The organism is Flavobacterium seoulense (assembly GCF_000695795.1).
Taxonomy (GTDB): Bacteria; Bacteroidota; Bacteroidia; order Flavobacteriales; family Flavobacteriaceae; genus Flavobacterium; species Flavobacterium seoulense.
Genome location: NZ_JNCA01000017.1, coordinates 115,344 through 173,014 on the forward strand (window position 1 = coordinate 115,344; position 57,671 = coordinate 173,014).

Consider the following 57,671-nt stretch of genomic DNA (forward strand, 5'->3'; position numbering starts at 1 on the left):
CCGTAAGAATCCCTACAAGAGCGGTGATACCAATAGCGATAATTAATATGGTAAGTGTGGTTCTTAAAATTTGGGTTTTAATCGAGCCCAAAGCTATGGTTATATTTTCTTTTAATAGATTGCTCATTGTACTAGTTTGATACGAAAATACAATTTTTGACAGAAGTTTGTTTTCTAGGCGAGTTATTTATTTTAAAAATAAGATATTTGCAGTCGAAAACAGAAATTAGAGGTTAAAATTTAGAAGTAGAAGTGCTGAGATATTTTAACTTCTAACTTCTAACCTCTAACTTCTAACTTTTAAAAATGGCATCAAAACCAAGTATTCCTAAAGGAACAAGAGATTTTTCACCTGCTGAGGTGGCTAAACGTCAATATATTATCCAGACTATAAAAAATAATTTTGAGAAATTTGGTTTTCAACCGATAGAAACACCTTCGTTTGAAAATTCAGAAACTTTGATGGGGAAATATGGAGAAGAAGGCGACCGCTTGATTTTTAAAATTTTGAATTCCGGAGATTATTTGGCTAAAGCTAATGGAACTCATTTAGAGGCAAAAGACAGTACAAAATTAACATCAAGTATTTCTGAGAAAGCTTTGCGTTATGATTTGACAGTGCCTTTTGCAAGATATGTGGTGCAACACCAAAACGAAATTGAATTTCCGTTTAAAAGATATCAAATTCAACCGGTTTGGCGTGCTGACAGACCGCAAAAAGGACGTTTTAGAGAGTTTTTTCAATGTGATGCCGATGTGGTGGGTTCAAAATCATTGTGGCAGGAAGTAGAATTGGTACAATTGTATGATACGGTTTTTACTTCATTAGGTTTAAACGGAGTAACTGTTAAAATCAATAACCGAAAAATTTTATCCGGAATTGCTGAGGTGATTGGGGCTTCGGATAAGCTGATTGATTTTACGGTAGCTTTAGATAAGCTGGATAAAATAGGTGAAGACGGTGTAAAAAAAGAAATGATTGAAAAAGGAATTTCGGAGGAAGCGATTGTAAAAGTGCAGCCTTTGTTTAATTTCACCGGAAGTATTTCTGAAAAAATCCAAAAATTAGCACAACTTTTAACAACTTCAGAAGAAGGATTAAAAGGAGTGGAAGAACTGCGTTTTATTTGTGATAATGTGACTAATTTAGGATTGACAACTGCAATTCTGGATTTAGATGTGACTTTGGCACGTGGTTTAAATTATTACACAGGAGCTATTTTTGAAGTGGCTGCGCCAAAAGGAGTTGCTATGGGTTCTATCGGTGGTGGTGGAAGATATGATGATTTAACCGGGATTTTTGGTTTGAAAAATATGAGTGGTGTTGGGATCTCTTTTGGATTGGATCGTATTTATTTGGTTATCGAAGAATTAGGTTTGTTTCCGGAAACCGTTACGGCAAGTTCAAAAGCCTTATTTATAAATTATGGAGATCAGGAAGCGTTTTATGCTTTGCAGGCTATTAAAAAATTGCGCTCTGAAGGTATAAAAGTCGAATTGTATCCTGATAATGCTAAAGTAGGAAAGCAATTTCAGCACGCTGATAAACGAAATATTCCTTTTGCAGTAATTGTAGGAGGAGAAGAAATGAGTTCGAATAGCTATTCACTTAAGAATTTGATTTCAGGAGAACAAATAATATTAGATTTTGAAGGATTGAAAAACGCATTGATTTAATGTTATTTCTTATCGAATAACTACAAAAAAAGCTTTGTCTGCAGACAAAGCTTTTTTTAGTATTAGTAATCGCGAATTAATAATTGTTTTGGAATCAACTGTAATTTTCGGTTTTGTTTCAAATTGAAAATCAGAGATTGATTATAACCTAAACGCAAACATATACAATCTATTTGTATTATGTCTTAAAAATTTATTAAAATTTTAATTTTAACATGAAAAAAAATTAAATTAAGAAAAAACCGGCTATAAAAATAACTATTAGTGAAAAGAGTGACAATTTGACATTTGGTCAGCTTTGGCAGTACTTTTGCTATCCAAAGGAAAGTGTAAAAATGAAGTTTAAGAATATTTTTAAAAATAAGGGAAATATGAGTACTGAGAATACAGAAATCGATAAGGAAATGGATGAGGTAACAATGGAGAATACAGCAAGCCAGGAGCCAGCAGTTACTGAGGAGTTAAGCGTTGAAGAGCAATTGACAAAAGACTTAGCAGATGAAAAAGACAAACATTTACGATTATTTGCTGAATTTGAAAACTATAAAAGAAGAACTTCAAAAGAGCGTATCGAGTTATTCAAAACAGCTAATCAGGAAGTTTTATTAGCAATGTTACCTGTTTTGGATGATTTTGACAGAGCTTTAGTTGAGATTGCTAAGTCAGGAGATGAAACTTTGACAAAAGGTGTAGAATTAATTTTTGAAAAACTTAAAAATACTTTAGATTCTAAAGGTTTAGAATTAGTTGATGTGAAAATTGGTGATGCTTTTAATGCTGATTTTGCAGAAGCAATTACACAAATTCCAGCTCCATCACCTAAATTGAAAGGGAAAATAGTAGATGTTCTTGAAAAAGGATACAAACTAGGGGATAAAATTATTCGTTACCCAAAAGTAGTTATTGGACAATAAATTTAGGGTAGAAATGCACTTGGTTGCATTTTATAAAAATAAATACAAATGAAAAAAGATTTTTACGAAATATTAGGTGTTTCTAAAAATGCTGATGCTGCGGCGATAAAGAAAGCCTACAGAAAAAAAGCTATTGAGTTTCACCCTGACAAAAATCCCGGAGACAAATCGGCAGAAGAAAAGTTCAAGGAAGCGGCAGAAGCTTATGAAGTTTTAGGTGATGCTGACAAAAAAGCAAAATACGACCAATATGGACATCAGGCTTTTGATGGTTCCGGCGGATTTGGCGGAGGTCATGGCGGTATGAACATGGATGATATCTTCAGTCAGTTTGGTGATATCTTTGGTGGCGGTTTCGGCGGATTTGGCGGAGGCGGAAGCCGAGGCGGTGTTCGTCGTGCTAAAGGAAGTAATTTACGTATCAAAGTAAAATTAACTTTGGAAGAAATTGCTAATGGTGTTGAAAAGAAAGTAAAGGTAAAACGTAAAGTTCAGGCTCCCGGAGTTACTTACAAAACGTGTTCGACTTGTAATGGTCAGGGACAGGTAATGCGAGTGACTAATACTATTTTGGGAAGAATGCAATCAGCTACAACTTGTCCTGCTTGTGGAGGTTCTGGTCAGACTTTAGATAAAAAACCAGCTAACGCTGATGCTCAGGGAATGATTGTAGAAGACGAAACGGTTTCTATTAAAATTCCGGCAGGTGTTGTAGATGGTATGCAATTAAAAGTTGCTAACAAAGGAAACGATGCGCCTGGAAATTCTATTCCCGGAGATTTAATTGTAGCTATCGAAGAGTTAGAACACGAATTCCTGAAACGTGAAGGCGAAAATTTACACTATGATTTATATGTAAGTTTCCCAGAGGCAGTTTTAGGGGTTTCTAAAGATATTGAAGCTATTAATGGTAAAGTAAGAATTAAACTGGAAGAAGGAATTCAGTCAGGAAAAATTCTTCGATTAAAAGGAAAAGGTATTCCAAGTATCAACGGATATGGAAACGGAGATTTGTTAGTGCATGTGAATGTTTGGACTCCAAAAACATTAAATAAAGAGCAAAAACAATTTTTCGAGAAAAATTTAGAAGATGATAACTTTTTGCCAAATCCTGAAAAATCAGATAAATCATTTTTTGAGAAAGTAAAAGATATGTTTTCTTAAGCTTTTTTAATCGAAAAACAGGATAGAAAAAACCCATCGCATGAAAATGAAGATGGGTTTTTTTATGAAACAATTTTAATCTATTTAGATAGTAATTATTTACTTTTACAACCGCAAGGTCAAAATGACCTAATTGAAGAAGCAAATTCAAAAAATCAGCATGAATACCTTATTAGAAGTCAATAAAGTAGTAAAGCAATACGGAAACCACGTAGCGCTTAACGAAGTATCTTTGTCTGTTCCTAAAGGCAGTATTTACGGACTTTTAGGTCCTAATGGCGCCGGAAAAACATCTCTTATCCGAATTATAAACCAAATTACACTTCCTGATAGCGGCCAAATTATTTTGGATGGCGAAAAATTACAGCCTAAACACGTGCAATATATAGGTTATCTTCCTGAAGAAAGAGGTTTGTATCAAAGTATGAAAGTGGGAGAGCAATGCTTGTATTTGGCACAAATGAAAGGTTTGTCTAAGGCTGAAGCCAAAAAACAATTGGATTACTGGTTTGATCGATTAGGAATTCAAGGCTGGTGGAATAAGAAAATTCAGGAACTTTCTAAAGGAATGGCACAAAAAATTCAGTTTGTAGTCTGTGTATTACATAAACCTAAATTGCTGATTTTTGACGAACCTTTCTCAGGTTTTGATCCCGTAAATGCCAATGTGATTAAAGACGAAATTCTGGCTTTGAAAGAAGAAGGAGCGACTATCATTTTTTCGACTCATCGCATGGAAAGTGTCGAAGAATTATGTGATCATATTGCTTTGATTCATAAATCGAATAAATTGATCGAAGGAAAATTAGAAGAAGTTAAAAGACAACATAAAACCAATAGTTTTGAAGTGGGAATTTTAACTGATAATGTAGAAGGCCTGATGTATGACATTACACAAAAATTCACCGTTAGTCCGGCAAATTTTAAATCCTTAAATAAAGATTTAAAATTGGAAATTCAAATAGGAAATGCACTTCCTAACGAATTATTGAATTTAATAACACAACGCGGACAAGTCACTCATTTTGTAGAAAAAATTCCGAGTGTGCATGATATTTTTATCAAAACAGTAACAGCAAAGCAATAACCAATATTAAAAATTCCAAATCCCAATACTCATTGGAATTTGGAATTTGAGATTTGAATATTTTAAATATGAGCATAATATCATTAATTATAAAAAGAGAATTTTTTGCCAAGGTGCGCAACAAATCTTTTATTGTAATGACCTTTTTAAGTCCGCTGTTATTTGTGGGAATAGCAGTAATTGTGGGCTATTTAAGTTCAATGAAAGCCGATGTAAAACGAGTAGCTATCCATGACGAAACAGGATTGTTTGCTACGGGATTTTTAGCTCAAAATTCTGAGGACAGTGATTATAAATATTACGATTTTTCTCAAATAGACAATCAGTTTCTAAAAGACAGTATTACTAATAATGGTTACGAAGGTATTTTAGTAATTCCTAAAACAAATGAAATTACTGATTTAGAAAACAAAATCGAATTTATTTCTAATGGAAGTCCGAGCATTTCTTTTATCGAAAATGCCCAGGATATTATTGCTGAAAAGTTGACCAAAATCAATCTTGAAAATGCGCATTTAGATACTTTGGCAATAAAAAAAGCGCAGGCTCATGTCAATATCAATATTGCAAAAACTTCGGGAGAGCAAGGTTTAAAAGGATTGAACGAAGCTAAAATTGCTATAGGAGGTGCTTTTGGTTACTTAATCATGATGTTCATTATTATTTATGGAAATATGGTAATGCGATCAGTAATTGAAGAAAAGACAAATCGTATTATCGAAATTATTATTTCTTCGGTAAAACCTTTTCAGTTAATGATTGGCAAAATTATTGGTACATCATTAGCAGGAATTTTACAATTCACTATTTGGGTAGTTATTGGACTTTCGCTGTTGTTTGCTGCTTCGGCATTTTTTGGAGTAAATGTTGGTTCACCTGCGTTAATTGAGCATTCGCCAACAGAATTTACAGGAACGGCACAATTATTTATTAAAGAATTATGGAATTTACCTATTGCCAGTATTTTGATTGGTTTTGTGGTATATTTTATTGGCGGATATTTTTTATATAGTTCATTTTATGCCGCAATTGGTGCCGCTGTCGATAATCAAACCGATTCGCAGCAGTTTCTTTTGCCGGTAATTATGCCTTTAATGTTGAGTGTTTATGTTGGTTTTTTTAGTGTCGTTAATGATCCTAACAGTACGATTGCAGTTGCTTTTTCGTTGTTTCCATTAACTTCACCTATTGTTATGTTAATGCGTATTCCTTTTGGAGTTCCGCTATGGCAAATAGGCGTTTCGATTGCATTATTGTTCGGAACATTTTTATTAGTAGTTTGGTTTGCTGCTAAAATATACCGCATCGGAATATTAATGTATGGTAAAAAACCAAGCTGGAAAGAATTATACCGTTGGTTAAAATATTAATTTTTTTTGAAGCTAAGGCTCTAAGATACTGAGATACTAAGATTTTTTAGTTCCTTAGTAGAAAAGACTCAGTACCTTAGCAACTTTGAATCTCAGAAACTTAAAAAAAATGAGTAAAATATTAATTATCGAAGATGAAGCTGCTATTAGAAGAGTGCTTTCTAAAATTCTTTCGGAAGAAAATGATACGTATCAGGTAGAAGAAGCCGAAGATGGTGTTTCAGGTTACGAAAAAATAAAAAATAACGATTACGATTTGGTTCTTTGTGATATTAAGATGCCAAAAATGGATGGTGTCGAATTACTGGAAGAAGTCAAAAAAATAAAGCCCGAAATTCCTATGGTGATGATTTCAGGTCATGGCGATATGGAAACGGCTATTCAGGCGATGCGTTTAGGAGCTTTTGATTACATTTCGAAACCACCTGATTTGAATCGTTTGCTGAATACAGTTCGCAATGCTTTAGACAGAAAACAACTGGTGGTTGAGAATAAAATCCTGAAGAAAAAAGTCAGTAAAAACTATGAGATGATTGGCGAAAGCGAAGCTATTAATCATATCAAAGTGATGATTGATAAGGTAGCTCAAACCGAAGCCCGCGTACTGGTTACTGGACCAAACGGAACAGGAAAAGAATTAGTAGCGCACCAATTACATGAAAAAAGTGAGCGTGCCAGTTTTCCTTTAATCGAAGTCAACTGTGCTGCGATTCCGTCTGAATTGATCGAAAGCGAATTGTTTGGTCACGTAAAAGGTGCTTTTACATCGGCGGTGAAAGATCGTGCCGGAAAGTTTGAAGCGGCTGATAAAGGAACTATCTTTCTGGACGAAATTGGCGATATGAGTCTTTCGGCTCAAGCCAAAGTATTACGTGCTTTGCAGGAAAATATCATTACCAGAGTGGGTGCTGATAAAGATATTAAAGTCGATGTTCGTGTGGTAGCAGCAACGAATAAAGATTTGAAAAAAGAAATTGAAGAAGGTCGTTTCCGTGAGGATTTATACCATCGTTTGGCAGTGATTTTAATCAAAGTACCTTCGCTGAATGACAGACGTGAGGATATTCCGTTGTTAGTTTCGCATTTTGCTGAAAAAATTGCTTCGGAACAAGGAAATGCTGTTAAAAAGTTTTCTGACGATGCGATCAAATTACTACAGGAATACGATTGGACAGGAAATATCCGTGAATTACGCAATGTTGTGGAGCGTTTAATTATCCTTGGCGGAAGCCAAATTTCTGAGAATGATGTAAAGCTGTTTGCGTCTAAATAAAAGTTAAAGATTAGAAGTTAAGTGTTATACGGCTATGTATTAACTCTTAACTTCTAACTTTTAACCCTTAACTTAAAAAAATGAAACTAAAAAAAATAAACGAAAAATTACAGCAGGCATTAGTCGAAAACGGTTTGACTGAGGCGAATGATATTCAAAAAGAGACTTTTTCGACTATAAAAAGTGGGGTAGATTGCGTTATTATTGCTGCTGATGGAGGTGGAAAAACCACTACGATTGTCCTGAATGTGATTCAGAGATTGATTGGTGCAACTGAAGAATCTCCACGTGCATTGATAGTTGTAGAGGACAAACCGAAGGTGCTGGAAATGGAAGCACTTTTTGAAAAATACGGAAAGTACAGTAATCTTGAGGTTTATGGAGTTCATGACAAAGGTGATATGGACTATGATAAAAATTATGTTTCTACCGGGATTGATGTTTTAATTGGTACTCCCGACAAATTGAACGATATGTTTTCTACGGCGGGTTATAATGTAAATCGTCTGAAAATGTTCATTATTGATGATGCAAATCCAATTTTAAAATTGCGTCATGAGACAAAGATTATGCGTATTTCGAATAGTATTGCTAAAACACAGCGTATTATTTTTGGAGATCAATTATCAGAAAGAATAGAAACTTTGGCTTACAAAATGATGGAAGATCCAGAGATTTTTGATTTTGAGGATTATGATGATGAAGAGGATTTTGAAGAGGAAGAACTAGACGAAGATTTAGAAATCGAAGATGGAGAAGAAGAATAAAAACATAAAATTGACAATAGAATGGGATTGATGAAAGTGTTTTCGGGAAGTGAAATTTTAGCTTTGGCTTTAAAAGAAAAAATTGAAGCTGCGGGAGTTGATACGTTAATAAAAGATAATATTCAATCGGCTAGGTTGGCGGGTTTTGGAAGTTCAGGTTCGGCAGTGGAACTGTTTATTCAGGAAACTGATTTTGCTAAGGCAAATCCTGTTATTGAGGAATTTAGATTGAGTATTTAAAAATCGTATATTTGTAATTCTAATTAATGCTACCATGGATATAGCTGCAAAAAAAATAGAATTAATGGATTGGTTGCTTCATATTAACGATGAAAGTAAACTCAAAAAAATAATGGCTTTAAAAACCGTTTTGGATAAAGAAGTCGTTGCTCATACTATTAGTGGATATCCAGTAGATAAGGAAGAATATATCAATATGGTTAAAGATGCCGATGATAGAATTTCTTCAGGTAACTACACTACAATTGAAGATTTAGAAAAGGAAATTGAAAATTGGTAATATGCAAAAGCCAGTTAGGATACTTTGGGATAATCAAGCCAAAGCCGATTTAAAACTAATCTTTGATTTTCTTCAGTTAAAATCACCGCAAGGAGCTAAAAATGTAATAAAGGATATTGTTAATCAGAGCAAGAATATTCATTTTGTGGAGCAATATCAAGTAGATGAATTTTTGGGAGAGCCTTACAGAAAAATGATTGTTCGGGATTATAAAATTATCTATAAAATTCATTCGGAAACTGAGATTAGAATTCTTCAAATTTTTGATGCCAGACAAAATCAATTTAAAAAATAAAAAGTTCTTTATTTCTGTTCTTAAGGAGCAATAAAAAAAAACAATAAAACATGAAATACAAAATGTTGGTTCTGGACATGGATGATACCTTGTTGAATGACGACCATATTATTTCGGATGAAAATAGAGCGATGCTCATAAAAGCCCAAGAAAAAGGAGTACATGTTATTCTGGCTTCGGGCCGGCCAACGCCTGCTATGATTGAATATGCTAAGGATTTGGGATTAATGGATTCGTATATGATTTCGTTCAACGGAGCTGTAATTACCAATTTGAAAACGAATGAAGTAATTTTCGAACAAACATTAACTCAGGAGCAAATTCATACTTTGTATGATTACAGCAAAGCAAAAAATACGCATATTATTACTTATTTAGACGGAAAAGTAATTAGCGAAACCCGTTCAGAATATATTGATGTCGAAATTAATATTACAGGATTAGAACACGAGGTAGTTCCTAATTTTAAAGAGCGAGTTCAATCGGCGGCGATAAAATGCATTTTACTGGAAGAACCTGATTATTTGAAAACTGTGGAAGATGATCTAAAAGCCACCATGCCGCATTTAAGTGTTTGTATGTCAAAACCTTTTTTCTTGGAAGCGGCTCAAACCGGAATTGACAAAGGAGCGAGCGTAAAATTCCTGGCTGAAAAACTAAATATTTTACAGGAAGAAGTGATTGCTGTAGGAAATGCAGGTAACGATTTATCGATGATTGAATATGCCGGACTTGGTGTTTGGGTTGACAATGTGGATGCTCATTTAAGAGACAAAGGTAATTTTATTGTCGCTTCGAATAATAATCACGGAGTAGCTGAGGTTATTCAAAGATTTATTCTGGCTTAAATATTTATTGAATTATATTTTAAACCATTAAGGGATTAAGGTGGCTTAATTTCTTAATGGTTTTCTTATTTTAGAAATTAGCCCAAATTTTCTAATTGCTGAAAAACAGGAATTAAAGATTTTCCGTTTTCGGTAAGATAATATTCAATATGCAAAGGTTTTTCTTTGATGACGACTTTTTCGAGCAAGCCTACTTCTTCTAATTCTCTTAAAGCGACCGAAAGCGTTTGCTTGTTCGAACCTTCAATTTGGCGAAGTAAAATGCTAAAACGCAACGGACCATCAACTGCTAAACGAAAAATTTCAGGTTTCCATTTTCCTGATAATTGTTTTAAAAGTGCCTGAGCTGGACAGGTTTTATTTTCTTCGGTATTTTTTTTAGTGGTCATGAAAAACTGACTTATTTTACAGGGTTTTATTTATGCTGAACTTTGTACAAAGATAAAAAACTAATACTGCAAGACTGTATAAATTATAAAATTACCTAAGTTACTATTAATTACATTATTTGTTTTTAGGTAATTTAGATTGCCAGTCTCAAACTAAAAATGCTATGGAAAATAACCCTTTATTATGTAATCCCGAAGATGGAATTTGCGAAATTCCGTCAAACACAAATGAAGCATCAACTTCAAATGCTATTCAATCAGAAAAAAAGCCCATCAAGGTAATTTATTATACAGATCCTATTTGTTCTTCCTGTTGGGGAATTGAGCCACAGTTGCGAAAATTAAAATTAGAATACGGTAATACGATTGATATTGAATATAGAATGGGAGGTTTATTGCCAGATTGGAATTATAACAGTGGCGGTATTAGTAAACCATCAGATGTGGCGCACCATTGGGATGAAGTAAGTACCTATTATGATATGCCTATTGATGGCGATGTGTGGTTAGAAGATCCGCTTTCGTCTTCCTATCCGTCTTCAATAGCTTTTAAAGCGGCACAAATGCAAGACAATGAAAAAGCTATTTTGTTGCTGCGTGAGCTTAGAGAAATGGTTTTTTTGCATAAAAAGAACATTGCAAAATGGAACAATTTAGAACTAGCAGCTAAAAATGTTGGTTTGGATATTCTACAATTCAAAAAAGATTATGAAGGCGAAGCCAAAATACTTTTTGATGAAGATCTAAAATTAGGAAGAGCATTAGGTGTAAGAGGATTTCCAACTTTGTTTTTTACAGATGCTAATGCTCTGACTGAAACGGTTTACGGTTCAAAACCGTATGAAGTTTTTGAAAGTGCCATTTTGAAATTGGATCCAAAAGCAACAAAAAAGAATTATGACAAAAGTTGGCAATTTTTATTTTCGAAATATAAAAGTCTAACTGCCAAAGAATTTTCGGAATTATCAGGAACCCCAAGGAACGAAACTGAGGGTTTCTTAAACGAATTGACGACAGCAGGAACTTTAGAAAAATGGACTACTAAGAATGGAAGTATTTGGAGATTAAAATAACAGAGTTAAATAAACCATTAAGAAATTAAGTCAATTTAAGAGTAGTTTCTCAAAGACTTGATTTTTTTTAATGGAATTTTAGTAAAATATTTCTTTAATCAAATCCTTCTTCAGAATAATACCATCTATCATCGAGTTGTTTAATTCTATATGAAGCTCCAAAAATAGTTTTATTACCAAAGTTTTTAGGAGTTTTATGGAAATCATAAATGATTCTTTTCTCTCTATCAAATAGGTTGGTTGATTTATTAATAAAGATAATTATACTGTCATTTTCTTCAAAAAAACCAGAATAACTTAGATTCTTTTTAGTATTATTTTTTACAACTGAATTAATATCTAAGCGGTCAAGATCATCAATTATAAATTCGTCGAATTCATCTCTATCATAAGTACCATCATTATATTTTTCAAATTTTGAAACTAAATTGTTCAAATCATCTTTGTATTTCAAAACCTTATCCTCATCAAATGGATTGCAGGAAATTAAGCTTAAGGATAAAAAGGTTATAATGATTTTTTTCATGGTTTTAAGAATAACGATTTGTTTTCTTGTCTTATTTTAAAAAGTAAAATAGTAAAAAAGACTTGTCCTATAAAAAATAATATTAGAATTATATAGAGTATTACATTAATTAAACTAATCATTTCAAAAATGCCAATTGAATTTTTTGCAGTTATTTGCCGAATTGGAAAATTAAAACGTGCCCACATAACAATTGGTATTGTCAACAGAAAATGAAGGACAAACAATTTTAAATCAATTTTACTTTTTAGTGTTTTCCAATAAATAAATGTGATTATCGAAACTATAATCAAAACTATTATTTCCAAATAACTGGTACTTGAGATGACCATATTCCAACCTGTTAAGCTTTGAATTGTAAAACCAGATTCAAATGGAATAGCTAAAAGGAGTAATAAAGTGAAAGAAATTTGTGGAATATAATTTTTAAAAGCCATAAATAATCTATAGTTGGTTTTCAAATATATCAATAAATTAGCATGGGACTTAAAACTGTTAAAACTTTTTTCTATAGTTAATTACCCTCCAAATCCTGATTTCAATAAAATTTCAATTCGTTACGGTATTCTCGTATTTGTTTGTAAATTTGCACACGCTATTTTTTGACAACGATTTCATTAATAGCGCTTACTTATGGAGAATAGAAAAAAAGTGGCCTTTTATACCTTAGGCTGTAAACTGAATTTTTCAGAAACATCGACCATTGCCCGTAATTTACAGGACGAAGGTTTTGACCGTGTCGATTTTGAGGAAGTGGCAGATATGTATGTCATCAACACCTGCTCGGTAACTGAAAACGCCGATAAACAATTCAAACAAGTAGTTCGAAAAGCGATGAAGCTAAACGATAAAGCTTTTGTGGCTGCGGTAGGTTGTTATGCTCAGTTAAAACCCGAAGAATTAGCCAATGTTGACGGAGTAGATTTAGTTTTAGGAGCTACTGAAAAATTCAAATTAGCCGATTATATCAATGATTTGTCCAAAAATGATATGGGCGAAGTGCATTCCTGCGAGATTGCCGAAGCCGATTTTTATGTTGGCAGTTATTCCATTGGTGACCGAACGCGTGCTTTCCTGAAAGTGCAGGATGGTTGTGATTATAAATGTACGTATTGCACGATTCCATTGGCACGTGGAATTTCCCGAAGTGACGAATTGCAGAACGTATTGAAAAATGCTTATGAAATTTCGAAGCAAAATATCAAGGAAATTGTGCTTACGGGTGTTAACATTGGCGATTACGGAAAAGGGGAATTCGGAAATAAAAAACACGAACATACCTTTTTGGAATTGGTTCAGGCTTTGGATGAGGTGGAAGGAATTGAACGTTTGCGTATTTCATCTATCGAACCGAATTTATTGAAAAACGAAACCATTGAATTTGTTTCGAAAAGCAGAACTTTTGTACCGCATTTTCATATTCCGCTACAATCTGGAAGTAATGATATCCTGAAGTTGATGAAACGCCGTTATTTGCGCGAAGTGTATACTGAAAGAGTAAATAAAATTCGTGAAGTGATGCCTCATGCCTGTATTGGTGTGGATGTGATTGTTGGATTTCCCGGAGAAACCGATGAGCATTTTTTAGAAACCTATCATTTTCTGAATGATTTGGATATTTCGTATTTACACGTTTTTACCTATTCTGAGCGCGATAATACCGAAGCTGCCGAAATGCCAGGAGTAGTTCCGTCGAATGTTCGTGCAAAACGCAGTAAAATGTTACGTGGATTGTCAGTTAAAAAACGTCGTGCTTTTTACGAAAGTCAGTTAGGAACCAGCAGAACGGTTTTGTTTGAAGGCGAAAATAAAGAAGGTTATATTCATGGTTTTACTGAGAATTACGTAAAAGTAAAAACGCCTTGGAATCCGGAATTAGTCAATACTTTACACCAAATCAATTTGACTAAGATTGATGAAGACGGAAGCGTACGAATGGAATTTGCTTCAGTTTTAGTTTAGTTAAGTATAAAATATTTTAGACCATTAAGTAATTAAGATGATTAAGTGAAAACTTAGTAATCTTAATTACTTAATGGTTTTCTTTTTCCAAAGTTTAAATTTTATAAACTCTCGGTCTAATTTTATAATGCATCAATAGTACTAATAAGATAATTTTAGAAATAATAAAAACGAATTGTTATGAAGTTAAAATTAGTAATACTTAGTACGATTGTATGTTCTGTTTTGTTTTCTTGTAAAGAAAATGATAAGCAGGGTAAAACAGCAAAAGAAGAAGAAAAAAAAGCAGTTAAAATCGAACGTAAGAAACCAAATACTATTTCTTATCATTTTGAAAAAACTAAAAACTGGTTAGAAAAAAACGACAATGATAGTATCCAATTACATTTTGCAACGGCTATCAACAGAGTAGATGTGGCAAATCTTAAAAAATTAGATTCTATTATTGTGGCTAATGGCGCTCAGGGCGATTTAGCTTATTATTTACCTTTCCCGCTTCAGGTTCCTTATTTGAAAGATATTAGTAAAATTATTTATTTTTCGTATCCAACACAAACATTTGGTGCTTATGAATATGGAGAATTGATTTATACCGGCCCAACTAATATGGGAAGAAAGAAAGATCAAACGCCTACAGGGTTATTTTTTACCAATTGGAAAGCGGAACAAACAACTAGTACTTTCAATGATGAGTGGGATTTAAAATGGAATTTTAATATCGAAAATAAATTGGGAGTAGGATGGCATCAATATGAATTGCCAGGTTATCCAGCTTCACATTCTTGTTTAAGGCTTCAGGAAAATGATGCTAAAAAGTTATATAAATGGGCTGATGAATGGATACTTCAGGATGATGAAAACGTAAAAGTAAAAGGGACTCCTGTAATTGTTTTTGGAGCTTATCCATTTGGACAACCAAAACCCTGGTACCAATTAGTGGCTAATCCAAAAAGTTTAGATATAACTGCAGCTGAAATCGAAAAATATACTCAGTCACATTTGAATGTAATTTTAAAAGAACAAAAAAATAGAGAAATGCTTCAGGGCAAAAAATAGGTAAAAATTACAAATAATTAAACCATTAAGAGGTTTAAGGAGATTAAGTGCAAAGCTTAATGAAACTTAAATCTCTTAATGGTTTCTTTTTTATTATATAGTCGTTATTTTTTATGGTCTAAAGCAACTAATTTTAAAGAGTTGATATAGTCAGTATCAAATTCAAAGACTCTTATTTTTTCAGGATTAAAGCTTAATTCTCCTCCAAATTGCCCTTTGGTATCAAGAAAATCAATTATAAGTTCTTCATCATTTAGCTTAATAAGTTTTCCTAAATAAGCTGATTTAGCCGATTTTTTTGCAATCTGGAAAACACCATATTTTTTATCCAGAAAGCTAATAATAGAATTAAAATCTTTTATTGGGATAATGTCTTTAGCATTTGTTTTTAAGCCTTTTAAACGAATCACTTTTTCGGTAAACTCATGATCGGAATCTCTGTAAATACGTTCAATGTTCTTGTTTTTGATAATAACAAAACCATCAAGGATAAAATCTACAGGATTGTTTCTGAGTAAAATCCAATCGTCAGAATAGTCGATAAGAAATCCAGTATAGACTTCTTTTTTATCTGTAAACTCAATAGAAATGAGTTGTCTTAAATATTGTTCCATTTTGTTCAGTTTTTAAGATAATTCCAAATTAAATAATTGGAATTTGGAATTTATCCCGAGGCTTCGGGATTGGAATTTATATTTTTAAGGATTTGTTGACCAAATACTGCTGTTTTTAATAAAAACGCGTCGGTTTAGTTTTAGTTGGGCAATGATTAATTCGGCAATATCATCCGATTGCATTACTTTTTCAGGATTACCATCGGTTAAGTTTAAATCTTTAGCCATGTCAGTCGCAACGGTACTTGGCGTTAAAGCAGTAACGCGAATGTTGTGTTTTCGAACTTCCTGCATCAAAGAATCAGTCAATCCCAGTACAGCAAATTTTGAAGCGCTATATGCACTTGTAACAGCATTTCCGGCTAATCCTGCAGTAGAAGAAATATTAATAATATCGCCAGTTTGTCTTTCTATCATATTAGGTAAAATAGCGCGGGTTACATAATAAGTTCCCATTAAATTCACCTGAATAATACGTTCCCATTCGGTTGGTTCCAGTTCTAAAAATTTTCCAAAAGCGGCAATTCCGGCATTATTAATTAAAATATCAATGGTTTTGAATTGGTTTAATGCTTTTTCAACAGCTGTATTTACCGAATTAATATCAGCAACATCAGCGGTTAGAGCCAAAGCTTTTACACCAAATGACTGAATTTCTGTAGCAACTTCATCAATATCCGATTGTGTTCTGGCAACTAGAATGATATTTACGCCTTCTTTTGCTAAAGCAATAGCTACTGCTTTACCAATTCCTTTTCCAGCGCCTGTAATTAGAGCATTTTTATTTTTTAAGTCCGTCATGATTTATTTAAGATTAAGAGATAATTTGTAAATAGTGGTTTCAAGAATTTCGGTATCCTTGTCTTCGCAAAGTAGCAATTCTATTGTTTTATTGTCGTTTTTATAAACGGTGAGTCCTTCAAATTTATGGCTGTCACTGATTTTTTTAGTGAAATCGATTTTCATTGTTTCAATATCAATTCGGCCTATGATGCTTCCTAAAACTTCGCCATCATGATAAGTAGATTGGGTATCTTCGGCTGTAGCCAAAAAATAAATTTTATTATCTACTAAAACGGCATCAGTAAAACTGGTACGAACTCCTTTTATTTTAGGTAATTTATAATCAATAGAAGTCATGCTGAATTCCTGATCCAGTTTTTTAGCATGTAGTTTAAAAAGCGTGTTTTTGTTCGAAATACCATTGCCACGATTGAAGAAATACCAATTTTCACCTTCAAAAATAACACCTTCAATGTTGAAATCTTCGGGTTTTATCGAAGAAAAATTTTGCATTACTTCGTATAAGTTGGTTAAGTTTTTAGTGTCAGTTTTCTTTTTTTGTGCCAAATCAAATTCGACCATGGCATTTCTTTTTGGAGTAGATCCTGAACCAAAAATATAAAGACTGTCCTGAAAATGAGTTAAAGCTTCAAAGTCGGGTTTTTCTTTTTTGAGAATATTTTCAGATGGATTTTCTATCAATGGATGACGCTTTAAATCTTGCGAATCGATATGATATTCATATAAAAAACCGCTGTTATCGCCAATAACAAATAAGGAATTGTCTTTGTAGATAAGCCCCGAAGCAGCTCCAATGCCAATGATGTGAAATAATAATTCTAGTGTGAATTTTTCCATGTAATTTATTTTGAAAACGGATTTCTAGCCCGGATAGCAGCGGCATCCTTTTCCTTTTTTCTTTAAAAAGGAAAAGATAAAGCGGATAGCTGGAAATAGCTCCTTAAAAGGCTAAATTTATAGTATTTATTGCTTATATTTGAGAATGTAACGTTAAAATATTCCCTATGAAGTCGATAAATCCAGATGATTTTAAAGTAACTAAAACGATTAAACTTTCTAAAATTCCCACGAATTTGTTTAATGAAGCGAGTGATGAGGACAAGGAAGAAAAGCTTGATAAGGTTCAGGAAAAATTGAGTCACTTGCAGGATATTATGTATGCTCATAATCGCTACGGCGTTTTGATTTGTTTGCAGGGAATGGATACATCGGGGAAAGATAGTTTGATTCGGGAGGTTTTTAAGGAATTTAATTCGCGTGGGGTAGTGGTGCACAGTTTTAAAACGCCTAATTCAACCGAATTAGAACATGATTATTTATGGAGGCATTATTTGGCTTTGCCCGAAAAAGGGAAATTTGCCGTTTTTAACCGTACGCATTATGAAAATGTTTTGGTAACGAGGGTGCATCCCGAATATGTTTTGAATGAGAATTTGCCGGGAATTACTACTATTGATGATATCACTCCGAAGTTTTGGGAAAATCGTTTTGAACAAATTCGAAATTTCGAAAAGCATATTGCTCAAAATGGGACAATTGTCCTGAAATTTTATTTGCATTTAAGTAAAGACGAACAGCGCAAACGATTATTACGGCGTTTAGAAGAAGAAGCACATCATTGGAAATTTTCACCCGGTGATTTAAAAGAGCGCGAACGTTGGGACGATTATATGAAATATTATGAAGAAGCAATTAATGCCACCAGTACTGAAAATGCACCCTGGTACATAGTTCCTGCTGATGATAAAGATATGTGTCGCTACATTGTAGCCAAAATTATCTGGGAAAACATGAAGCAATACTCAGATATTAAAGAACCTGAACTGGATGATAAGGTTAAAATGAATTTTGCAATTTATAAAGAACAATTGACGAAAGAATAAAAACGACAATAAAAAACAGCTGACTCTTCACTAGAATTAGCTGTTTTTTTATTTAAATATTTAAAATTATAGTTTGAAACCATACGCTAATCTAAGCGCTATCTGACCGGCACCTTGTCCGGGAGTTCCGTTGTTGTTTACTGTTGGAAAATCAGAATAGTGTTCATAACGTGCTGAAATATCAATGTATTTAGTAGCATACCCAATTCCCGGTGATACTAAGAATGAAGTTTGATTGTAATTGTTAGTTACAGGGAAAGCTGCTCCAGCTTCGCCAATTAAATAAAATTGATCATTCCATACAAAAGCTTTTAAACCTGCTTTTGCCGGAATAAAACCTAAATCTTTTCCATCGCTTTTGCTTACAAATAAGTTATTATAACCTGTTGTTAGTGTTATAGAATATCTTTTTGTTAGGTCATATTGTAATCTGGCGTCTGCGCCAAGTGCTAATTTATATGGTTTTTCGGTGGCATAACCACCACTTAAACCAAAACCAAGTCGGAAACCTTGATCGTATTTTGCTGTTTCCTGAGCTTTAACATTATTAAATGAACATAAAGCGAGTGCCAATAAAAAGGCAGCTGTAATTTTTTTCGTTGTTTTCATAATTTAGGGGTTTTCTGTTTATTAATTTTCTTAATTAGCATTTATCATATTTTTACTAAATGCATTGTTCTAATGCTAATAAACGGCAATAGTATTTAAAATGTTGTAGGTGATTTTGCTTTTTTGTTTCGAAAAAGACAATAACTATTGATTATCAATTGTCTAAGAAAGTTTTTGAAAACTCATTTTTATTTCAAAAAAAAAATTGATGACAAAGCAGAAAATAATATTTAGCTTCCGGGCTTGCTATCCATTTGCTTCTGCTTACCTTTGCCGTCTTAAAAAAAAATCAAAGTGACTTTAGCTGATTACACCAAAGAATTCTCATATAATTTACGATTAGCATACCCAATTATTTTAGGCATGTTAGGGCACACGGTTGTGGGAATTGTAGATAATGTGATGGTGGGGAAATTAGGTCCTACTGAATTAGCTGCTGTTTCTCTGGCTAATAGTTTTGTGTTTATTGCGATGTCGTTAGGAGTTGGTTTTTCTACAGCAATAACGCCTTTAGCTGCTGAGGCTGACGGAGAACAAAATATAGAGAAAGGCAGAAGTGTATTTCATCACGGCTTGTATTTATGTACTTTTTTAGGTTTTTTTCTATTTGCCTTAGTCTTTTTTGCAAAAGAATTACTGGTGTTCATGGGCCAGCCTGAACATGTAGTTACACTGGCTAAACCTTATCTGGATGTGGTAGCCCTGTCTTTAATTCCGTTGATTGTTTTTCAAGGGTATAAACAATTTGCTGATGGAATGAGCGAAACAAAGTATGCTATGTGGGCTACCATTTTGGCCAATGTGGTTCATGTATTTTTAAATTACGTTTTTATTTATGGAATTTGGATTTTTCCTGAATTAGGAATGCTTGGAGCGGCAGTAGGAACGCTTGTTTCCCGTTTTATAATGTTAGGATACATTCATTATAAAATGAAGAAAAATATAAAATTTCATCCGTTTTTTGAAGGTTTTTCGATTAAGAAAATTGAGAAAGCAATCAATTTAAAAATCATTCGATTAGGAGGTCCTTCTTCGATGCAAATGTTTTTTGAAGTAGCTTTGTTTACAGCGGCAGTTTGGCTTTCAGGACGATTAGGAATTGCTAATCAGGCAGCAAATCAAATTGCGTTGAGTTTAGCTTCTTTCACCTTTATGTTTGCAATGGGATTGAGTGTTGCAGCTACAATTAGAGTGGGAAACCAAAAAGGTTTAGGTGATTATAAGAAAATGAAAATAGTGGCATTTTCTATTTTTCTGTTAGCTATTTTATTAGAAGTTTTCTTTGCGTTGTTTTTTGTTTTGTTTCATAAACAAATGCCAACCTGGTTTGTTGATATGGGAAATTTAAAAGAGCTAACAGCAAATACCGAAGTAGTAACTATAGCTTCACAGTTGTTATTAGTAGCAGCAGTTTTCCAAATTTCGGATGGAATTCAGGCAGTAGTTTTAGGAGCATTACGCGGTTTACAAGATGCCAAAGTTCCTATGTATATTACTTTTGTAGCGTATTGGATCATAGGATTTCCGATTTCTATTTATTTAGGATTCTATACCAGTTTAAAAGCTGTCGGAATTTGGATAGGACTTTTGGCCGGATTAACAGCTGCCGCTTTATTTTTGTATATTCGCTTCGTTAGATTGACAAAACAATTGATTGTAGAAAAAACATTAAAATGAGAGTAGTTATTTTCGAATAATATATCACTACCTAATAATTAAATTAATAATATAAAATGGAATTACCTAAATTTTTACTTGGCGACAATACTGATTTTGCAGATGATATTTTTATCATTCACTTAGATTACCCACGATTTATCATTAATTTAAAAGATGATGAGGTAGAATTTCTGGAAGAAGCCGAAGATCTTGATGAAGCGGAATTAAATGCTGAAATGGAAGGTTTAATCGAAGAAGCTAATGCTTTTTACGATAGAGAAATGGAACGTTACGAGCAAGACTAGGTTTTTGTATTAAAATATTTTTCAACTAATAATTGAGCGGCAGCAAAAGGCGAATATTCGTTGTTTTGTACCGCTTTTTTAGTTTTTTCTAATAAAATTTGAACTTCGGAGTTATTAAAAAAATCTTGTTTTAATTGATTTTCGATTGTTTCCATAAGCCAGAATTCATTTTGCTCCGCTCTTTTAGATTCAAAAAAAGTATTGTTTTGAGTTCGCTCTATATAATTTGAAATAGTTTCCCATACTTCATTTATACCTTCTAGTGTTTTGGAACTACAAGTGAGTGTTACAGGAATCCATCCCGATTTTTTAGCAGGGAAAAGATGTAAAGCGTTATTCATTTCGGCTTTTGCCAATACTGCTTTTTGAATATTATCACCATCGGCTTTATTGATTACTATGGCATCTGCCATTTCCATAATTCCTTTTTTTATTCCTTGCAATTCGTCTCCGGTTCCGGTAACATTTAGCAATAAAAAGAAATCGACCATGCTGTGTACTGCTATTTCATTTTGTCCTACGCCAACTGTTTCAATAATAACCGTATCAAAACCACAAGCTTCACAAAGTGTAATGGTTTCTCTGGTTTTTCGGGCAACACCGCCTACTGTATCTCCCGATGCCGAAGGACGAACATAAGCATTGGGATCTTTTGCCAATTCTTCCATTCGGGTTTTATCGCCTAGAATACTTCCGTGAGATAAGGAACTGCTTGGATCAATGGTTAACACCGCTATTTTTTTTCCCAGTTTAGTTAAATGTTTTCCAAAAGCTTCAATAAAAGTACTTTTTCCTACTCCGGGAACACCTGTGATTCCTATCCGAACCGAATTATTAGCATGCGGTAAACAAGCTTTAATTATAGCATTGGCTTCAGTAAAATGATTTGGATTATTGCTTTCAATTAAAGTAATCGCCCGACTTAGGGCACCAATATCTCCCGAAAGAATATTAGTAATTAGTTCTTCAGTGTTGGGCTGATTTTTTCTGGCTTGTTGGATTTTTTTCAACACAGCAGGACTGAAGTTATCAGGAAGGTTTTCTTTATTTGGATTTTCTTTTTTCAAAGTAAAAAGGCTTTTGGTAAAAATAAGCATTTAGAAAATAACATCTGAAAATCATTTTAATTACAGCAAAAGTCTTTGATATTGCTAATATGTTTATGATAGTATTAAATTAGTGAATATCTTTGTGCTATGCTAAATATTATTATCATTTTTATTAGTTTAATGCTGGGGATTGCCTGCCAGTATGTGCCTTGGTTTCCTAAGCAGAGTTACAAAAAACTCAATAAATTTATTATCAATTTTTGTTTACCGGCATTAACTCTTTATTTTATTCCAAAAGTAAAATGGCAAATCGAATTGCTGTATCCCATAGGAGCAGCCTGGATTAGTTTTGCTTTTTCGATTCTCTTTTTTGCAATTCTAGGAAGTTATTTCAAGTGGTCTAAAAAATTAACAGGAGCTTTAATCATTACGTCGGGATTTGCTAATACCTCTTTTTTAGGATTTCCAATTATTGAAGCCTTATATGGAAAATCAGGATTAGAAACAGCTATTTTAGTAGATCAGCCGGGTTGTTTTGTAGTTCTTTCTACTTTTGGTCTTTTAGTAGCTATTTCTTATTCAAACGGGAGCGCCAGTTTAGCGGAGATGTTTAAGAAAATAGTTTTCTTTTTGCCCTTTATTGCTTTTTGTGGTTCAATTTTAATGAATGTTTTTGGTTATGAATTTGTTGATGAAATTCAATTTGGGCTAAAAAAAATAGGAAGTTTGATAACGCCCTTAGCATTATTCTCGGTGGGATTACAATTAAAGTTTGATAGTAAAAGCAAGCATTTCCCATTTCTAGCATTAGGATTGTTTTTTAAACTTATTTTAATGCCGTTGTTTATTTATGTGTTGTATGTGTTGATTTTAAAACAACACGGACCTCAAATAGAAGTTACAGTACTTGAAATGGCAATGGCACCCATGATTACTGCTTGTATAATTGCATCTACACACGGACTGAAACCCAAATTATGTAGTATGATGATTGGTTTTGGGATTCCACTTTCGTTTTTAACTCTGGTTTTTTGGTATTTTGTTGTGAAGTATATTTAATAGATTAGTATTTCTTTTTTATATTTTAAGTGCTCTTCATTTTAATCTTTTGTAGATAATTTATTTATATTCGAAAGAAAATTAATTTAAAATATAATAATGATTATGGCAAGTAAAATTCTAATCGCTCTGGTAGCAATTGAACATTTGTACATTTTGTATATTGAAATGTTTGCCTGGGAAACTAAAGGAAAAGCTACTTTTAAAACATTATCTCCTGATTTATTTAAACCAACAAAGGCTTTAGCTGCTAATCAAGGATTGTATAATGGTTTTTTAGCAGCGGGATTAATCTGGTCTCTACTTATAGAAAATAAAGAATGGTCTTTTAATATTGCTGTTTTCTTTTTGGTTTGTGTAATTGTAGCGGGTGTTTATGGTGCAATTACTGCGAGTAAAAATATCTTTATTAAACAAGGATTACCTGCGTTAATAGCATTGTTATTTGTGATCTTGAGTTAATAGAATATTAGCAATAATTCTCTTTAACAATTTTTTATTTCGATTATAAAACGCCAATTACTATTTTTTGACTAATTTTATAGAACTTATCTAAAAATAATAATTATGGCAACAATACGTTTAGGAGATATCGCTCCAGATTTTAAAGCAGAGACTACACAAGGTACAATACAATTTCACGAATGGTTAGGAGATTCATGGGGTGTTTTGTTTTCACATCCATCTGATTTTACACCGGTTTGTACTACTGAATTAGGAACAGTAGCTAATTATTTTTCAGAATTTCAAAAGAGAAATGTAAAAGTTATTGCATTAAGTGTTGATGGTTTAGAGTCGCACCATAACTGGATTAAAGATATTGAAGAAACTCAAAATGTTACTTTGCAATATCCTATTATAGCTGACGAAAATAAAGAAGTAGCTAATTTATACGACATGATTCATCCTAATGCTAATGATACTTTTACAGTGCGTTCGGTATTTATTATTGGGGCTGATAAAAAAGTAAAATTGATTCTGACTTATCCGGCTTCGACAGGAAGAAATTTTGATGAGTTGTTACGTGTAATTGATAGTTTACAATTAACTGCTAATTACAGTGTAGCTACACCGGCAAACTGGAAAGATGGTGATGATGTAGTTATTTCACCATCAATTAAAGATGAAGATATTCCGGCAAAATTTCCAAAAGGATTCAATCGTATTAAATATTATTTAAGACTGACTCCTCAGCCTAATAAATAAGGAGGAGATTTTTAATAAAAAAGGGAATTCAATTTTTTGAATTCCCTTTTTTTATTTGTTTACTTTATCAAAAGAAAGTTGTTGATGTCTACTTTGTGATTGTTCCAGTTAATGGTCATGACGTTTTGAATCATCTTCATCAAATCGCTAAAATTGTGTGGCTTAACGGCATAATAATTGGCTCCTAAATTTAAACTTAAATCAATATCAGATTTGTCAGCGCTTGTAGAATAAATAATTACGGGAAAATTATTGATATCAGGTTCACAACGGATTTCTTTTAAAATTTGAAATCCTGATTTTTTAGGCATATTTAAGTCTAAAAAAACAACTCCGTTTTGCGGTTTATTTTCTTTAATAGTGTCGACAAGATTTTCTCCGTTTTTATGAATATGAAGTTTTACTAATCCTTTATCAGTAACACTCTCTACAGCATCATTAAAAAACATTAGATCATCATCATCGTCATCCGCATAAAAGATACTTAGTTTACTCATATGGTTTGTTATTTAGTATGTAAATGTATCCTAAAAATCTTAAAAAACCTTCACTTTTTTGAATTTAAATTTATAATTTTTATTGTTTTTTGTTTTTTAGTTCTTCATTTAGTTCTTGTATTGCCTTTCTTCTTTTCTCTTTTAAATTCTTGAAATGGGTAGGACTAAAGCCCGTTACCTTTTTAAACTGTGTTGAAAATGCTGATAAACTGCTAAAATGAAGTTTGCTGGCAATCTCCGAAAAATTATATTCTTCGAATAAAATCATTTCTTTTGCCTTTTCCATTTTAAGGGAATTAGTATAATTAATTATCGTTCCAGAAGTTACTTCCGAAAATGCATTTGATATATAATTATAATCTAAATCTATTTTTTGAGTCAAATAGTCTGATATATTAATTTTTTCAGCTTTGTCAGTATTGACATATTCCTGACAGTAATTTTTAATTTTTTCGATTAAAATACCTCCTTTGCTCTCAATAATTTCCAGACCTACTTTTTTAATAATAGTATTTAGTTTTTTCTTTTTCTCAGCAGTTATTTCTTCTTTGATAACAGCTTCGCCAAGCTCGACTTTTACAGGATGTAGATTCAGTTCTTTTAGTGCGTCACTAACGACTACTTTGCAGCTTTCGCATGCCATGTTTTTAATATAAATTTTCATTTAAGTAAATTATTGAGCAGAATATTTTTTTAGCATTTTACTTGTAAATATATATTATTTCAAGATAGAAAAGTATTCATGCTTTTAAAAACCTAAATTAATTTTAGCATATTGAAGTAGCATGATTGTTTTTGCATCTGTGATTTCACCTGACTCAATCATCGCATAAGCTTCATTGTAAGTCACTTCCAGTACTTCAATGTTTTCTTGTTCATGTTCTAATCCGCCGCCTTCGCTAACTTTCATATTTGAATCATATTCGCCAACAAATAAATACAGGATTTCAGTAATGGCTCCCGGTGACATATAGGTTTCCATAACTTTTTTAACTTTCGAAATACGATAGCCTGTCTCTTCTTCTGTTTCTCTGATAATGCATTGTTCCGGTTCGTCCTGATCTAATAATCCGGCGCAAACTTCAATCATCATTCCGTTTTTGTTTCCGTTTAGGTAAGTTGGAATACGAAACTGACGAGTCAAAATAACTGTTTTATTTGCCGAATTGTATAGTAAAATAGCAGCACCATTTCCTCGATCGTAAACTTCTCTTTGCTGTGTAATGATACTATTGTCTTGTTTTTGATAATCGAAAGTTACTTTGTTTAAAATGTACCAGTTATCAGATAATAATTTGGTTTCTTTGATGGTGATTTTTGGATCGTTCATACTATTTTTGTTTTACAGCAAATTCGAAAAATATATTTGAATTTCTGTAATTAAAATTTAAAAAATTGCTGGATATAAGTATAAAAAAACGTCCCGAATTATCGGGACGTTAATTATTATTTAGTAATAGTTTGTTTTCTATCCGGACCTACAGAAACAATTTTAATAGGTACTTCTAATTCTTTTTCAATGAACTCGATGTATTCTTTTAATTCAACAGGTAATTCGTCATAAGTAGTCATTCCTGTTAAATCTTGTTTCCATCCTTTGAACTCTTTGTAAACCGGAGTTACATTTTCTTCTTCGATATTGTAAGGGAAATGGGCAATGTTTTGTCCTTTATAATTGTACTCAGTACATACTTTTAAAGTATCAAAACCTGAAAGTACGTCGCCCTTCATCATCATTAATTGTGTTACTCCGTTTACCTGAACGGCATACTTTAAAGCTACAAGGTCTAACCATCCACAACGTCTTGCTCTTCCTGTAACTGAACCAAATTCGTTACCTACTTTTGCCATTGTAGCACCTACTTCGTCAAAAAGTTCTGTTGGGAAAGGACCGCTACCTACACGAGTGGTATAAGCTTTGAAAATACCATAAACTTCTTTGATTTTGTTAGGAGCAATTCCTAAACCAGTACAAGCTCCGGCAGCAGTAGTATTAGAAGAAGTTACGAAAGGATATGTTCCAAAATCAACATCTAATAAAGATCCCTGAGCGCCTTCGCAAAGGATTGATTTACCAGATTTTTGTGCCTGGTGCATGTATTCTTCACTGTCGATGAAATCTAATTTTTTAATTTCTTCGATAGCTTCAAAAAATTCAGCTTCTAATTCAGCTAAGTTATATTCTAATTTAACACCGTAAAAATCAATCATTGCTTCGTGTTTGTCAGCAAGAGAACGGTATCTTTCTTTAAAATCTTCTAATTCAATATCGCCTACACGTAGACCGTTTCTACCTGTTTTGTCCATATAAGTTGGACCAATACCTTTAAGTGTAGAACCAATTTTAGCTTTTCCTTTAGAAGCTTCAGAAGCAGCGTCTAATAAACGGTGAGTAGGTAAAATTAAGTGTGCTTTTCTTGAAATGATTAATTTCTTTTTAATATCGATGTTGAATTTAGCTAAACCTTCGATTTCTTTTTGAAATACAACAGGATCAATTACAACACCGTTTCCAATAACATTTACCGCTGATTTATGGAAAATTCCAGAAGGAATGGTTCTAAGTACATGTTTTATTCCGTCAAATTCTAATGTATGTCCGGCATTAGGTCCTCCTTGAAAACGAGCAATAATATCGTAATTTGAGGTAAGAACGTCAACAATTTTTCCTTTTCCTTCATCTCCCCATTGTAATCCTAGTAATAAATCTACGGTCATTTTAAATTTTGTATTTAATCGTTAATTCGTTTTGGCGGTACTATGTACTACCTTTTTTAAACTAAATGTTATCGTTATTGGTTTCTTCTTTATTTTCTGCTGGTTTAGCCCCTTTCTTTGTACCATAAAAATACAAAGAGTGATTAGTGATATCTACATCAAAAATTTCTTCAATAGTTTTTTTGATAGTTTGTATCCTTGGGTCACAAAATTCTACTACATCACCAGTATCAGTCATGATAAGGTGATCATGTTGTTTGTCAAAGTAAGATTTCTCGTAATGCGCCTGGTTTTGTCCAAACTGATGTTTTCTAACCAAAGCACAGTCTAATAACAATTCTATGGTGTTGTAAAGCGTTGCTCTACTCACACGATAGTTCTTGTTTTTCATTTTGATATATAAGTTTTCTATATCAAAATGCTCTTCGCTTTCATAGATTTCCTGAAGTATAGAGTAACGTTCAGGCGTTTTTCTATGCCCGTTTTTTTCAAGATACATTGTAAAAACGTTTTTTACAATCTCTTGATTTTTGTTGTTATTTGTGGAAATGAGTGTCATATTTGGCAAAGATAAATTTTTATTTTAATAGTTTTCAAGTTTAAGTACTTATAAGATAACAATTTTATTTTTTTAATAAAATCAGCTACTAATTTAAGATGTTTTTTTGTAAATAAAATACTAAAAAGAATTAAAAAATACTTAAAATAATTGATTTCAAAAAACTAGTTTTTATAAACCCGGGTTACGCGGTCAATTCCATCGATTTTTTTGATGTTATCAATTAATTTTTTCAAAATAGTTATGTTTTGTACTATGACGGTAAGCTGACCTTTAAAAAGTCCTGCGTCACCACTCAATGAAATACTTTGAATATTTACGTTCATGTTATTCGAAATTACTTTTGTCAGCTCATTGGTTAAACCAATGGTATCCATCCCCGTAATGTTCAAAATCGCTTTGAATTCCTGTTGCGAAGAATCAATCCATTTTGCAGGCATAATTCGATACGCATAATTCGATTGTAGCGAAATAGCATTAGGACAATCTTTTTTATGCACTTTTATTCCTTCATTAATAGTGACAAATCCAAAAACCTGATCTCCCGGAATTGGATTACAACAAGTTGAAAGCTTATAATCTAATTTGTCCTGTTCTTTTCCAAAAACAAGCATGTCATAATTGCTGTTCAGTACTTGCTTGTGTATATCTGCATCGGCAGTGTTGCTGCCTGTACGCTTGATTTTATTTTTAAAGAAATTAATTAAGGTATTGCTTTTTTGAGCGGCGAAATCTTTTAATTGCTGGTTGTCAATGGTTCCTAATCCAACTCTGTAAAATAAATCCAGACTGGTCTTAAGATGAAAAAAGTTAACTAATTCATTAGTTACTGATTCGTTAAGGGTAACTTTTAAATGTTTTAATTTTCTGGTAAGTACTTCTTTTCCGTCTTCAGCAATTTTCTTAGTATTTTCGTTAAGAACATTTCTAATTTTGTTTTTGGCTCTTGAAGTGGTTACATAATCAAGCCAGTTTGCTGTAGGTTTTTGATTAGGCGAAGTAATAATATCTACCTGATCGCCACTTTTCAATTCGTAGTTTAATGGAACTAACTTTCCGTTAACTCTTGTTCCACGGGTTTTTATACCAATTTCAGAGTGAATACTAAATGCAAAATCAAGAGAAGTAGCTCCTTTTGGTAATGATTTAATATCTCCTTTAGGTGTAAAAACGTAGATTTCTTTAGAATATAAATTCATTTTGAAATCTTCTACAAAATCAATTGCATTTGTTTCCGGATTTTCTAATGCTTCTCTCAATAAGTTAAGCCAAACATCAAGTCCGCCTTCTTCGTTAGCGCCGTTTTTATATTTATAATGCGCAGCATAACCTTTTTCGGCAATTTCATCCATACGTTCGCTTCGAACCTGAATTTCTACCCAGCGTCCTTTAGGTCCCATAACCGTAATGTGCAGCGCCTCATATCCTGTTGATTTAGGTGACGAAATCCAGTCTCTTAAACGGCTAGGACTGGGTCTGTAATGATCGGTAACAATAGAATAAATCTTCCAGGCAATGAATTTTTCATCATGTGGATCTGATTTGTATATAATTCGAAGCGCAAATTTGTCGTAAACTTCATCAAAAGTTACGTTTTGAGCTTTCATTTTTCTACGAATAGAATAGATTGATTTTGGTCGTCCTTTGATGATGTAATCAATTCCTTCTGCATTTAAAGAAGATTTCAGTACGTCTGAAATGTCTTTGATATAAGCATCTTGCTGTTCCTTAGTTTCTTTTATTTTGCTAACAATGTCATTGTAAACCGCAGGTTCAGTATATTTTAAACCTAAATCTTCCAGTTTTGTTTTAATGTTGTATAATCCTAATCGATGCGCTAATGGTGCATAGATATAGAGTGTTTCAGAAGCAATTTTAACCTGTTTATGGTCGTCCATTGAATCCATTGTTTGCATATTATGCAATCTGTCAGCAATTTTTATCAAAATTACACGTACATCATCATACAAAGTCAATAACATCTTTCGGAAGTTCTCGGCTTGCATAGACACATTCATGTCTTTTTGCACAATAGATATTTTAGTCAGCCCTTCAACAAGTTGTGCAACTTTTGGATTGAACATTCGTTCAATATCTTTAACGGTAGTAGGAGTGTCCTCTACAACATCGTGTAGTAGGGCAGCGGCAATAGAAGTGGCTCCAAGACCAATCTCGGAAGCAACAATTTTAGCTACAGCAATAGGGTGAAAAATATAAGCCTCGCCTGATTTTCGCCTTTGATCTTTGTGTGCTTCTACAGCGGCATCAAAAGCTTTTCGTATCAGTTTTTTGTCTTCGGTGCTTAAAGTTTGGTAACTAATGCGTAGCAATTCTTTGTATTCCTGAGCAATTGCCTTATTTTCTTTTTCAATATCTATTTCTGTCATACCTACAGTGTTCATTCTCTAAAAATAACGATAAGTTAGCATATATGCAAGGGGTTGGGATTTTAGATTTCAGATTGTAGAATGCAGATTTTAGATTTCAGACTGCATTCTTAAATCTGTGTTCTGTAATCTAGAATCCACGTTGTCTTTTGGCTTCGAATATTAATATGGCTGCGGCAACTGAAACGTTCATGCTGTCGATTTCGCCTTGCATTGGGATAATAATATTTTGTGTGGCTGCGTCACGCCATTCCTGAGTTAATCCAGTGGCTTCAGTTCCTACAACTAATGCTGTGGGCTGAGTAAAATCCTGTGTGTGATAACTTGTTGAATTTTGCAACGTAGCACAGTAGAAATTGATGTTTCTTTCTTTTAAAAAAGAAATAATTTCGGATGTAGAAGCTGTTGCAATTTGGTTAGTAAACAAGCAGCCTACACTGGAACGCACAATATTTGGGTTGTATAAATCGCTTTTTGGGTTTGCAATAATTACAGCGTCAAGATTTGCAGCATCGGCAGTGCGTAAAAGCGCGCCAATATTGCCTGGTTTTTCCGGAGCTTCGGCAACCAGAATTAATGGTGTTTCAGATAATTTTAAATCAGAAAGTTGTAAGGATTTTGATTTGGCTACAGCCAAAATTCCTTCGGTAGTGTCCCTATAACTTAGTTTTTGAAAAACGTCTTTGTTGATTTCGATTAATTCGGCTGATGGGGCTAATTTTCTAGCTTCGTTTTCGCTGCAAATTTCAGGAAAGAATAAGAGTGTTTCAATTTCATATTTTCCTTTTACTGCTAATGAAATTTCCCGTAGGCCTTCAATTAAAAAAGTACCGGTTTGCTTTCTGTTTTTGGCTTTTTCCTGTAATAATACTAAAGATTTTATGAATGGATTTTGAATGGATGTAATTTGTTTCAAGAGATTCTAAAGTTTAGTATTGCATTATAAATTAAACAGTTCTTTGAACGACTTCAAAAATTTTAGCATCTTCACATTTTAATGTTTTCGAAGGGAATTTCATCAGCAATGCGTAATCATGCGTTGCCATTAAAACGGTTTTTCCGTTAGCGTTAATTTTTTTCAAAACATCCATAACTTCCACGCTGGTTTGAGGATCTAGATTACCTGTAGGCTCATCAGCAAGGATAAGTTCAGGATCGTTCAGTAAAGCTCTGGCAATGGCTACACGTTGTTGTTCTCCACCTGAAATTTGATGAGGCATTTTTTGTGCATAGTTTTTCATTCCTACTTTGTCAAGAACTTCTTCGATTTTGCGTTCCATTTCATTTTGGTCAGACCATCCGGTAGCTCTAAGAACAAAAAGCATGTTATCCTTGATAGAACGATCTGGTAATAGTTTAAAATCCTGAAAAACAATCCCAATTTTACGTCTTAAAAACGGAATATCATTTTCTTTTAAAGTCTCTAAATCAAAGTCAACAATGTGTGCTGTACCTTCATTCAAAGGTAAATCAGCATAAAGTGTTTTCATGAAACTACTTTTTCCTGAACCTGTTTTTCCAATGATGTAAATGAATTCTCCTCGGTTTACTTCCAGATTTACATTCGATAAGATTACTTTATCTTCTTGATAGATAGTTGCATTTTTTAATGACAGTACAGCTTGAGACATAATTAACGATTGTTTATGGTGTAAAAGTAATTATCAATTATGAAATAGCAATATCAATTCAAGGTTTTTTGTGGTTTGTTAAAATATTTGTTCATAATAAAAATAAATACAGTCACGTTATAAAGTCTATAATATGATATATTTGACTATTAAAAAAAATAAATGAAAATGCGCAAACTTTCCTGGCTCTTACTTTTGTTGGTTTTTGTTAAAACCAATACGCTTTTGGCACAGAAATCTACAATATATACCAGTGATTTAAAGGATTATAACCGAGCAGTTTCTTTGTTCAAAGATAATCAGTATGCATCGGCTCAGTTTCTTTTCGAAAAAGTAAAAGAAGAAACTAAAGATGAAGAAATTAAATCTGATTGTGCTTATTATGACGCAAGTTGCGCCGTTCGGTTAGGACATGCAAATGCTGATGTATTGATGGAGTCGTTCTTGAAAGAGTATCCAACAAGTTCTAAAAGTAATCAGGCTTATGTTGAAGTGGCGCATCATTATTTTAATCAAAAAGATTATGCTGAAGCTTTAAACTGGTTCGAAAAAGTAGATGAAAGCCAGTTAAGTGCAGCTGACAGAGACCGTTTTAATTTCCAAAAAGGCTATAGTTTCTTTAGTTCGAAAAATAAAAAAGAAGCAACAACTTACTTCAATAAAGTATTGAAATCAGAAGTTTACGGTCCACAAGCTAAATATTATTTAGGTTTTATGGCTTATGAAGGCGATAATTATCAGGAAGCCAATAAATATTTTGATGCCGTTTCAGGTGATGAAAAATATGCTGAAAAACTGTCGTACTATCAGGCGGATATGAATTTCAAATCAGGAAATTTTCAAAAAGCAATCGAGTTGGGACAAAAAGCAATGGCAAAATCAACTCCTGCTGAAAAATCAGAATTGAATAAAATTATTGGTGAAAGTTATTTTAATTTAAAGAATTATAGCGAAGCCATTCCGTATTTAGTAGCTTACAAAGGCAAAGCCGGAAAATGGAATAATACGGATTATTATCAATTAGGTTATGCGTATTATAAGCAAAATAATTTTGAAAATGCCATCGCTCAATTCAATAAAATTGTTGGCGGAAAAGATGCGGTAGCGCAAAATGCTTATTACCATTTAGGAGAAAGTTACCTAAAATTAGATAAAAAACAACAAGCTTTAAATGCTTTTAAAAATGCTTCCGAAATGCCATTTGATGCGGCAATTCAGGAAGATGCTTATTTGAATTATGCTAAATTAAGTTATGAATTAGGGAATTCGTACCAAAGTGTTCCAGCGGTATTGTTAGGTTTTATCAATAAATATCCAAATAATTCAAGTCGTCCGGTAGTAGAGAAATTATTAATTGATTCTTATATTTCGTCTAAAAATTACAAAGAAGCCTTGGTTTTATTGGAAAAAAACAAAACTCCCGAAAATAAATCGGCTTATCAAAAAGTGACTTTTTACAGTGGTTTAGAGTTGTATACTAATAGAAATTATGAAGCTGCTTTACAAATGTTTCAAAAATCCTTAGCGAATTCAGTAGATGCTGAGTTTACTGCCAGAGCTACTTTCTGGAAAGGAGAAACAGAATATGTTTTGAATGATTACAATAAATCATTGTTGAGCTTTAAACAATTTGCAGGAATGTCGGCCGCTGCGTCAACTCCAGAGTATAAAAACAGCAATTACAATATTGCTTATGCGTATTTTAAATTAAAAGAATACGAATCGGCAGGTGATGCTTTCCAAAAATTTATCGATAAGGTAAAAGATGATAAAACAAGAATTACGGATGCTTACTTACGTCTTGCTGATTGTCGTTATGTTACTACTAAATATTGGCCTGCAATGGAAGCTTACAATAAGGTAATCGAACTGAAGAGTGTAGATGCTGATTATGCTTATTTTCAAAAAGCGCTTTGCTATGGATTTGTTTCCAGAAATGACAAGAAAATTGAAGAATTAAATTCGTTTATTGCAGCGTATCCAAAATCAAGTTACCGTGATGATGCGATGTTTGAATTAGCAAATACTTATGTTGCGACTAACAAACAAGATTTAGCTATAAAAACGTATGACCGATTAACAACGGAATATAAAAACAGTTCTTTTACTTCAAAAGCTATTTTACGTGAGGGATTAGTTTATTATAATTCGGATAGAAATTCGGAAGCTTTAGTGAAATTTAAAAAAGTTACTGCAGAATATCCTAAAACACCTGAAGCTATGCAGGCAGTTGCCACAGCAAGATTGATTTATGTGGATAGCGGAAAAGTAAGCGAATATGCTAACTGGGTTAGAACTTTAGATTTTGTGGCTGTAACTGACGCTGATTTAGATAATGATACTTATGAATCAGCAGCAAAACAATACGAACAAGGTAATAATGCTCAGGCTATTTCAGGTTACAGAGCTTATATTTCGAGTTTTCCTAACGGAATTCACGTTTTGAAAGCCAATTATTATTTGGCGCAAGCTTATTATGCTGAAGGTCAAAAAGACAAAGCGATTCCTAATTATGAGTATGTTGTTGCGGCTCCTAGAAACGAATTTACAGAGCAATCGTTAACAAGATTAGGGCAAATTTTATTGAACAGCGGAGCAAAAGATAAAGCGATTCCGGTATTGTTACGTTTAGAAAATGAAGCCGATTTAGCTCAGAACAAAGTTTTTGCACAATCTAATTTGATGAAGGCGTATTACGAAAACAAAGAATATTCGAATGCTGTGGTTTATGCCGAAAAAGTATTGAGTAATCCAAAAACGGATGATAATGTAAAAAGCGACGCGCAAATTATTATTGCACGTGCAGCTATGCAGGCAGGAGAAGAAGCAAAAGGAAAAGCAGCTTATGCTAAATTGCTTTCGATTGCTAAAGGAGAATTAGCAGCCGAAGCTTTGTATTATGATGCTTATTTCAAAAATAAAGAATCTAAGTTTGAAGCATCGAATACTGCGGTTCAAAAATTAGCTAAAAGTTATGCGTCTTATCGTTTGTATGGAGCAAAAGGATTAGTGTTAATGGCTAAAAACTTTTACGGATTAAAAGATAGTTTTCAGGCAACTTACATTTTAGAAAGTGTGATTCAGAATTTCTCTGATTTCCCTGATGTAGTTGCTGAGGCTCAAACAGAATTAAATGCAATTAAAGCGGAAGAATCAAAAACTAATTCGTCAATAAAGTAAGAAATAAGAACAAAGAAGATAGATAAAAGATAGCAAACAATTTTCCGCTTTAAACTCCCTCTCTTTTGGAGAGGGCTGGGGAGAGGAATAAAAATATACAACATGAAGTTTCATTTTTCAAAAAAAATAATCGTACTCCTTTTTCTAATGGTTTTGCAATTTTCTTTTGCTCAAAAGAAAGATCCTAAGAAAGAAGAAAACATTGGTTCAGAAGTAGTGAATGTGGTTAAACCGTACACGCCAACAATATCAGATGCTTCAAAAATTCAGGAATCTCCAGTACTGGATGATGATGGAAATGCTAAAAAAGAGAAGATTAATTATTCTATTTTTTCTTTTCCGGTAGCTTCAACTTTTGCTCCGGCAAAAGGAAAAGCGGAAGGAGTAGATAAGGAAGCACGAGAAAAATTCTATAATAACTATGCTACTTTAGGCTATGGAAATTATGGGAATTTGAATGCCGAATTGTTTATTAATAAGGAATTAGGAAAAAATGATTATGTAGGCGGAATGTTTCGTCATTTATCTTCCAGCGGAGGAGTGAATGATGTGCCGTTAGACAGTTGGTTTTACGATACATCTTTGGATGCCACTTATGGAGCGCATTATGATTCGATGTCATGGAATATTGATTTAGGTTATCAAAATCAGGTGTACAACTGGTTTGGTTTGCCAAAGGATTTTGGAAGTGCATTATCAGCTACAGATAGAAATACTTTAATTGCCGGTATTAATACAAAACATGCTTATAACGGAATTTCTTTAGGAGGAAAATTGCGTTTTAATGATAGTGCTTTTAAGGAAGCTTCGATGAAATTCAGTCATTTTTCGGATAGTTTTGATTCGTCTGAAAATCGTTTTTACATTAAACCATCTTTACAGTTTGATGTAGCGAACCAATTTGTAAATACCGATATTATCGTGGATTATGTGGGAGGAACTTTCGAAAAAAGATATTTAGATCCTCTTTCATCAACTATAAAATTTGGATTTACTAATTTAGGGCTTTCTCCTAGTTTTGTGATTCAGGAAAATGGCTGGAATGTAAAGTTAGGAGCTTCGTTATTTTACAGTATTGATAATAAAGGAAACGATAGTAAATTTTTAATTTATCCAAATATCAATGTCTCATATCCGATTGTTGAAGATTTAATGATTTTTTATGCAGGAGCCGAAGGAGGTTTAGAGCAAAACTCTTATATGGATTTTGTAAAAGAAAATCCGTTTTTATCGCCTACATTAATGATTGCTCCAACAGACAAACAATATGATGTTTTTGCCGGTTTAAAAGGAAAATTGGCTTCAAGTGTAAGTTATAATCTTCGTGGTTCTTATAATAATATTAGAAACAGAGCTTTGTTTAAGGGTAATGATTATACTGAAAATGCATCTAATGAAGATTATGCTTTTGGGAATTCATTTCAGGTGGTTTATGATGATATAAGAACATTTAGTTTTTCAGGTGATTTGAAAGCTGATTTTTCAGAAAATGTGAGTTTTGCAATTGGTGGAACTTTTAATAGTTATAAAAATACATTTGAGCAGGAAGCATGGAATTTGCCTGAAATAGAAGTGAATTCTTCGATTGATTTTAATATTACTCCAAAATGGTTTGCTGGTGCAAAAGTGTTTTATGTAGGAGAACGTAAAGATCAAAAGAGAGATTTATTGTCTGCTACAATGTCAAGTCCAACTAAGTTAGGAAGTTATTTTGATTTGAATTCGCATGTTGGGTTTAAATACAATTCACAATTAACTGCATTTGTAAAACTGAATAATATGACTGGTAAATCATATCAAAAATGGATGGATTATCCGGTACAAGGATTTCAGGTATTGGTAGGAGCTAATTTTAAATTCGACTTTTAATTTTTTACCACAAAGGACACAAAGCTTTTCACAAAGGTCGCAAAGACATATAAAAAAGGCGCAAGATCACAGATTAAAATCTTTGTGAACTTTGCGCCTTCTTTGTGTCCTTTGTGTTTTAAAAAAAAAACTATTCAGTAAAAGGAACTGCAATACGGGTTTTGTCCCATCCAATGTTTAAAACCATTCCTTTATCAGCAGGAGTGAAAACCATCGAAAGTGCTTCAAGAGATTCTTCAGCCTGAGTTACAGGAACACTTAATCTTGCAACATCATTTTCGGCTTTGTATGAATAAGCTCCCCAAACATTAGTACTTTTGTTAATGATAATGGTGTAATTGTCTTTTTCAGGAATAGTAAACAAAGAGTAAGTCCCTGATTGTATTTTAGTATTACCTAATTTTACATCTCTGTAAAAAGTAATCTCAGTAGCTTCATTGGCCCCCGTTCTCCATACTTTTCCGGCAGGAGCTAATTCGCTTAAGGAACGCCCTTTTAGTTGTGGACGGCTGTAAACAATTTTAGCTGATTTAACCGGGATTTTATTGTCAGCAGGAAATAAAGCCTGGTCTAACGGACTTTTGTCTAAACCGGGAAATTTTTGTGCCTGAACATTTGTTGTCAGGAATAATAATGAGCCAAATGCAACGGCAGAAATAAATTGTAATTTTTTCATAGTAGATTTTAAGAATGAGATTAATAATGATTGTTTACGAAGTTAAAGAAAAAAATAATTTATCTAAGAATTAGAATATTAAATTCAGATGATATCGATTAAGATTATGAAAGTGAATTAAACTTGCGGTCAAACTTTTCAATTAGCATTGCGACCCTTGCGAAAAACTTTACTTACTTTGCGGTTAAATTTTTCAAATGACTTTTAAACAAAAAATACATCAATATTACTCCAGATTAGTTGAAGACAGAATCGATGCTTTCCGTGACATGATTTCGGCATTGACCGAAGATTCTAAAAATGATGCGAAAGGTTCAGCAGGCGATAAGCATGAAACGGCTTTGTCGATGATGCATTTAGAACAGGAAAAGTTCAATACGAAACTTAGAGAAGTTTTAGAACAAAAAGCGGTTTTAGATAAAATCGGTGCTTCGGTAATTACCAATTCTATTGTTTTAGGAAGTTTAGTTAAGGCAAACGGAATTTATTTGTATCTGTCTTTGGCTTTGCCAAAAATTACTATTGATGGTATTAATGTAATTGCTTTGTCTCCGCAATCACCATTAGGGAATAAATTAATGGGAAATTCGGTTGGTTTTACTTTCGAAATTAACGGAACGAAATATTTGATTGAAAGTGTAGAGTAGAATTGGTTTTTTGTAATAATCGGTTGGTTTTTATACAATCGAAATCATTTAAAAAAATCGAATACCCTAAAAAAAACTTTCGTAAATTCGCCAGCTTAAAAGTTTGACTTTAAAACTAAATTAAATTATGAGTAAAATAATGACAGTCGACATCTTGTCGAGTATTAAAGGAGCGCAGCCCTCAGAGAGTGTGAACCAGTTGTTTGATGTGATTAAAAATGCACAAGCGTCAAATAATAATTCCTTGAATAATGTCAATCATAATTGTGTGTCAGTGAGTGATTTAAGAGAAGATGTTGTGATAGAGAGTTCGGCTATTGAACGAGAAATAATTTTAGAAAACTTCCCGAACAAGAAAAATGGTTTTTTAGTTGTAGCAAAAGTTATAGAAGGATAAAATGGATTCTAAAATAAAAGAAATACACCAGCAATTGGTGTCAAAACAAATTACTTGTACGGCTTTGGTACAGGAAAAATTAGACTTACTTAAACAAAATACTTATAATTCTGTAAACTCTTTGTTAGATACTTTGGCGCTGGAATTAGCAGCTAAAGTAGATGCCAAAATTACCAATGGAGAAACCATCGGTTTACTGGAAGGAATTCCTTTTGGAATTAAAGATGTATATATGGTTCAGGGAACTTACACAACTGCAAGTTCTGATTTACTTAAAAATTATAAATCGCCTTACACGGCTACTGCTATTCAAAAGCTATTAGATGCAGGAGCAATCCCGTTAGTGAAAGAAAACTGTGATAGTTTTGGTCATGGTTCATCTAGTGAAAATACGATTTTCGGAGCAGTAAAAAATGCTGTAAATCCGGAGTTAGTAGGAGGAGGATCGAGTGGAGGATCGGCTGTGAATGTGGCTTTAGATTATACTGTTTTTTCTATTGGTGGAGATACTGGAGGTTCTATTCGTCAGCCTGCTGGTTACAATCATATTTATGGTTTAAAACCAACTTACGGAAGAATTTCAAGGTATGGATTGATGGCTTATGCGTCTTCTACGGATTGTGTTGGACCGTTAGCAAAATCAATTGAAGATATTCGAATTGTGTTGAATGTAATGAGTGGTAAAGATCCAAAAGATCAAACATCAACTACTTCGGAAGAAATTACAGAAGAAGGAATTGCTGCTTCATCAATCAAAACCGTTGGGTATTTCAAGAATTTTATCGAAAGTGAAGCTATCGATGCTCAAATAAAAGCAGACTTTTTAGCTGCTATCGAAAAAATAAAAGCAAAAGGAATTGCGGTAAAGGAATTGGATTTCTTTAAATCGGATATTTTAGTTTCTACTTATTATACTTTGGCAATGGCAGAGACAGCTTCGAATTTATCCCGTTTGGACGGAACCAATTACGGAAACCGCATTGAAGGAGATAATTTGATTGATACGTATGCGGTAACTCGTTCTGAAAACTTTTCGGAAGAAACAAAACGCAGAATTGTAGGTGGAAACCAAGTACTGTCTCAAGGTTTCTCAGACGAAATTTATTTAAAAGGATTGGCTTTAAGAGATCAGATTTCGGAGAACTTCAGTAAAGATTTTGAAGAAGTGGATGTGATTTTGTCACCAGTTACACCAGCTGCTCCGCCTAAAATAGGAGACAGTTTAAAAGATCCGTTGGCAATGTATTTATCAGATGCTTATACTGTTGGTTTTAGTTTAGGACAATTACCTACTTTAACCGTGCCACAAGGAACAACTACAGGATTGCAAATTACTGCAGCAAAAAATAATGATGAATTAGTGATGCAATTTGCTAATTTCTTAAAAGATACACTATAATGGAATTGGAACAATTAACTGCGGCTTTAAAAGCCCACGATTTAGAATTGGTTATCGGACTGGAAACGCACGTTCGGTTAAATACCAAAACCAAGTTGTTTTGTTCTTGTCCAAATCAAGAAATAGAAACACCTAATCAAAATATATGTTCGGTTTGTACGGGGCAAATGGGCGTTTTGCCCGCTATCAATAAAGAGGCGATTACTAAAGCAATTTATTTTGGAAAAGCAGTAAACTCTTCTTTTAGCAACGAAGTGATTTCCTGGGATAGAAAGCATTATGAATATCCGGATAACCCTAAAAATATTCAGATTACACAATTTCATAATCCGGTAATTCCTGACGGACAGGTTTCTTGTTACAGGAATGACGGTTCACAATTTACTGTGAATTTAACGCAGGTTCATATTGAGGAAGATGCGGCTAAATTGATGCACGAAAAGAAAATTTCCTTAGTCGATTTTAACAAAGCAGGTGTTCCTTTGATCGAAATTGTTACTGAACCTTGTATTCGCAATATCGAAGATGCTTCAACTTATGCGCAATATATTCAGCGTATTGTTCAAAATTTAGGAATCTCTGAAGCCAATTTGGAAAAAGGAGAATTCAAATCGGATGTTTCGGTGTCATTACGTAAAATTAATTCGAATACTTTAAATCCAAGAACGGAGATCAAAAACCTGAACTCGTTTAAGTTTATGATCGAAGCTTTGAAAGAAGAAGTAGAGAAACAATTTAATTATTACAGCGAGCACAAAGAATTTAGACCTGACCAAACAACCGTGTTATGGGATGCCGATTTAAAGCAAACCAAAACCATGCGTAAAAAGGAATTCGAAGCGGATTACCGTTTTATTTCGGAGCCGGATTTACCTTTTGTAAACATTAAAGCTGAGATTGAAGCGATTAATGTAGATACGAGTGCATTGCCTTATGCCGTAGAATCTATCTTGATCAACGGTGGTGTTTTGCCTCAGGATGCTAAATTTTTTACAGCAGATGCTTTGCGCTCGCGCACTTTTGTAACATTAAATAACGAAATTAAAGATCCTTCGTTTGTTGCAAAAACCTTATCAAATAATATCAAGGCGGAAGATTATGTTAATATTCATAATATTGAACATTTGATTACCATTTTTGTATTATTCAAGGCTGAAAAAATCACGGCTGTTTTAGTTCAGAATGCGATTGCGGGTTATTTGAAAGATCAAAATTTTGATTACAATAAATACTTTGAAGAAAACACCATTTCAGAAGACAGAATTCAGGAAGTAATTACAAAAGTAATTGCCGAAAATGAAGCTGTAGCTGCAGCTATTGCTGCGGGTGACCAAGGAAAAGCAGGTATTCTTGTTGGTAAAGTTTTAGGTATTATTGGAAAAGGAGCGAATGGAAAAGTAATTCGTCAGATTATTTTAGATCAATTAGGATCTGCTGCTTCTGTTTCAGAAAAAGCACAATCTATAGAAAAAACTGCTACAGCAACTGTTGCAGAAAATAAAGAAAATCAGGAGGAATCGCTTCCTGAAATTCCACTTGTTGTAAAAGAAACTTATAGAACACATAAAATTTCACAATTATCAGAAGCCAATATTAGTGAAGAGGTGATGTTGTCAGGTTGGGTAGCGAGTGTTCGTGACCATGGAGAATTGATGTTTATTGATTTACGTGATTCCAGTTATGAAATTTTCCAGGTTAATATAAGCAGAGAAACTTTTCCTAATATCGATGAGTTAGTGAAATTAAAACCGGAATCGGTAATTTCAGTAAAAGGTATCGTTGTTGGGCGTAATGAAGATGATTATAATGCAGGATTGCGTACAGGAAAAATAGAATTAGAAACTTCAGAATTGGAGATTTTAAATTTGTCTAAGACTTTGCCTTTCGAAATTAAAAGAGCAGCCAAAACAAATGAAGCAATCCGTTTTCAATACAAGTTCTTAGATCATAGAAATGATGAGGTAAGAAGAGCTATTGTAAACCGTCATAAAGTAATTAAGTTAATTCGTGATATTTTAGACGAAGAAGAATTTTTAGAAATTGAAACCCCTATTTTAAGTGCCGGAACCGATGAAGGAGCACGTGAATTTATTGTTCCTACACGTAAACAGGCAGGTTTGTTTTATACATTACCACAAGCACCACAACAGTTCAAACAAATGTTGATGGTAAGTGGTTATGAAAAATATTTCCAGGTAGCGCGTTGTTTTAGAGATGAGGATTCCCGTGGAGATCGTCAGCCGGAATTTACGCAATTAGATATGGAAATGGCGTATGGCAGCATGCAGCAAATTATCGATTTGAATACTAAATTATTCAATGAAGTAGTGAAGAAAGTATATGGTAACAAATGGATTTTGCGTCCGTTTGAAGTGATTACTTATAAAGATGCGATGGATTTCTACGGCTGTGACCGACCTGATTTGCGTTACGGTTTAAAAATGCAGGACATTACCGAAATTGTAAAAGATACTACTTTCCAGGTATTCTCTAAACCAATTGAAGAAGGTGGAATTGTAAAATGTATTAAAGTTTCGGCTCAGGAGCAAGGAAATAAACGTATGTCTAAAGGTCAAATCGAAGCTTTAACGGCTATTGCACAGCAGCACGGTTTGGGCGGATTGGCTTATATTATTGTAAATGAAGACGAATTACAATCGCCAATTATTAAGTTTTTAGGAGAAGAAATTGCAGCTGGAATTATTAAGGCGACTGATGCGCAGGTTGGAGATATTGTATTCTTCTCGGCGGCAGATTATGCTACGGCAAATAAGGCTTTGGATGCGGTTCGTCAGGAAATGGGTCGAATGTTGAATTTGATTAATCCAAAAGAATTACGTCCAGCTTGGGTAGTTGATTTTCCAATGTTTGAAAAAACAGATGAAGGAAGATGGACGTTTACACACAACCCGTTCTCTATGCCGGCTGTTTATGATTTGGAAAAACACATGAATGGTAAAGAAGAGGAAATCGGAACTATCATTGCGCAACAGTATGATATTATTCTAAACGGTTACGAAATTGGTGGAGGATCAGTTCGTGCACACAAATCGGAGATTCTGGAAGCAACTTATAGAAATATGGGTTACAATAAAGAAGAAATGATAAAAAGCGTTGGAACGATGTATAAAGCTTTTCAGTACGGAGCACCGCCGCATGGAGGAATTGCTTGGGGAATTGACCGTTTGATGATGATTTTAGAGAAAAAAGCATCAATTCGTGAAGTTATGGCTTTCCCTAAAACAGGAACCAGTGAAGATTTACTATTCGGGGCACCATCTGCTTTATCTGATAAAAAAGTAGAGGAGATGAATGTTCGAATTATGAAATAAAACAATTTCAATCTCAAAAATCAATTTCAATGGCAATGATTAATTGAGCTGATTGAAATGATTCAATTATCAAATTTCCAAAACAGCATTTTTGATGTTTGTTTTGGAAATTTGTTTTTTAGGGATTTTTAATTGCTATTGATTTTTGAAATAGGCATTGCAATTGAATCAGGATCTTGGTTTATTAAGTCCTCTGTCGTACATAACAATACTTCCGGCTACTGATACATTTAAACTTTTTTCAGATTTGAATTTAATTAAATGATGGCATTTTGCAATTGCTTTTTTAGATAAGCCATTGTCTTCGGCGCCTAATAAATAAACGCATCTTCTAGGATGTTCAAAAGTCTCTAAATCGGCAGCTCTATCGTCTAATTCAACGCCAACTAAACGTGCGCCTTTAGGTAGATTTTGGTAGAAATCTTCAAAGGTTTCATAGTGAAAATAAGGCATTGATTTCACGGCATTTTCTGTGTCGCAAGCCTGTTTTGCATATCGATTTCCTATTGTAAAAATATAACTTGCTCCTAAGTTTTGAGCGGTTCTCCATAAAACACCTAAGTTTTCAGGGGTTTTACCATTTTGTATTCCTATTCCGAAAAATTCGGTTATAAAATTGTCGTTCATTGGGCAAAAATACAAAAGGCAATGGTAATTTCAATTTCAAAAATCAATTGCAAATTTCTATAGTAGTATTTTAAATGTTTGTTTTGGTATTTTTTGTTTCTAGATCTTTTTTTGAAATTGATTTTTGTTGTCGAAATTGACACTTTTTGTTGATAACTTAAAGGCTAATAAGGCTATTTTGTACGGTATATAATTTGGGTTTTCATATATTTGCGTGTTATACAAAAAATTACAATTTTAGAATAAATTATATGAGCGAAGAAATCAATAAAGGAAATTATTCAGCAGATAGTATTCAGGCATTAGAAGGAATGGAGCACGTAAGAATGCGTCCTTCCATGTATATTGGAGATGTAGGGGTTCGAGGACTGCATCATTTAGTTTATGAAGTTGTAGATAACTCTATTGATGAGGCAATGGGAGGTCATTGTGATGCTATTAGTGTTTCAATCAATGAGGATGGTTCTATTACAGTTGAAGATAATGGTCGTGGTATTCCGGTAGGAATTCATAAAAAAGAAGGTGTTTCGGCATTAGAGGTTGTAATGACTAAAATTGGTGCCGGAGGTAAATTCGATAAAGATTCGTATAAAGTTTCTGGAGGTTTGCATGGTGTTGGGGTTTCTTGTGTGAATGCCTTGTCAAATCATTTAATTGCTACTGTTCATAGTAGTGATGGTAAGGTGTACCAACAAGAATACGAAAGAGGAAAAGCGCTTTATCCTGTAAAGCAAATTGGTGATACTTCAAAAAGAGGAACTATTGTTACTTTTTATCCTGATCCAACTATTTTTCAGCAAACTATTGAGTTTTCTTATGATACTTTGTCAGCTCGTATGCGTGAATTGGCTTACCTGAACAAAGGAATCACAATTACTTTTAGTGATAAAAGAGAATTAGATGATAAAGGAAATCCAATTGGTGAAATATTTCATTCTCAGGAGGGTTTAAAAGAATATATTCGTTATTTAGATGGAAATCGTGAGCCAATTATTGGTCATGTAATTTCTATGGATAATCCAAATGCCGAAATTCCGGTTGAGGTTGCGTTGATTTACAATACAAGTTATTCTGAGAATATTTTTTCTTATGTAAATAATATCAATACGCACGAAGGAGGAACGCATTTGCAAGGTTTCAGAATGGGATTGACCCGTTCACTTAAGAAATATGCCGATGCTTCAGGGATGTTAGATAAATTAAAATTTGATATTTCAGGAGATGATTTCCGTGAAGGATTAACTGCTATTATTTCGGTAAAAGTAGCTGAACCTCAATTTGAAGGACAAACAAAAACCAAACTTGGAAACAGAGAAGTTGTTTCTCCTGTAAGTCAGGCGGTGAGTGAGATGGTGGAAAATTATTTGGAAGAAAATCCAAATGATGCTAAAATCATTGTTCAAAAAGTAATTCTTGCGGCTCAGGCTCGTCACGCAGCTAAAAAAGCACGTGAAATGGTGCAGCGTAAAACCGTAATGGGTGGCGGTGGATTACCAGGGAAATTATCCGATTGTTCTGAGCAGGATCCTGCAAAATGTGAGGTATATCTTGTCGAGGGAGATTCGGCGGGTGGAACTGCTAAGCAAGGTCGTGATCGTAATTTTCAGGCTATTTTGCCATTACGTGGTAAGATTTTGAATGTGGAAAAAGCGATGCATCATAAAGTTTTTGAAAACGAAGAGATTCGAAATATATTTACAGCACTTGGTGTAACTGTTGGTACTGAAGAAGATAGTAAGGCATTGAATATTTCGAAATTGCGTTACCATAAAGTAATTATCATGTGTGATGCCGATGTCGATGGTAGCCATATTTCTACATTGATTTTGACATTCTTCTTCCGTTTTATGAAAGAATTAATCGAAGAGGGACACGTTTATATTGCTGCTCCGCCTTTATATTTAGTTAAAAAAGGAAACAAGAAAGAATACGCATGGAACGATGTTCAGCGTGATCAGGCTAACGAAAGAATGGGTGGAAGTGCCGCTATTCAGCGTTATAAAGGTCTTGGAGAGATGAATGCAGAGCAATTGTGGGAAACTACAATGGATCCTAGTTTCAGGACTTTACGTCAGGTAACTATTGATAGTTTGGCTGAGGCTGATCAGGTGTTTTCTATGTTAATGGGGGACGAAGTACCACCACGTAGAGAATTTATCGAGAAAAATGCTGTTTATGCTAATATTGATGCATAAAAAGTAGCTCGTTTGGTGGTTATTTTGGTTAATAAATTGTAGATTAGCATTAATCAATCAATTTTTACTTAACCGAATAAACATTAAAATATGAAAGTTACTATTGTAGGAGCAGGAAACGTAGGAGCAACCTGTGCAGATGTTATTTCTTATAGAGGAATTGCCAGTGAAGTAGTTTTGTTAGATATCAAGCAAGGTTTTGCCGAAGGAAAAGCTTTAGATATTATGCAATGTGCTACAGATACTGGATTTAATACCCGAGTAGTGGGAGTTACCAATGATTATTCTAAAACCGCTAATAGTGATGTAGTGGTGGTGACTTCAGGGATTCCCAGAAAACCGGGGATGACTCGTGAGGAACTGATAGGAATTAATGCGGGAATAGTAAAATCGGTAGTTGAAAATATTTTAGAGTATTCGCCGGAGACTATCATTATTGTGGTTTCGAATCCAATGGATACAATGACTTATTTGACATTGAAATCGACTGGTTTGCCAAAAAACAGAATTATTGGCATGGGTGGGATTCTGGATAGTTCTCGTTTTAGAACCTATTTGTCTTTGGCTCTAGATAAACCCGCAAATGATGTGTCGGGAATGGTTATAGGAGGTCACGGTGATACGACTATGATTCCGTTAACGCGTTTGGCTTCTTACAATGGAATTCCGGTTTCTCAATTTCTGTCTGAAGAAACTTTGCAAAAAGTTGCCGCAGATACAATGGTAGGAGGAGCTACATTGACGGGTCTTTTAGGAACATCGGCATGGTATGCACCGGGAGCGTCAGTAGCTTTTTTGGTTGACAGTATTTTAAATGATCAAAAAAGAATGATTGCCTGTTCAGTATATGTTGAGGGCGAGTACGGTCAAAACGATATTTGTATAGGAGTGCCTTGTATTATTGGAAAAAACGGAGTCGAGGAGATTTTAGATATTCAATTGAACGATAAGGAAAAAGCATTGTTTGCTAAGAGTGCTGATGCAGTTAGAGCAATGAATGATGCGCTGAAAACGATTTTAGCGTAACTTTTTTTACATATTAAATTGGAGACTGCAATTTTTGCAGTCTTTTTTTTGAGATTAATTAATAAATAAATTGGTTAATCTTAACCAGAATTATATATTTGCTCGGTTTAAAAAATATTTGGCTTTATTTGTTTTTTCTTTTTTTAGATTAAAAATGGCTAAAACATTGTTTATAAGTAACTAACATAAAATAATAAATTTAAAATAATTAATTTTTAGTAATAATGCAGAATAAAGGACTTATTAAATTTTTTGCAATTCTATTTGCATTGGTAAGTATTTACCAACTTTCGTTCACTTTTGTGGCAAATAATGTCAAGGAAGAGGCTAAAGCTTTTGCAGGAGATAATCCTGATAAAGAGTTAAAATATTTAGACTCTATTGGTAAAGAAAAAGTGTTTCTTGACTTTTTTACTTATGATGAAGTAAAAAACAAACAAATTAATAAAGGTCTTGACTTAGAAGGAGGAATCAACGTAATTCTTCAAATTTCTATTAAAGACGTTTTGAAAGGTTTAGCAAATAACTCTAAAAACCCTGTTTTTAATAAGTCATTAGCAGATGCAAGTGCTAATTTAGAAGGAAACAAAACCTATTTAAATAAGTTTTTTGAAGCTTTTGACGCTAATTCAAAAGGATCAGTAAAACTAGCTTCGCCAGATATTTTTGCAAACAGATCATTGCAAGGTGAAGGTGGTGTTGATTATCAAATGTCAGATGCTCAGGTTCAGAAAGTTATCAAAAGAAAAGTTGATGAATCTATCGAAAGTGCTTACAAAGTATTAAGAGAGCGTATTGATAAATTTGGTGTAACTCAGCCTAATATTCAAAAATTAGGAGAAACGGGAAGAATTCTTGTAGAACTTCCGGGAGCTAAAGATGTAGATAGAATTAAGAAATTATTAGGAGGTAAAGCACAACTTGAATTTTGGGAAACTTACAAAATTGATGAAGTTGGAAACTTTTTAATGGCTGCTAACGAGGCATTAAAGAAAACTGAAGTTGCTAAAACTGAGACTAAAGCTGTTGTTAAGGATTCATTGAGCGCTTTATTAACAGATACTAAAGATTCTGCTGCTACTAAAAAAGGAAATAACCCATTACTTGACAAAATGGTTGGTCAGGGTGGAGGACCTGTTTTAGGTCTTTTCTCTCCAAAAGATACCGCTACAATCAATGGATATTTTAAAAGACAAGACATCAAAATTTTGTTACCAGCCGAATTGCGTTATGCGAAATTTGTTTGGGGTAAAGCAACAAAAATAAAAGATGCTAAAGAAAAAGAGGTTGAAGTAGTTGAATTATATGCTTTAAGAGGAAACAGAGATAATACTCCTGCTATGTTAGGAAGTGTTGTTACTGATGCTAAAGATACTTTTGATCAAATGGGGAAACCATCTGTTTCAATGCAAATGAACGGACATGGAGCGAAGGTATGGGAAGAATTAACAGGAAGAGCTTATACTCAAAAAAGTAATATTGCTATTGTTTTAGATAATGTAGTATATTCTGCGCCAGGTGTATCTAGCGGACCTATTGCCGGAGGAAGATCAGAAATTTCAGGATCATTTGATATTACTGAAACTAAAGATTTAGCAAACGTATTAAATGCAGGTAAATTACCGGCTTCTGCTGATATTGTTCAATCAACGGTTGTAGGACCATCTTTAGGTCAGGCTTCAATTGATGCTGGTATGAACTCTTCAATCGTAGGATTGTTTTTAGTATGTTTATGGATGGTATTCTATTACGGTAAAGCGGGTTGGTATGCTAACTTGGCATTATTATTAAACTTACTTTTCTTATTCGGAATTATGGCAAGTTTTGGTTTTGTGCTTACATTACCGGGTATTGCAGGTATCGTATTAACATTAGGTACTGCAGTGGATGCTAACATTATTATTTACGAAAGAGCAAAAGAAGAATTACGTGAAGGAAAATCACTTTCTGAAGCAGTTACTGCATCTTACGGATGGCACGGAGCAATGCGTTCTATTATTGATGCTAACGTAACTCACGTTTTAACTGGAGCTATCTTATTTATCTTTGGAACAGGACCAATTAAAGGTTTTGCTTTAACATTACTTATTGGTATTGCAACTTCATTGTTTACGTCAATTTTTATTGCCAGAATTTTTATTGATAAAAATATTCTTGGAAAAGCTGATTTGACTTTCTCTACAAACATCACTAAAAATTGGTTTACTAATTTCCATTATGACTTTATCAAGGTGAAGAAATTTACGTATGTTTTCTCTTCATTAGTAGTTATTGTAAGTTTTACGTCAATCTTCTTCGTTAACGGATTAGATGAAGGTGTAGATTTTGTTGGAGGAAGAACATTCCAGGTGAAATTTGAGAAACCAGTTGATGCGACTGTGGTTTCAGATGAATTATCAGCTGCTTTTGGAACTCCGGTTGAAGCTAAAATTTTAGGTGATGACGATCAGTTGAAAATCACAACTAAATATAAAATTAAAGAAGACGGTATTGCTGTTGATAAAGAAGTAAACGAGAAATTATACAAAGCTTTATCTAAATATTACCCAAATACATCTTATGATAAATTCATCAATACTTTTGATGGTAAAAAAGTAGGTGTATTACAATCTTCTAAAGTTGGTGCTTCTATTTCTGAAGATATTAAAACAAACTCATACTGGGCAGTTCTTGGAGCAATGTCAGCTATTTTCTTATACTTAATTGTTTCTTTCCGTAAATGGCAATATTCATTAGGTGCGATTGCAGCTGTGGCGCATGACGTAATCTTTGTATTAGGAATTTACTCTTTATGTTATAAATTCATGCCTTTCCACATGGAAATGGACCAACACTTTATCGCTGCGATTCTTACCGTTATTGGTTATTCTATGAATGATACCGTAATTGTATATGACAGGGTGAGAGAGTTTATTTTAGGGAAACGTAAAGGAACTTTCGAAAGTATTGTAAATGCTTCTGTAAATACTACTTTATCAAGAACATTAAATACTTCATTAATGATGATTATCGTTTTATTGACAATGTTCCTTTTTGGAGGAGAATCAATCAGAGGATTTATCTTTGCAATGTTAGTAGGTATTATTGTTGGAACTTATTCTTCATTATTTATTGCGACACCAGTATTGGTTGATACAATTTCTAAAGAAGAGAAAGAAGCTGTTGAAAAACAGCACGAAGCTGCAGCATAATTTATCTTTTTATTATATAATTAAGACCCAACATAAGTTGGGTCTTTTTTTTGGGATTAATTCGCTGATTTTTTTAAAACGGTTTATATTTCGCAATATATTTTATCAAAAGCTACTTTTTTTAATATATTTACTCTATAATAGTATTACCCCCGAATCTTAGTCTATTTAAAATTTAAACAATGAAAAAGAACCTACTTTTATTTGTCTTTGTTTGCTTACTTCATTTGTTAATTGGTTCTAGTGTTTTTGCTCAAACTCCTCAACCGACAGGTACTTCTGTTTATTATTATTGTATTGGTGATTCTGCAAGTCAGCTAACAGCCGGAGGTGATAATTTATTATGGTATCAAGATGCTACAGGTGGAACAGGTTCATCTACTGCGCCAACGCCTTCAACTTCATCCGCTGGCACTACTAGCTATTATGTCACTCAAACTATTGCAGGAATTGAAAGTTCTCCTCGAAAAGCGATTACGGTTAATGTGAATAAGCAATTTGAATTATTTTGTGCAGGCGTGACAACTAGTTCTGTTAATTTTGATTTTTCTAATGTTGGGCAAACTAGATTTGATTATAGTTATACTATTGCGGGAGGAACTCCAATAACAGGAACGCAAACATCTCCAAGCAGTTTTACTGTTAGCGGGCTTTCTGAAGGGCAGACAGTTGTCTTTACAGTTACTGCTGTTGGTGCTCCTTCATGTGTGGCTAATCGAACACTTTCAGCTAGTTGTAGAACGACATGTTCAACATTAGCAACTCCAACATTTAATCAAATTGGTCCTGTTTGTTCTGGAGATACTCCTCCAGTGTTGCCTTCAAGTTCGTTAGAAGGAATTAACGGAACATGGTCTCCGGCTGTGGTTAGTAATACAGCTAGCGGAACTTATACTTTTACTCCAAATGCAAATGAATGTGCGACAACGCAAACAATGAACATTGTAGTAAATCCGGATAATCCTGGTTTTAGTGATTTTACTATTTGTTCAGGAAGTGGAGCACCTAATTTAGACACCACTTCTCCAAGAGGTGTAACAGGAACTTGGGATCCTGCTGTAATTGATGATATGAATACGGATACTTATACCTTTACTCCAGATGCAGGTCAATGCGCAGCTCCACAAACGATAGAGGTAACAGTAATACCATCTAATATGCTTAATGATTTTACCTGGACGGTAACACAGGCATTTGTAGATAATCAAATAATAACTGTTTCAGCAACGACAGCGGGAGGAGATTATTTATATAAGTTAGACGATGGACCTTTTCAGGCTAATCCTGTTTTTGAAAATGTTGCTTCTGGCACACATGCAATAACGGTTATTGATCAGGCAGGTTGTAGTTCACCAATTACTAAAAATGATATATTGGTAATAAATTATCCAAAATTCTTCACGCCAAATAATGATGGTTTTAATGATTTTTGGAATGTAAAAGAACTAAGTTCACAGCCATCTGCCTATATTCGAATATTTGATCGTTATGGTAAATTTATAAAGCAAATAAGTCCCAATGGTGATGGTTGGAATGGAACGTATAATGGCTATTTTCTGCCAGCAGATGATTACTGGTTTGTAGTTCATTATACTGAAGATAGTATCGCAAAAGAGTTCAAATCTCATTTTGCGTTGAAGAGATAAAACTAAAAAGGAATTGTATGATGGTTATACAATTCCTTTTTTTTATGCTGTTTGCAATTCTGAAATAACAAACTCAGATCCATCTTTAAATTGACTGTTGTAATAAACTTTTACTTCGTTTCTATCAGCTAATTTTCGGACTAAATTTAAACCGATTCCGGTTCCTGAATCTCCTCTTGAAGATTTTCCGAGCGTGTAAAACATCTGGAAAATTTTCTCTGCCTGACCTTCTGGAATTCCAGGGCCGTTGTCTCTTATTGCTATTTGCTTTAATTCTTCGTTGTATGAAATAGTGATTTCAGTAATGGCTTTATCATTGTATTTGATAGCATTCGATAATAAATTTTGAATAATCTGTTTGAATGCTACCGATTGAAAATTAATTTTATGATTCAGATTTTCTTTTGCTATTCTAATATTGTTATTAGGATTAAGTAATTTAATAACGGCATTGACTTCGTTAAGAATAGAAATAGCTTCTTTTCCTTCATTATTTTCAACGTTTTTCGAATAAAACAATAAATCATCAATTAGTTTAGACATCGACATTGCAGATGATTTTACCATATCAAAAAGCTCTGTTGCTTCTTCTTTTAAGTCTAATAAATGTTCTTCTTCAATGAATTCGACTAAGGATTTTATGTTGTTTAAAGGTGTTTTTAAATCATGGGCAATTATATTAGCAAATTGTTCTAATTCACCATTTTTAGCAACTAATTTTTCGTTTAGTTTTTGTAATTCCTGATCGTAATCCCAAATTTTTAAGAACGATTCTACTTTTTTACGGGTAATTTCAGTTACCAGAGGTTTGAATAGAAAATCGATGGCTCCTAAATCGTAGGCTTTATTGATATATTTAGCCTCATCACTTATCGCGGTTACAAAAATGGTTGGAATATTAGCCGTTGTAGGATGTTGTTTTGTGATTTCGACAAATTCATAACCATCCATTTCAGGCATTTGAACATCGACTAAAATAAGAGATATTTTTTCTTTAAGTAATATTTGTAATCCTTCGTTTCCTGAATTACAAGTGATTATTTCTCGGTCGTGTTTCTCTAAAATACTTTTTAATGCAATTAAATTTGCAGGTTGATCATCTATTAATAATAGCTTATGCTTAATTGTATTCATTATTTAATGTATTTATAATGTCTTTTGTATTTAATTCCTGATGTTTATTGTATATGTTTTTTGCCGCTTTGGGCATGATTGCAAATTCAGCTTCGTCGCAATCCTGAATGATTGTTTTTCCGTTGTTTTCGGCCATGATTTTTAATCCAATTGCTCCATCATGATTAGAACCTGAAAGTAAAATTCCGCAGCATTTTTCTTTCAATAATATCGAAAAAGATTCAAAAGTAATATCAATCGAAGGCCGACTAAAATTAACAAGTTCAGATACATCCAACGAAAAAGTATAATTTTCTTCTAAAAGCAAATGATAATTGGCAGGAGCGGTATATATAAAACCTTTTTCTATTTTTTCTTTATCATCAATTTCTTTGACTGTATAATGAGTACTTCTTTGTAAAATAGATTCAAAAGAAGAATTACTGTTTTTTAAACGATGCAAAACAATAACAATAGGGGTGTCTATGCTTTTGTCTAAATTATTTAAAATAGACAAAATAGTATCAAAAGCTCCTGCTGAGCCGCCTATTATTATGATTTCGGGTTTCATCTTATTTTTTGATAAATTTTTTCTTCTCGATCAATCTCTTTAAAATTTTCGTAAACACTGCTAAATCGCAACGATTCTTTTTTTCCAATTGCCAGAAATCCGTGTACAGGCAAACTGTCGTAAAATAATTCGAATGCTTTATTTTGCAATTTACTATTAAAATAAATTAAAACATTTCGGCATAAAATCAATTGACATTCTTTAAAAACGCTATCGGCAACTAAATTATGATTTGAAAATAAAATATTTTGTTTGAATTCTGAATTGATCATCGAATGTTTTTCATCAGAAACAAAGTAATTTTTTAAAGATTCTTTTCCTCCACATTCATAATAATTCTTAGTGTAATCCTTAAAATTAGTGTTGTCATAAATTCCTTTTTTAGACTGTTCTATGGCATTTCGACTAATATCAGTTGCATAAATTCTTGTTTTTGGAAAAAGATTATTTTCTTTCAAAAGAATATTTAACGAATAGGTTTCTTCTCCAAAAGAGCATCCGGCTGTCCAGATATTAATTTTAGGATAACTGTCTAAATATGGAAAAACTTTTTCATGTAAAGATTTAAAAAAACTTGGATCTCTAAAAAACTCACTTACATTTACGACAATTTCATTGATAAAGTTTTGAAAAATAGTAGGATTATTGATGAGTTCAAATTTTAAATCGACACTGGTTTTCATGTTATTGATATCCATAAAACGATTGACCCTTCTAAGCATTGAAGCTTTAGAGTAATCACTGAAATCGTAATCAAATTGCTTTTTTATTGTAAAAAGCAATTCGTCAAGTTCGTTTAATTTTATCATTTATAAATCCAAATGCTAATTAATGAAATAAGTTTTTGAATATCAATAGGTTTTGACTGATAATCAGAAGCGCCAGCATTTAATATTTCGTCACGATCACCTTTCATCGCTTTGGCAGTCAAGGCTATGATAGGCAGGTTTTTCCATTTAGGATTTTCTCTAATTTTCTTAGTCGCTTCAAATCCGTCCATTTCTGGCATCATAATATCCATTAGAACAATGTCAAAAGTCCCATGTTCCTGTAATGTGTTTAAAGCTTCAATACCATTAAAAGCAGTTGTAATGATAGCTCCTTTGCTGGTTAATGCTGCTGATAAAGCGTAGATGTTTCGAATATCGTCATCAACAATTAAAATGCTTTTATCTTTTAATATTTCGCCTCCGGCTAAATTTGGTGCGGTTTCATATTTGGTATTTTCTGAAGTTTCGACTTTGTTTAAAAATAACAAAATTTCATCTTTCAGTCTTTCGGTAACATTATCGGTTTTGATTACAATACTGTCTACATTTTTTTCGAGTTCTAATTGCTCAACATCCGAAAGTGTTTTTCCAGTATTGATAATGATTTTTATGTTTTTGTTTTTAGAAATATTCTTTAATTCAGAAATAGCTTTTACGTTATCAGAATCCGGTAAGCCTAAATCGATTATGGCACAGTCAATTTCAACATTAGTCAAAATATTTTCAGCTTCAGCTCTTGAATAAGCCTGAAGGCAAATAGTATTCTTATCGTTAGCGTGCAATAATTGTTTAATCGAATAATTTAATTTCTCGTCGTCTTCGAGAATTAGTACTCTTTTAAAAACTTTATTGATTTCTTCATCAATAGAAAGGAATGCATTTTTAAGTTTTTCGGGAGTAATAGGTTTCACTAAGAAATCAAAAGCACCCATTTCTTTAGCTAATTTTTCTCTTTTCATTCCAGACATTACATGCACCGGAATATGCTTTAATTCAGGATCTTCTTTAAGCCATTTTAGGACTGTCCAACCATCAATTCCTGGCAGTTTCATGTCCAGAATTATCGCTTTTGGATTGTACTTTTTAGCGTATTGAAAACCAGTTTCGCCCTGATGCGCAATAATTGCTTTAAAACCATTATTATGTGCTACCTGAAGTAATACTTCGGCAAATGACGGATCGTCTTCAATAATTAAAACGGTTTTGTCATCAATATCGGCTTTGTGACGATCATCATCAATATCAGCAGATAAATCGACAAATTCTTCATTCGCTTTTGGATATTCTGATTCTATTGTGTTATCTTTTATAGTTTCCGGAATTGCACTTTCTGTACTTTCTACAAAAGAATTATTATTTTCTTGATTAAAATTTACAGGAATTATGACACCAAAAATGCTTCCATTATTCAATTGGCTGTCAAAATAAACTTCACCATCTAATAAGTTGGCAAGTTGTTTAGAAATATATAAACCTAATCCGGTTCCGCCATATTTTCGACTTGTTGAACTATCAGCCTGCTGGAAACTTTGGAATAATTTTTTCTTATTTTCTTCGGATATTCCTATACCGTTGTCTTTTATTTCTATGGCTAAAATTTGGCTGTTATCAATAGAAGCTAATTTAGGATTTGTAAACTCCCAATTGCTTTTTGGTGTAGAAAAGTTCATTTCTACAATTCCACCATTTGGAGTAAATTTCAAAGCATTAGATAAGAAATTCTTAAGGATTTGTTCAATTTTACCTATGTCAGTGTAAATTTCTCTAGGACAGTCTTCAGTAATTGAGGTTTTAAAATCAATCTCTTTCTTGTTCATTTGGGCTCTAAAAAGACCATCCATATCCGATAATATTCGTTCTGTAACCGTATTTTCAGGATAGATTTCGACTTTTCCAGCTTCAATTTTAGAGATATCAAGAATATCAGTAATCAGGTTTAATAAATCTTTTCCGGAAGTATTAATTACCGATAAATTTTCTAATTGCGCATTTGTTAAATTTCCGGAAGTATTGTCTTTTAAAATATCCGAAAGAATTAAAATACTGTTTAAAGGCGTTCGCAATTCATGCGACATATTAGCTAAAAACTCTGATTTATATTTACTTGCCTGCGCAATTTCTTCTGATTTTACATTCAGCTCTTCCTGAGCTATTATAAGATCATCATTTTTTTTCTCGATTTCGTAATTTTTAGTTTCAAGTTCGCGACTTTTTTCTTCTAAATACGCATTAGTTTGCTCTAATTCGGCAGCCTGATTTTTTAATTCTTCTTCCGATTGTTGCAGTAATAAAGTATGCTTATTTAGTTCTTCGTTATTTTGACGTAACTCTTCTTCCTGAACTTGTAAAATGTTGTTTTTCTTGTTGATTTCTTCGCTTGAAATTCGCAATTCTTCATTTCGAATAAATACAGCAATTGCGCTTCCTATGGCGTCTTTTAAAGTGTTTAATAATTTTTGGTCAGTTTCAGTAAAGTTATTCAAAGAGCCAATTTCGATAACGCCAATTACTGAATTCTGATAAGAAATAGGAGTAATTAAAATATTGTAAATAGCCGATTTTCCTAATGAAGAACTCAGGTAAGAATACTCATTAGTTAAATTATTGAAACATTTTTGCTCATTAAATTTAGCCGCTTCGCCCACTAATCCTTCGCCAAAAGCAATTGTTTTTGGGCTATTGTTATCATCAGCATAACTGCCAATTTTTATTAAATTGTCTTTGTCTTCGATGTAATCAATACTATAAAAAGTTGCCTGACAAGCATTAGTTTGATTGCTTAAAAGTTGGCTTAATTTACTACCGAAATCATATATGTTTTCTGAATTAATGATTGTATTATTTACTTCAATAACATTTTTTTCGAGTAAATGATTTTCAGCAGCTTCATCATCAAAACGCTTTAATTCTAATGACATATTATTTAATGACTGATTTAAAGTGTCAGAATCACTTCGGATTACTATGGTTTCGCCAAAATTCCCAGAACTAATTTTAGAAGCTAAATTAATTTGTTCTTTAATAGCGCTAACTAATTTTTTTATAGATTCCCTGATAGAATCAAGTTCTATATTTCCTGTAAGTGTATGTTGGAAATCAGTATATCCTAAAGAAATTTTTTCAATTTTTGT

Annotated in this window: 52 protein-coding genes (2 of these 52 cut by a window edge); 30 read left to right on the forward strand and 22 right to left on the reverse strand. The window is 33.1% G+C overall.

The annotated features are described in order from the left end of the window. Positions 1 to 127: the beginning of an ABC transporter permease gene (locus FEM21_RS09725; RefSeq protein WP_035659950.1), read on the reverse strand. 1,115 nt of this gene lie to the left of the window's left edge; only the first 127 of its 1,242 coding nucleotides appear in the window; the start codon lies at positions 125 to 127; its stop codon lies beyond the left edge, outside the window. Between the two features lie 179 nt (positions 128 to 306). Here FEM21_RS09725 and hisS point away from each other — a divergent pair, with 179 nt between their 5' ends. The 11 genes from hisS (at position 307) to FEM21_RS09780 (ending at position 9,915) form a co-directional block, all read left to right on the forward strand. Beyond that, complete coding sequence (gene hisS, locus FEM21_RS09730; protein WP_035659952.1) at positions 307 to 1,677, forward strand: histidine--tRNA ligase; 1,371 nt, start codon at positions 307 to 309, stop codon at positions 1,675 to 1,677. Positions 1,678 to 2,012: 335 nt separating this feature from the next. Beyond that, the gene (locus tag FEM21_RS09735; protein ID WP_035659954.1) at positions 2,013 to 2,591 is read left to right on the forward strand and encodes a nucleotide exchange factor GrpE; all 579 of its coding nucleotides are present in this window, start codon (positions 2,013 to 2,015) and stop codon (positions 2,589 to 2,591) included. A gap of 48 nt (positions 2,592 to 2,639) precedes the next feature. Continuing rightward, a complete protein-coding gene (dnaJ, locus tag FEM21_RS09740) occupies positions 2,640 to 3,755 on the forward strand; it encodes a molecular chaperone DnaJ (protein WP_035659955.1) in 1,116 nt (371 codons plus the stop codon). Positions 3,756 to 3,915: 160 nt separating this feature from the next. Next, positions 3,916 to 4,842, forward strand: a complete 927-nt coding sequence (locus FEM21_RS09745) for an ABC transporter ATP-binding protein (RefSeq protein ID WP_035660071.1) — start codon at positions 3,916 to 3,918, stop codon at positions 4,840 to 4,842. Between the two features lie 68 nt (positions 4,843 to 4,910). After that, positions 4,911 to 6,212: an ABC transporter permease gene (locus FEM21_RS09750; RefSeq protein ID WP_035659958.1), complete on the forward strand. Its 1,302-nt coding sequence runs from the start codon at positions 4,911 to 4,913 to the stop codon at positions 6,210 to 6,212. 109 nt (positions 6,213 to 6,321) lie between these two features. Next, positions 6,322 to 7,485 carry a sigma-54-dependent transcriptional regulator gene (locus tag FEM21_RS09755; protein ID WP_035659959.1) on the forward strand — a complete coding sequence of 388 codons (1,164 nt, stop codon included), beginning with the start codon at positions 6,322 to 6,324 and terminating at the stop codon, positions 7,483 to 7,485. Positions 7,486 to 7,565: 80 nt separating this feature from the next. Further along, on the forward strand, positions 7,566 to 8,252 hold the full coding sequence (locus FEM21_RS09760; RefSeq protein WP_035659961.1) for a DEAD/DEAH box helicase: 687 nt from the start codon (positions 7,566 to 7,568) through the stop codon (positions 8,250 to 8,252). 21 nt (positions 8,253 to 8,273) lie between these two features. After that, positions 8,274 to 8,492: a putative signal transducing protein gene (locus tag FEM21_RS09765; protein WP_035659962.1), complete on the forward strand. Its 219-nt coding sequence runs from the start codon at positions 8,274 to 8,276 to the stop codon at positions 8,490 to 8,492. A 34-nt stretch (positions 8,493 to 8,526) separates the two neighbouring features. Further along, positions 8,527 to 8,772: a hypothetical protein gene (locus FEM21_RS09770; protein WP_035659963.1), complete on the forward strand. Its 246-nt coding sequence runs from the start codon at positions 8,527 to 8,529 to the stop codon at positions 8,770 to 8,772. 1 nt (position 8,773) lies between these two features. Next, positions 8,774 to 9,067 carry a type II toxin-antitoxin system RelE/ParE family toxin gene (locus FEM21_RS09775; RefSeq protein ID WP_035659965.1) on the forward strand — a complete coding sequence of 98 codons (294 nt, stop codon included), beginning with the start codon at positions 8,774 to 8,776 and terminating at the stop codon, positions 9,065 to 9,067. Between the two features lie 50 nt (positions 9,068 to 9,117). Further along, positions 9,118 to 9,915, forward strand: coding sequence for a Cof-type HAD-IIB family hydrolase (locus FEM21_RS09780; protein WP_035659966.1), 798 nt, complete (start codon positions 9,118 to 9,120; stop codon positions 9,913 to 9,915). 77 nt (positions 9,916 to 9,992) lie between these two features. On the opposite strand, the gene FEM21_RS09785 is transcribed toward FEM21_RS09780, so the two are convergent. Next, positions 9,993 to 10,304, reverse strand: a complete 312-nt coding sequence (locus tag FEM21_RS09785; RefSeq protein ID WP_035659967.1) for a winged helix-turn-helix transcriptional regulator — start codon at positions 10,302 to 10,304, stop codon at positions 9,993 to 9,995. A 164-nt stretch (positions 10,305 to 10,468) separates the two neighbouring features. Here FEM21_RS09785 and FEM21_RS09790 point away from each other — a divergent pair, with 164 nt between their 5' ends. Next, positions 10,469 to 11,377 (forward strand): ClpXP adapter SpxH family protein, encoded by a 909-nt coding sequence (locus tag FEM21_RS09790; protein ID WP_035660072.1) that lies wholly within the window; start codon positions 10,469 to 10,471, stop codon positions 11,375 to 11,377. A 94-nt stretch (positions 11,378 to 11,471) separates the two neighbouring features. Here FEM21_RS09790 and FEM21_RS09795 read toward each other — a convergent pair whose 3' ends face one another. Next, positions 11,472 to 11,903 (reverse strand): hypothetical protein, encoded by a 432-nt coding sequence (locus FEM21_RS09795; protein WP_035659969.1) that lies wholly within the window; start codon positions 11,901 to 11,903, stop codon positions 11,472 to 11,474. Positions 11,904 to 12,536: 633 nt separating this feature from the next. Between FEM21_RS09795 and mtaB the strand changes: the two genes are divergently transcribed. Beyond that, positions 12,537 to 13,865, forward strand: coding sequence for a tRNA (N(6)-L-threonylcarbamoyladenosine(37)-C(2))-methylthiotransferase MtaB (mtaB, locus tag FEM21_RS09805; RefSeq protein ID WP_035659974.1), 1,329 nt, complete (start codon positions 12,537 to 12,539; stop codon positions 13,863 to 13,865). 180 nt (positions 13,866 to 14,045) lie between these two features. Next, entirely contained in the window at positions 14,046 to 14,921 is an 876-nt protein-coding gene (locus tag FEM21_RS09810) for a L,D-transpeptidase (RefSeq protein ID WP_035659976.1), read from the forward strand. Between the two features lie 104 nt (positions 14,922 to 15,025). On the opposite strand, the gene FEM21_RS09815 is transcribed toward FEM21_RS09810, so the two are convergent. The 3 genes from FEM21_RS09815 to FEM21_RS09825 all read right to left on the reverse strand — a co-directional run bounded on the left by FEM21_RS09815 (position 15,026) and on the right by FEM21_RS09825 (position 17,176). Continuing rightward, positions 15,026 to 15,535, reverse strand: a complete 510-nt coding sequence (locus FEM21_RS09815; protein WP_035659977.1) for a hypothetical protein — start codon at positions 15,533 to 15,535, stop codon at positions 15,026 to 15,028. 84 nt (positions 15,536 to 15,619) lie between these two features. After that, positions 15,620 to 16,336, reverse strand: coding sequence for a 3-ketoacyl-ACP reductase (locus FEM21_RS09820; RefSeq protein WP_035659978.1), 717 nt, complete (start codon positions 16,334 to 16,336; stop codon positions 15,620 to 15,622). Positions 16,337 to 16,339: 3 nt separating this feature from the next. Beyond that, positions 16,340 to 17,176 carry a DUF6929 family protein gene (locus FEM21_RS09825; protein WP_035659980.1) on the reverse strand — a complete coding sequence of 279 codons (837 nt, stop codon included), beginning with the start codon at positions 17,174 to 17,176 and terminating at the stop codon, positions 16,340 to 16,342. Positions 17,177 to 17,343: 167 nt separating this feature from the next. Here FEM21_RS09825 and FEM21_RS09830 point away from each other — a divergent pair, with 167 nt between their 5' ends. After that, positions 17,344 to 18,222: a PPK2 family polyphosphate kinase gene (locus FEM21_RS09830; RefSeq protein ID WP_035659982.1), complete on the forward strand. Its 879-nt coding sequence runs from the start codon at positions 17,344 to 17,346 to the stop codon at positions 18,220 to 18,222. A 66-nt stretch (positions 18,223 to 18,288) separates the two neighbouring features. Here FEM21_RS09830 and FEM21_RS09835 read toward each other — a convergent pair whose 3' ends face one another. Beyond that, a complete protein-coding gene (locus FEM21_RS09835; protein ID WP_035659983.1) occupies positions 18,289 to 18,831 on the reverse strand; it encodes a hypothetical protein in 543 nt (180 codons plus the stop codon). A gap of 294 nt (positions 18,832 to 19,125) precedes the next feature. Between FEM21_RS09835 and FEM21_RS09840 the strand changes: the two genes are divergently transcribed. Beyond that, entirely contained in the window at positions 19,126 to 20,508 is a 1,383-nt protein-coding gene (locus FEM21_RS09840; RefSeq protein WP_035659984.1) for an MATE family efflux transporter, read from the forward strand. A 56-nt stretch (positions 20,509 to 20,564) separates the two neighbouring features. Further along, complete coding sequence (locus FEM21_RS09845) at positions 20,565 to 20,795, forward strand: hypothetical protein (protein ID WP_035659985.1); 231 nt, start codon at positions 20,565 to 20,567, stop codon at positions 20,793 to 20,795. Here FEM21_RS09845 and meaB read toward each other — a convergent pair. Further along, the gene (gene meaB / locus FEM21_RS09850) at positions 20,792 to 21,862 is read right to left on the reverse strand and encodes a methylmalonyl Co-A mutase-associated GTPase MeaB (RefSeq protein ID WP_035660073.1); all 1,071 of its coding nucleotides are present in this window, start codon (positions 21,860 to 21,862) and stop codon (positions 20,792 to 20,794) included. The genes FEM21_RS09845 and meaB overlap by 4 nt on opposite strands. Positions 21,863 to 21,991: 129 nt before the next feature. On the opposite strand from meaB, the gene FEM21_RS09855 reads away from it, so the two are divergent. From FEM21_RS09855 to FEM21_RS09865, 3 genes are all read left to right on the forward strand, one after another. Then, positions 21,992 to 22,903, forward strand: a complete 912-nt coding sequence (locus FEM21_RS09855) for an AEC family transporter (RefSeq protein ID WP_035659986.1) — start codon at positions 21,992 to 21,994, stop codon at positions 22,901 to 22,903. Between the two features lie 99 nt (positions 22,904 to 23,002). Next, positions 23,003 to 23,365, forward strand: a complete 363-nt coding sequence (locus tag FEM21_RS09860; protein WP_035659987.1) for a DUF1304 domain-containing protein — start codon at positions 23,003 to 23,005, stop codon at positions 23,363 to 23,365. A 105-nt stretch (positions 23,366 to 23,470) separates the two neighbouring features. Beyond that, positions 23,471 to 24,109, forward strand: a complete 639-nt coding sequence (locus FEM21_RS09865) for a peroxiredoxin (protein ID WP_035659988.1) — start codon at positions 23,471 to 23,473, stop codon at positions 24,107 to 24,109. Positions 24,110 to 24,168: 59 nt separating this feature from the next. Here FEM21_RS09865 and FEM21_RS09870 read toward each other — a convergent pair whose 3' ends face one another. The 8 genes from FEM21_RS09870 to FEM21_RS09905 form a co-directional block, all read right to left on the reverse strand. Further along, the gene (locus FEM21_RS09870; protein WP_035659989.1) at positions 24,169 to 24,606 is read right to left on the reverse strand and encodes a response regulator; all 438 of its coding nucleotides are present in this window, start codon (positions 24,604 to 24,606) and stop codon (positions 24,169 to 24,171) included. Positions 24,607 to 24,685: 79 nt separating this feature from the next. Continuing rightward, complete coding sequence (locus FEM21_RS09875; protein ID WP_035659990.1) at positions 24,686 to 25,270, reverse strand: helix-turn-helix domain-containing protein; 585 nt, start codon at positions 25,268 to 25,270, stop codon at positions 24,686 to 24,688. Between the two features lie 84 nt (positions 25,271 to 25,354). Beyond that, entirely contained in the window at positions 25,355 to 25,936 is a 582-nt protein-coding gene (nudK, locus tag FEM21_RS09880) for a GDP-mannose pyrophosphatase NudK (RefSeq protein WP_035659992.1), read from the reverse strand. Positions 25,937 to 26,052: 116 nt separating this feature from the next. Continuing rightward, positions 26,053 to 27,324, reverse strand: a complete 1,272-nt coding sequence (locus FEM21_RS09885) for an adenylosuccinate synthase (RefSeq protein ID WP_035659995.1) — start codon at positions 27,322 to 27,324, stop codon at positions 26,053 to 26,055. A gap of 61 nt (positions 27,325 to 27,385) precedes the next feature. Further along, positions 27,386 to 27,883: a Fur family transcriptional regulator gene (locus FEM21_RS09890; RefSeq protein ID WP_035659997.1), complete on the reverse strand. Its 498-nt coding sequence runs from the start codon at positions 27,881 to 27,883 to the stop codon at positions 27,386 to 27,388. A 164-nt stretch (positions 27,884 to 28,047) separates the two neighbouring features. Further along, positions 28,048 to 30,270, reverse strand: coding sequence for a RelA/SpoT family protein (locus tag FEM21_RS09895; RefSeq protein WP_035660074.1), 2,223 nt, complete (start codon positions 30,268 to 30,270; stop codon positions 28,048 to 28,050). A gap of 130 nt (positions 30,271 to 30,400) precedes the next feature. Then, positions 30,401 to 31,186 carry a TrmH family RNA methyltransferase gene (locus FEM21_RS09900; RefSeq protein WP_035660000.1) on the reverse strand — a complete coding sequence of 262 codons (786 nt, stop codon included), beginning with the start codon at positions 31,184 to 31,186 and terminating at the stop codon, positions 30,401 to 30,403. Positions 31,187 to 31,217: 31 nt separating this feature from the next. Then, a complete protein-coding gene (locus FEM21_RS09905) occupies positions 31,218 to 31,901 on the reverse strand; it encodes a cell division ATP-binding protein FtsE (RefSeq protein ID WP_035660002.1) in 684 nt (227 codons plus the stop codon). A 168-nt stretch (positions 31,902 to 32,069) separates the two neighbouring features. Between FEM21_RS09905 and FEM21_RS09910 the strand changes: the two genes are divergently transcribed. Together FEM21_RS09910 and FEM21_RS09915 are read left to right on the forward strand one after the other, a co-directional pair. Further along, positions 32,070 to 35,081 (forward strand): tetratricopeptide repeat protein, encoded by a 3,012-nt coding sequence (locus FEM21_RS09910; RefSeq protein ID WP_035660075.1) that lies wholly within the window; start codon positions 32,070 to 32,072, stop codon positions 35,079 to 35,081. A 102-nt stretch (positions 35,082 to 35,183) separates the two neighbouring features. After that, on the forward strand, positions 35,184 to 36,950 hold the full coding sequence (locus FEM21_RS09915) for a porin family protein (RefSeq protein ID WP_035660004.1): 1,767 nt from the start codon (positions 35,184 to 35,186) through the stop codon (positions 36,948 to 36,950). A gap of 130 nt (positions 36,951 to 37,080) precedes the next feature. Here the strand turns inward: FEM21_RS09915 and FEM21_RS09920 are convergent, their stop codons facing one another. Beyond that, positions 37,081 to 37,626 carry a DUF2911 domain-containing protein gene (locus FEM21_RS09920; RefSeq protein ID WP_035660006.1) on the reverse strand — a complete coding sequence of 182 codons (546 nt, stop codon included), beginning with the start codon at positions 37,624 to 37,626 and terminating at the stop codon, positions 37,081 to 37,083. A 197-nt stretch (positions 37,627 to 37,823) separates the two neighbouring features. On the opposite strand from FEM21_RS09920, the gene FEM21_RS09925 reads away from it, so the two are divergent. From FEM21_RS09925 to gatB/aspS, 4 genes are all read left to right on the forward strand, one after another. Next, positions 37,824 to 38,273 carry a hypothetical protein gene (locus FEM21_RS09925; protein ID WP_035660009.1) on the forward strand — a complete coding sequence of 150 codons (450 nt, stop codon included), beginning with the start codon at positions 37,824 to 37,826 and terminating at the stop codon, positions 38,271 to 38,273. 139 nt (positions 38,274 to 38,412) lie between these two features. Continuing rightward, on the forward strand, positions 38,413 to 38,670 hold the full coding sequence (locus FEM21_RS09930; protein WP_081824675.1) for an Asp-tRNA(Asn)/Glu-tRNA(Gln) amidotransferase subunit GatC: 258 nt from the start codon (positions 38,413 to 38,415) through the stop codon (positions 38,668 to 38,670). Position 38,671: 1 nt separating this feature from the next. Next, positions 38,672 to 40,069: an amidase family protein gene (locus FEM21_RS09935; protein WP_035660014.1), complete on the forward strand. Its 1,398-nt coding sequence runs from the start codon at positions 38,672 to 38,674 to the stop codon at positions 40,067 to 40,069. Further along, on the forward strand, positions 40,069 to 43,401 hold the full coding sequence (gene gatB/aspS, locus FEM21_RS09940; RefSeq protein WP_035660016.1) for a bifunctional amidotransferase subunit GatB/aspartate--tRNA ligase AspS: 3,333 nt from the start codon (positions 40,069 to 40,071) through the stop codon (positions 43,399 to 43,401). Before FEM21_RS09935 ends, gatB/aspS begins: the two co-directional genes overlap by 1 nt. 168 nt (positions 43,402 to 43,569) lie before the next feature. Here the strand turns inward: gatB/aspS and FEM21_RS09945 are convergent, their stop codons facing one another. Then, positions 43,570 to 44,028 (reverse strand): RNA methyltransferase, encoded by a 459-nt coding sequence (locus tag FEM21_RS09945; protein WP_035660018.1) that lies wholly within the window; start codon positions 44,026 to 44,028, stop codon positions 43,570 to 43,572. A gap of 251 nt (positions 44,029 to 44,279) precedes the next feature. Between FEM21_RS09945 and gyrB the strand changes: the two genes are divergently transcribed. The 4 genes from gyrB to FEM21_RS09965 all read left to right on the forward strand — a co-directional run bounded on the left by gyrB (position 44,280) and on the right by FEM21_RS09965 (position 52,086). Continuing rightward, positions 44,280 to 46,223 (forward strand): DNA topoisomerase (ATP-hydrolyzing) subunit B, encoded by a 1,944-nt coding sequence (gene gyrB / locus FEM21_RS09950; protein ID WP_035660020.1) that lies wholly within the window; start codon positions 44,280 to 44,282, stop codon positions 46,221 to 46,223. Between the two features lie 90 nt (positions 46,224 to 46,313). Next, the gene (gene mdh / locus FEM21_RS09955; RefSeq protein WP_035660023.1) at positions 46,314 to 47,249 is read left to right on the forward strand and encodes a malate dehydrogenase; all 936 of its coding nucleotides are present in this window, start codon (positions 46,314 to 46,316) and stop codon (positions 47,247 to 47,249) included. 224 nt (positions 47,250 to 47,473) lie between these two features. Next, the gene (secDF, locus tag FEM21_RS09960) at positions 47,474 to 50,440 is read left to right on the forward strand and encodes a protein translocase subunit SecDF (protein ID WP_035660025.1); all 2,967 of its coding nucleotides are present in this window, start codon (positions 47,474 to 47,476) and stop codon (positions 50,438 to 50,440) included. Positions 50,441 to 50,622: 182 nt separating this feature from the next. Further along, positions 50,623 to 52,086: a T9SS type B sorting domain-containing protein gene (locus tag FEM21_RS09965; protein WP_081824673.1), complete on the forward strand. Its 1,464-nt coding sequence runs from the start codon at positions 50,623 to 50,625 to the stop codon at positions 52,084 to 52,086. Between the two features lie 42 nt (positions 52,087 to 52,128). On the opposite strand, the gene FEM21_RS09970 is transcribed toward FEM21_RS09965, so the two are convergent. The 4 genes in view from FEM21_RS09970 to FEM21_RS16775 are tightly spaced (each overlapping or abutting the next) and all read right to left on the reverse strand, a layout consistent with a single transcriptional unit that may run on beyond the window. Then, on the reverse strand, positions 52,129 to 53,220 hold the full coding sequence (locus FEM21_RS09970) for a sensor histidine kinase (protein WP_035660030.1): 1,092 nt from the start codon (positions 53,218 to 53,220) through the stop codon (positions 52,129 to 52,131). Further along, a complete protein-coding gene (locus FEM21_RS09975; RefSeq protein ID WP_035660032.1) occupies positions 53,207 to 53,770 on the reverse strand; it encodes a chemotaxis protein CheB in 564 nt (187 codons plus the stop codon). Before FEM21_RS09975 ends, FEM21_RS09970 begins: the two co-directional genes overlap by 14 nt. Beyond that, positions 53,767 to 54,579 (reverse strand): CheR family methyltransferase, encoded by an 813-nt coding sequence (locus tag FEM21_RS09980; RefSeq protein ID WP_035660033.1) that lies wholly within the window; start codon positions 54,577 to 54,579, stop codon positions 53,767 to 53,769. The genes FEM21_RS09975 and FEM21_RS09980 overlap by 4 nt, the downstream gene beginning before the upstream one ends. Continuing rightward, positions 54,576 to 57,671 carry the 3' portion of a response regulator gene (locus FEM21_RS16775; RefSeq protein ID WP_051627547.1) on the reverse strand. It continues 972 nt past the right edge of the window, so the window shows 3,096 of its 4,068 coding nt (coding positions 973-4,068); its start codon lies beyond the right edge, outside the window; its stop codon occupies positions 54,576 to 54,578. Before FEM21_RS16775 ends, FEM21_RS09980 begins: the two co-directional genes overlap by 4 nt.

What these genes read in the sequence shown, in the direction of transcription:
- hisS (WP_035659952.1), top strand. Translation starts at nt 307, where the DNA reads ATGGCATCAAAACCAAGTATTCCTAAAGGAACAAGAGATTTTTCACCT.
- FEM21_RS09735 (WP_035659954.1), top strand. Translation starts at nt 2,013, where the DNA reads ATGAAGTTTAAGAATATTTTTAAAAATAAGGGAAATATGAGTACTGAG.
- dnaJ (WP_035659955.1), top strand. Translation starts at nt 2,640, where the DNA reads ATGAAAAAAGATTTTTACGAAATATTAGGTGTTTCTAAAAATGCTGAT.
- FEM21_RS09745 (WP_035660071.1), top strand. Translation starts at nt 3,916, where the DNA reads ATGAATACCTTATTAGAAGTCAATAAAGTAGTAAAGCAATACGGAAAC.
- FEM21_RS09750 (WP_035659958.1), top strand. Translation starts at nt 4,911, where the DNA reads ATGAGCATAATATCATTAATTATAAAAAGAGAATTTTTTGCCAAGGTG.
- FEM21_RS09755 (WP_035659959.1), top strand. Translation starts at nt 6,322, where the DNA reads ATGAGTAAAATATTAATTATCGAAGATGAAGCTGCTATTAGAAGAGTG.
- FEM21_RS09760 (WP_035659961.1), top strand. Translation starts at nt 7,566, where the DNA reads ATGAAACTAAAAAAAATAAACGAAAAATTACAGCAGGCATTAGTCGAA.
- FEM21_RS09765 (WP_035659962.1), top strand. Translation starts at nt 8,274, where the DNA reads ATGGGATTGATGAAAGTGTTTTCGGGAAGTGAAATTTTAGCTTTGGCT.
- FEM21_RS09770 (WP_035659963.1), top strand. Translation starts at nt 8,527, where the DNA reads ATGGATATAGCTGCAAAAAAAATAGAATTAATGGATTGGTTGCTTCAT.
- FEM21_RS09775 (WP_035659965.1), top strand. Translation starts at nt 8,774, where the DNA reads ATGCAAAAGCCAGTTAGGATACTTTGGGATAATCAAGCCAAAGCCGAT.
- FEM21_RS09780 (WP_035659966.1), top strand. Translation starts at nt 9,118, where the DNA reads ATGAAATACAAAATGTTGGTTCTGGACATGGATGATACCTTGTTGAAT.
- FEM21_RS09785 (WP_035659967.1), bottom strand. Translation starts at nt 10,304, where the DNA reads ATGACCACTAAAAAAAATACCGAAGAAAATAAAACCTGTCCAGCTCAG.
- FEM21_RS09790 (WP_035660072.1), top strand. Translation starts at nt 10,469, where the DNA reads ATGGAAAATAACCCTTTATTATGTAATCCCGAAGATGGAATTTGCGAA.
- FEM21_RS09795 (WP_035659969.1), bottom strand. Translation starts at nt 11,903, where the DNA reads ATGAAAAAAATCATTATAACCTTTTTATCCTTAAGCTTAATTTCCTGC.
- mtaB (WP_035659974.1), top strand. Translation starts at nt 12,537, where the DNA reads ATGGAGAATAGAAAAAAAGTGGCCTTTTATACCTTAGGCTGTAAACTG.
- FEM21_RS09810 (WP_035659976.1), top strand. Translation starts at nt 14,046, where the DNA reads ATGAAGTTAAAATTAGTAATACTTAGTACGATTGTATGTTCTGTTTTG.
- FEM21_RS09815 (WP_035659977.1), bottom strand. Translation starts at nt 15,535, where the DNA reads ATGGAACAATATTTAAGACAACTCATTTCTATTGAGTTTACAGATAAA.
- FEM21_RS09820 (WP_035659978.1), bottom strand. Translation starts at nt 16,336, where the DNA reads ATGACGGACTTAAAAAATAAAAATGCTCTAATTACAGGCGCTGGAAAA.
- FEM21_RS09825 (WP_035659980.1), bottom strand. Translation starts at nt 17,176, where the DNA reads ATGGAAAAATTCACACTAGAATTATTATTTCACATCATTGGCATTGGA.
- FEM21_RS09830 (WP_035659982.1), top strand. Translation starts at nt 17,344, where the DNA reads ATGAAGTCGATAAATCCAGATGATTTTAAAGTAACTAAAACGATTAAA.
- FEM21_RS09835 (WP_035659983.1), bottom strand. Translation starts at nt 18,831, where the DNA reads ATGAAAACAACGAAAAAAATTACAGCTGCCTTTTTATTGGCACTCGCT.
- FEM21_RS09845 (WP_035659985.1), top strand. Translation starts at nt 20,565, where the DNA reads ATGGAATTACCTAAATTTTTACTTGGCGACAATACTGATTTTGCAGAT.
- FEM21_RS09855 (WP_035659986.1), top strand. Translation starts at nt 21,992, where the DNA reads ATGCTAAATATTATTATCATTTTTATTAGTTTAATGCTGGGGATTGCC.
- FEM21_RS09860 (WP_035659987.1), top strand. Translation starts at nt 23,003, where the DNA reads ATGATTATGGCAAGTAAAATTCTAATCGCTCTGGTAGCAATTGAACAT.
- FEM21_RS09865 (WP_035659988.1), top strand. Translation starts at nt 23,471, where the DNA reads ATGGCAACAATACGTTTAGGAGATATCGCTCCAGATTTTAAAGCAGAG.
- FEM21_RS09870 (WP_035659989.1), bottom strand. Translation starts at nt 24,606, where the DNA reads ATGAGTAAACTAAGTATCTTTTATGCGGATGACGATGATGATGATCTA.
- FEM21_RS09875 (WP_035659990.1), bottom strand. Translation starts at nt 25,270, where the DNA reads ATGAAAATTTATATTAAAAACATGGCATGCGAAAGCTGCAAAGTAGTC.
- nudK (WP_035659992.1), bottom strand. Translation starts at nt 25,936, where the DNA reads ATGAACGATCCAAAAATCACCATCAAAGAAACCAAATTATTATCTGAT.
- FEM21_RS09885 (WP_035659995.1), bottom strand. Translation starts at nt 27,324, where the DNA reads ATGACCGTAGATTTATTACTAGGATTACAATGGGGAGATGAAGGAAAA.
- FEM21_RS09890 (WP_035659997.1), bottom strand. Translation starts at nt 27,883, where the DNA reads ATGACACTCATTTCCACAAATAACAACAAAAATCAAGAGATTGTAAAA.
- FEM21_RS09895 (WP_035660074.1), bottom strand. Translation starts at nt 30,270, where the DNA reads ATGACAGAAATAGATATTGAAAAAGAAAATAAGGCAATTGCTCAGGAA.
- FEM21_RS09905 (WP_035660002.1), bottom strand. Translation starts at nt 31,901, where the DNA reads ATGTCTCAAGCTGTACTGTCATTAAAAAATGCAACTATCTATCAAGAA.
- FEM21_RS09910 (WP_035660075.1), top strand. Translation starts at nt 32,070, where the DNA reads ATGCGCAAACTTTCCTGGCTCTTACTTTTGTTGGTTTTTGTTAAAACC.
- FEM21_RS09915 (WP_035660004.1), top strand. Translation starts at nt 35,184, where the DNA reads ATGAAGTTTCATTTTTCAAAAAAAATAATCGTACTCCTTTTTCTAATG.
- FEM21_RS09920 (WP_035660006.1), bottom strand. Translation starts at nt 37,626, where the DNA reads ATGAAAAAATTACAATTTATTTCTGCCGTTGCATTTGGCTCATTATTA.
- FEM21_RS09925 (WP_035660009.1), top strand. Translation starts at nt 37,824, where the DNA reads ATGACTTTTAAACAAAAAATACATCAATATTACTCCAGATTAGTTGAA.
- FEM21_RS09930 (WP_081824675.1), top strand. Translation starts at nt 38,413, where the DNA reads ATGACAGTCGACATCTTGTCGAGTATTAAAGGAGCGCAGCCCTCAGAG.
- FEM21_RS09935 (WP_035660014.1), top strand. Translation starts at nt 38,672, where the DNA reads ATGGATTCTAAAATAAAAGAAATACACCAGCAATTGGTGTCAAAACAA.
- gatB/aspS (WP_035660016.1), top strand. Translation starts at nt 40,069, where the DNA reads ATGGAATTGGAACAATTAACTGCGGCTTTAAAAGCCCACGATTTAGAA.
- FEM21_RS09945 (WP_035660018.1), bottom strand. Translation starts at nt 44,028, where the DNA reads ATGAACGACAATTTTATAACCGAATTTTTCGGAATAGGAATACAAAAT.
- gyrB (WP_035660020.1), top strand. Translation starts at nt 44,280, where the DNA reads ATGAGCGAAGAAATCAATAAAGGAAATTATTCAGCAGATAGTATTCAG.
- mdh (WP_035660023.1), top strand. Translation starts at nt 46,314, where the DNA reads ATGAAAGTTACTATTGTAGGAGCAGGAAACGTAGGAGCAACCTGTGCA.
- secDF (WP_035660025.1), top strand. Translation starts at nt 47,474, where the DNA reads ATGCAGAATAAAGGACTTATTAAATTTTTTGCAATTCTATTTGCATTG.
- FEM21_RS09965 (WP_081824673.1), top strand. Translation starts at nt 50,623, where the DNA reads ATGAAAAAGAACCTACTTTTATTTGTCTTTGTTTGCTTACTTCATTTG.
- FEM21_RS09970 (WP_035660030.1), bottom strand. Translation starts at nt 53,220, where the DNA reads ATGAATACAATTAAGCATAAGCTATTATTAATAGATGATCAACCTGCA.
- FEM21_RS09975 (WP_035660032.1), bottom strand. Translation starts at nt 53,770, where the DNA reads ATGAAACCCGAAATCATAATAATAGGCGGCTCAGCAGGAGCTTTTGAT.
- FEM21_RS09980 (WP_035660033.1), bottom strand. Translation starts at nt 54,579, where the DNA reads ATGATAAAATTAAACGAACTTGACGAATTGCTTTTTACAATAAAAAAG.